General features: G+C 60.4%; 42 protein-coding genes and 2 tRNA genes. 25 read left to right on the forward strand and 19 right to left on the reverse strand.

Annotated features, from left to right (window positions below; translation table 11 throughout):
- Positions 1-43 precede the first annotated feature (43 nt).
- The 7 genes from AB5Z02_RS14705 to AB5Z02_RS14735 all read right to left on the reverse strand — a co-directional run bounded on the left by AB5Z02_RS14705 (position 44) and on the right by AB5Z02_RS14735 (position 6,474).
- Entirely contained in the window at positions 44-1,252 is a 1,209-nt protein-coding gene (locus tag AB5Z02_RS14705) for a NupC/NupG family nucleoside CNT transporter (RefSeq protein WP_368216298.1), read from the reverse strand.
- Positions 1,253-1,610: 358 nt separating this feature from the next.
- Positions 1,611-2,036 carry a glutaredoxin-dependent arsenate reductase gene (gene arsC / locus AB5Z02_RS14710; RefSeq protein WP_213386835.1) on the reverse strand — a complete coding sequence of 142 codons (426 nt, stop codon included), beginning with the start codon at positions 2,034-2,036 and terminating at the stop codon, positions 1,611-1,613.
- Between the two features lie 75 nt (positions 2,037-2,111).
- The gene (arsB, locus tag AB5Z02_RS14715; RefSeq protein WP_042080992.1) at positions 2,112-3,176 is read right to left on the reverse strand and encodes an ACR3 family arsenite efflux transporter; all 1,065 of its coding nucleotides are present in this window, start codon (positions 3,174-3,176) and stop codon (positions 2,112-2,114) included.
- A gap of 109 nt (positions 3,177-3,285) precedes the next feature.
- A complete protein-coding gene (arsA, locus tag AB5Z02_RS14720) occupies positions 3,286-5,049 on the reverse strand; it encodes an arsenical pump-driving ATPase (RefSeq protein ID WP_368216300.1) in 1,764 nt (587 codons plus the stop codon).
- Positions 5,050-5,076: 27 nt separating this feature from the next.
- Complete coding sequence (gene arsD / locus AB5Z02_RS14725) at positions 5,077-5,445, reverse strand: arsenite efflux transporter metallochaperone ArsD (RefSeq protein ID WP_005347398.1); 369 nt, start codon at positions 5,443-5,445, stop codon at positions 5,077-5,079.
- 4 nt (positions 5,446-5,449) lie between these two features.
- Entirely contained in the window at positions 5,450-5,818 is a 369-nt protein-coding gene (locus AB5Z02_RS14730; RefSeq protein ID WP_005338181.1) for a helix-turn-helix transcriptional regulator, read from the reverse strand.
- Positions 5,819-6,075: 257 nt separating this feature from the next.
- The gene (locus tag AB5Z02_RS14735; protein WP_005338183.1) at positions 6,076-6,474 is read right to left on the reverse strand and encodes an META domain-containing protein; all 399 of its coding nucleotides are present in this window, start codon (positions 6,472-6,474) and stop codon (positions 6,076-6,078) included.
- A 157-nt stretch (positions 6,475-6,631) separates the two neighbouring features.
- On the opposite strand from AB5Z02_RS14735, the gene AB5Z02_RS14740 reads away from it, so the two are divergent.
- Positions 6,632-7,111: a hypothetical protein gene (locus AB5Z02_RS14740; RefSeq protein WP_005359117.1), complete on the forward strand. Its 480-nt coding sequence runs from the start codon at positions 6,632-6,634 to the stop codon at positions 7,109-7,111.
- A 1-nt stretch (position 7,112) separates the two neighbouring features.
- Here AB5Z02_RS14740 and AB5Z02_RS14745 read toward each other — a convergent pair whose 3' ends face one another.
- Entirely contained in the window at positions 7,113-7,592 is a 480-nt protein-coding gene (locus AB5Z02_RS14745; protein WP_120415109.1) for a putative 4-hydroxy-4-methyl-2-oxoglutarate aldolase, read from the reverse strand.
- Between the two features lie 42 nt (positions 7,593-7,634).
- Complete coding sequence (locus tag AB5Z02_RS14750) at positions 7,635-8,042, reverse strand: DUF3293 domain-containing protein (RefSeq protein WP_279464551.1); 408 nt, start codon at positions 8,040-8,042, stop codon at positions 7,635-7,637.
- Between the two features lie 396 nt (positions 8,043-8,438).
- Between AB5Z02_RS14750 and arcA the strand changes: the two genes are divergently transcribed.
- Positions 8,439-9,158 (forward strand): two-component system response regulator ArcA, encoded by a 720-nt coding sequence (arcA, locus tag AB5Z02_RS14755; RefSeq protein WP_005338193.1) that lies wholly within the window; start codon positions 8,439-8,441, stop codon positions 9,156-9,158.
- A gap of 161 nt (positions 9,159-9,319) precedes the next feature.
- On the opposite strand, the gene AB5Z02_RS14760 is transcribed toward arcA, so the two are convergent.
- Both AB5Z02_RS14760 and AB5Z02_RS14765 read right to left on the reverse strand, forming a co-directional pair.
- Positions 9,320-9,394, reverse strand: a tRNA-Gly gene (locus tag AB5Z02_RS14760).
- Positions 9,395-9,409: 15 nt separating this feature from the next.
- Positions 9,410-9,483 (reverse strand) — tRNA-Gly (locus AB5Z02_RS14765).
- A 201-nt stretch (positions 9,484-9,684) separates the two neighbouring features.
- On the opposite strand from AB5Z02_RS14765, the gene cydD reads away from it, so the two are divergent.
- The 4 genes from cydD (at position 9,685) to AB5Z02_RS14785 (ending at position 14,108) form a co-directional block, all read left to right on the forward strand.
- On the forward strand, positions 9,685-11,454 hold the full coding sequence (cydD, locus tag AB5Z02_RS14770; RefSeq protein WP_101529792.1) for a cysteine/glutathione ABC transporter permease/ATP-binding protein CydD: 1,770 nt from the start codon (positions 9,685-9,687) through the stop codon (positions 11,452-11,454).
- Positions 11,447-13,177: a cysteine/glutathione ABC transporter ATP-binding protein/permease CydC gene (gene cydC, locus AB5Z02_RS14775; RefSeq protein WP_368216302.1), complete on the forward strand. Its 1,731-nt coding sequence runs from the start codon at positions 11,447-11,449 to the stop codon at positions 13,175-13,177. The genes cydD and cydC overlap by 8 nt, the downstream gene beginning before the upstream one ends.
- Before the next feature lie 163 nt (positions 13,178-13,340).
- The gene (gene rcsF / locus AB5Z02_RS14780) at positions 13,341-13,712 is read left to right on the forward strand and encodes an Rcs stress response system protein RcsF (RefSeq protein ID WP_013723982.1); all 372 of its coding nucleotides are present in this window, start codon (positions 13,341-13,343) and stop codon (positions 13,710-13,712) included.
- Positions 13,713-13,721: 9 nt separating this feature from the next.
- Positions 13,722-14,108, forward strand: coding sequence for a DUF488 domain-containing protein (locus AB5Z02_RS14785; protein ID WP_005338205.1), 387 nt, complete (start codon positions 13,722-13,724; stop codon positions 14,106-14,108).
- 159 nt (positions 14,109-14,267) lie between these two features.
- Here the strand turns inward: AB5Z02_RS14785 and AB5Z02_RS14790 are convergent, their stop codons facing one another.
- A complete protein-coding gene (locus AB5Z02_RS14790; RefSeq protein ID WP_368216304.1) occupies positions 14,268-15,266 on the reverse strand; it encodes an NAD-dependent epimerase/dehydratase family protein in 999 nt (332 codons plus the stop codon).
- A gap of 212 nt (positions 15,267-15,478) precedes the next feature.
- Between AB5Z02_RS14790 and tsaA the strand changes: the two genes are divergently transcribed.
- Together tsaA and AB5Z02_RS14800 are read left to right on the forward strand one after the other, a co-directional pair.
- Positions 15,479-16,183, forward strand: coding sequence for a tRNA (N6-threonylcarbamoyladenosine(37)-N6)-methyltransferase TrmO (gene tsaA, locus AB5Z02_RS14795; RefSeq protein WP_042081000.1), 705 nt, complete (start codon positions 15,479-15,481; stop codon positions 16,181-16,183).
- A 288-nt stretch (positions 16,184-16,471) separates the two neighbouring features.
- On the forward strand, positions 16,472-17,020 hold the full coding sequence (locus AB5Z02_RS14800; protein WP_100654220.1) for a cytochrome b: 549 nt from the start codon (positions 16,472-16,474) through the stop codon (positions 17,018-17,020).
- 87 nt (positions 17,021-17,107) lie between these two features.
- On the opposite strand, the gene AB5Z02_RS14805 is transcribed toward AB5Z02_RS14800, so the two are convergent.
- Positions 17,108-17,788, reverse strand: coding sequence for a polymer-forming cytoskeletal protein (locus AB5Z02_RS14805; protein ID WP_181269024.1), 681 nt, complete (start codon positions 17,786-17,788; stop codon positions 17,108-17,110).
- Between the two features lie 199 nt (positions 17,789-17,987).
- On the opposite strand from AB5Z02_RS14805, the gene AB5Z02_RS14810 reads away from it, so the two are divergent.
- The 6 genes from AB5Z02_RS14810 to AB5Z02_RS14835 all read left to right on the forward strand — a co-directional run bounded on the left by AB5Z02_RS14810 (position 17,988) and on the right by AB5Z02_RS14835 (position 22,762).
- Positions 17,988-18,662, forward strand: a complete 675-nt coding sequence (locus AB5Z02_RS14810) for a response regulator transcription factor (protein WP_041201856.1) — start codon at positions 17,988-17,990, stop codon at positions 18,660-18,662.
- Positions 18,662-20,047 carry an ATP-binding protein gene (locus AB5Z02_RS14815; protein ID WP_005359084.1) on the forward strand — a complete coding sequence of 462 codons (1,386 nt, stop codon included), beginning with the start codon at positions 18,662-18,664 and terminating at the stop codon, positions 20,045-20,047. The genes AB5Z02_RS14810 and AB5Z02_RS14815 overlap by 1 nt, the downstream gene beginning before the upstream one ends.
- 397 nt (positions 20,048-20,444) lie before the next feature.
- Positions 20,445-20,852: a hypothetical protein gene (locus AB5Z02_RS14820; protein ID WP_139472625.1), complete on the forward strand. Its 408-nt coding sequence runs from the start codon at positions 20,445-20,447 to the stop codon at positions 20,850-20,852.
- A gap of 693 nt (positions 20,853-21,545) precedes the next feature.
- Positions 21,546-21,827, forward strand: coding sequence for a putative quinol monooxygenase (locus tag AB5Z02_RS14825; protein WP_323923957.1), 282 nt, complete (start codon positions 21,546-21,548; stop codon positions 21,825-21,827).
- Between the two features lie 146 nt (positions 21,828-21,973).
- Positions 21,974-22,402: an N-acetyltransferase gene (locus AB5Z02_RS14830; RefSeq protein WP_368216306.1), complete on the forward strand. Its 429-nt coding sequence runs from the start codon at positions 21,974-21,976 to the stop codon at positions 22,400-22,402.
- Positions 22,403-22,513: 111 nt separating this feature from the next.
- On the forward strand, positions 22,514-22,762 hold the full coding sequence (locus AB5Z02_RS14835; RefSeq protein WP_005338226.1) for a DUF3297 family protein: 249 nt from the start codon (positions 22,514-22,516) through the stop codon (positions 22,760-22,762).
- A 124-nt stretch (positions 22,763-22,886) separates the two neighbouring features.
- Here AB5Z02_RS14835 and AB5Z02_RS14840 read toward each other — a convergent pair whose 3' ends face one another.
- Together AB5Z02_RS14840 and puuR are read right to left on the reverse strand one after the other, a co-directional pair.
- A complete protein-coding gene (locus AB5Z02_RS14840) occupies positions 22,887-24,164 on the reverse strand; it encodes an NAD(P)/FAD-dependent oxidoreductase (RefSeq protein ID WP_368216307.1) in 1,278 nt (425 codons plus the stop codon).
- A 45-nt stretch (positions 24,165-24,209) separates the two neighbouring features.
- Positions 24,210-24,812: an HTH-type transcriptional regulator PuuR gene (gene puuR / locus AB5Z02_RS14845; RefSeq protein ID WP_064341211.1), complete on the reverse strand. Its 603-nt coding sequence runs from the start codon at positions 24,810-24,812 to the stop codon at positions 24,210-24,212.
- 413 nt (positions 24,813-25,225) lie between these two features.
- On the opposite strand from puuR, the gene AB5Z02_RS14850 reads away from it, so the two are divergent.
- The 7 genes from AB5Z02_RS14850 (at position 25,226) to AB5Z02_RS14880 (ending at position 34,308) form a co-directional block, all read left to right on the forward strand.
- Positions 25,226-26,689 carry an NAD-dependent succinate-semialdehyde dehydrogenase gene (locus tag AB5Z02_RS14850; RefSeq protein WP_368216309.1) on the forward strand — a complete coding sequence of 488 codons (1,464 nt, stop codon included), beginning with the start codon at positions 25,226-25,228 and terminating at the stop codon, positions 26,687-26,689.
- 254 nt (positions 26,690-26,943) lie between these two features.
- The gene (gene gabT, locus AB5Z02_RS14855; protein WP_368216310.1) at positions 26,944-28,233 is read left to right on the forward strand and encodes a 4-aminobutyrate--2-oxoglutarate transaminase; all 1,290 of its coding nucleotides are present in this window, start codon (positions 26,944-26,946) and stop codon (positions 28,231-28,233) included.
- 366 nt (positions 28,234-28,599) lie between these two features.
- Positions 28,600-29,943 carry an APC family permease gene (locus AB5Z02_RS14860; RefSeq protein ID WP_368216311.1) on the forward strand — a complete coding sequence of 448 codons (1,344 nt, stop codon included), beginning with the start codon at positions 28,600-28,602 and terminating at the stop codon, positions 29,941-29,943.
- A gap of 681 nt (positions 29,944-30,624) precedes the next feature.
- A complete protein-coding gene (locus AB5Z02_RS14865; RefSeq protein ID WP_133164096.1) occupies positions 30,625-30,861 on the forward strand; it encodes a hypothetical protein in 237 nt (78 codons plus the stop codon).
- Positions 30,861-32,207, forward strand: a complete 1,347-nt coding sequence (locus AB5Z02_RS14870; RefSeq protein ID WP_368216313.1) for an APC family permease — start codon at positions 30,861-30,863, stop codon at positions 32,205-32,207. The genes AB5Z02_RS14865 and AB5Z02_RS14870 overlap by 1 nt, the downstream gene beginning before the upstream one ends.
- A 307-nt stretch (positions 32,208-32,514) precedes the next feature.
- Positions 32,515-33,663, forward strand: coding sequence for a sodium:phosphate symporter (locus AB5Z02_RS14875; RefSeq protein WP_005338243.1), 1,149 nt, complete (start codon positions 32,515-32,517; stop codon positions 33,661-33,663).
- Positions 33,664-33,837: 174 nt separating this feature from the next.
- Entirely contained in the window at positions 33,838-34,308 is a 471-nt protein-coding gene (locus AB5Z02_RS14880) for an FKBP-type peptidyl-prolyl cis-trans isomerase (RefSeq protein WP_005338245.1), read from the forward strand.
- 144 nt (positions 34,309-34,452) lie between these two features.
- Here AB5Z02_RS14880 and ggt read toward each other — a convergent pair whose 3' ends face one another.
- Positions 34,453-36,234 carry a gamma-glutamyltransferase gene (gene ggt / locus AB5Z02_RS14885; protein WP_368216314.1) on the reverse strand — a complete coding sequence of 594 codons (1,782 nt, stop codon included), beginning with the start codon at positions 36,232-36,234 and terminating at the stop codon, positions 34,453-34,455.
- A gap of 191 nt (positions 36,235-36,425) precedes the next feature.
- The gene (rdgC, locus tag AB5Z02_RS14890; protein WP_338774253.1) at positions 36,426-37,337 is read right to left on the reverse strand and encodes a recombination-associated protein RdgC; all 912 of its coding nucleotides are present in this window, start codon (positions 37,335-37,337) and stop codon (positions 36,426-36,428) included.
- A 177-nt stretch (positions 37,338-37,514) separates the two neighbouring features.
- Between rdgC and AB5Z02_RS14895 the strand changes: the two genes are divergently transcribed.
- The 3 genes from AB5Z02_RS14895 (at position 37,515) to AB5Z02_RS14905 (ending at position 43,022) form a co-directional block, all read left to right on the forward strand.
- Positions 37,515-37,943 (forward strand): GNAT family N-acetyltransferase, encoded by a 429-nt coding sequence (locus tag AB5Z02_RS14895; RefSeq protein ID WP_040065867.1) that lies wholly within the window; start codon positions 37,515-37,517, stop codon positions 37,941-37,943.
- A gap of 103 nt (positions 37,944-38,046) precedes the next feature.
- Positions 38,047-39,273: an exonuclease SbcCD subunit D C-terminal domain-containing protein gene (locus AB5Z02_RS14900; protein WP_368216316.1), complete on the forward strand. Its 1,227-nt coding sequence runs from the start codon at positions 38,047-38,049 to the stop codon at positions 39,271-39,273.
- A complete protein-coding gene (locus AB5Z02_RS14905) occupies positions 39,270-43,022 on the forward strand; it encodes an AAA family ATPase (RefSeq protein ID WP_368216317.1) in 3,753 nt (1,250 codons plus the stop codon). Before AB5Z02_RS14900 ends, AB5Z02_RS14905 begins: the two co-directional genes overlap by 4 nt.
- Before the next feature lie 72 nt (positions 43,023-43,094).
- Here the strand turns inward: AB5Z02_RS14905 and AB5Z02_RS14910 are convergent, their stop codons facing one another.
- Both AB5Z02_RS14910 and AB5Z02_RS14915 read right to left on the reverse strand, forming a co-directional pair.
- Positions 43,095-43,859 carry a class III extradiol ring-cleavage dioxygenase gene (locus AB5Z02_RS14910; protein WP_368216319.1) on the reverse strand — a complete coding sequence of 255 codons (765 nt, stop codon included), beginning with the start codon at positions 43,857-43,859 and terminating at the stop codon, positions 43,095-43,097.
- Between the two features lie 167 nt (positions 43,860-44,026).
- Positions 44,027-44,269: a hypothetical protein gene (locus AB5Z02_RS14915; RefSeq protein ID WP_368216320.1), complete on the reverse strand. Its 243-nt coding sequence runs from the start codon at positions 44,267-44,269 to the stop codon at positions 44,027-44,029.
- 308 nt (positions 44,270-44,577) lie between these two features.
- Between AB5Z02_RS14915 and pykF the strand changes: the two genes are divergently transcribed.
- Positions 44,578-45,959 (forward strand): pyruvate kinase PykF (gene pykF / locus AB5Z02_RS14920; protein ID WP_201944913.1); only part of this gene is annotated, 1,382 nt, incomplete at its 3' end.

A 45,959-nucleotide genomic window follows, 5' to 3' on the forward strand; every position in this document is an offset into this window, starting at 1 on the left:
TGGGGCGGGCGCTTTTTTACTGGCGCAGCCTCGTTTTATCTCATCAGAGGGAGACAAAGATCCCGGCCAGGGTGGCGCTCATCAGGTTGGCCAGGGTCGCAGCCAGCACCGCCTTGAAGCCCATATTGGCCACATCGTGACGGCGCTCCGGCGCCATGGTGCCGATGGAGCCGAGCTGCACCGCAATGGAGCCCAGATTGGCAAAACCACAGAGGGCGAAGGTGATGATGATCTGGGTGTGGGCGCTCAGACCTGCCTTGATATTGGCAAAATCCAGATAGGCAACGAACTCGTTCATGATCACCTTCTGACCGATCAGGGAACCTGCCGCCATCATCTCGCTGGCAGGCACGCCAATCAGCCAGGCCACCGGAGCAAACAGATAGCCCAGCAGCTGCTGCAGGGAGAGATCGGCCCAGCCGAACCACTCGCCGACGGTGGTGAGACCGGCGTTGATCATGGTGATCACGCTGACAAAGGCGAGCAAGATGGTGCCGATGGCCACGGCGATCTTCATGCCGCCCATGGCACCGCCCGCCAGCGCGTCAATGGCGTTGCTGTAGTCGCTCTTGTCGAGGGTGATCTCGGTCTGATCGCTCACCTGCTGCTGCTCCGGCACCAGCAGTTTAGCCATCAGCAAGCCACCCGGCGCCGCCATAAAGGAGGCGGCGATGAGGTATTTCAGATCCACCCCCAGACCGGCGTAACCGCCTAGCACCGAGCCCGCCACCGAGGCCATGCCGCAGGTCATCACCGCAAAGAGTTCGGAACGGGTCATACCAGCGAGGAAGGGACGAATAAGCAGCGGCGACTCCCCTTGCGACAGGAAGATATTGCCGGTGGCCACCAGTGACTCGGCGCGGCTGGTGCCGAGCAGGCGGTGCACGGCGCCGCCCAATACCCGGATCACCCACTGCATGATGCCGAAGTGGTAGAGCACGGCGATCAGCGCGCTGATAAAAATCACCAGCGGCAGCACCCGCACGGCGAAGATAAAGCCATTGCTGGCCAGATCGCCAAACACGAAACGGATGCCGCTGTCGGCGAAGCCGAGCAGGGCGGAGACGCCATTGCTCATGGCACCGAGCATGATTTGTCCGGGGGGGAAATAGAGCACCAGGGCAGCAAAACCGGTTTGCAGGGCGAGTGCACCCAGCACGGTTCGCCAGCGGATGCCTCGGCGGTTTTCACTCGCCAGCCAGGCGATAAACATCAGGGCCAGCATACCGACCAGACTCAATAACAGTGTCATCTTGCACCTATGAAGAGAGGAGTTTCATATGGCAAGTCTGCAGACAGGCGTCGCGGGAAATCCGGCGGGAGAGGTGCCGACCCACGCGACACGCAGACCACAAACCTACAGGTTAGTGGCGGGTCCCATCCTGGGGTCATTCACGTTCCGGGTGACAGCATGTATCGGGTGACGCCAGCGCCGTCGCAGGGGGAGATGCGGCCGGGTGGCAGGTCGGGCGGCGATGGTACAGTGATCATCGTCACAGAAAAAGCGGTAAAACGATTGGCCGGAATAACTTTTTCAACTTGTTCACACAACGAAACAGGGCCAGCGTGACGCTGGCCCTGTTTCAATCCGTACTTGAGTACTCAGATGATTACTTGAGGCGCTTGCCGCTCGCATCCACCACCTGCTCGCCATCCTCCTTGGCGAAGGCCCCTTTTTGCTGATCGGGCAGAATATCGAGCACAACTTCCGACGGACGGCACAGTTTGGTGCCAAGAGGCGTGACGACGATGGGGCGGTTGATGAGGATGGGGTGGGCCAGCATGGCATCGATCAGCGCATCATCGCTGAAACGATCCTCCGCCAGCCCGAGCGCCTCGTAGGGGGGCACGTTCTTGCGTAGCAGATCGCGCACCGGCATGGCCATGGCGGCGATCAGCGCCACCAGCTGGTCACGGGAGGGGGGCGTCTCCAGATAGTGGATGACAGTGGGCTCCACGCCGCTGTTGCGGATCAGCTCCAGGGTGTTGCGGGAGGTACCACATTCCGGGTTGTGATAGATGGTGATTGCACTCATTTGCGTGTCTCTCATTAATCAAGTGAATAGAAAATGGATAGCATCAGTTCGCGGCCAGCTGTTAGCGGCCATCAGTTAACGGCTTAGCCCCGCTTCGTACCAGGGTTTGCTGGCGTTAACCACCCGCACCACCAGCAGCATGACAGGCACCTCGATCAGTACCCCGACCACTGTGGCGAGCGCCGCGCCGGAGTGAAAGCCGAACAGGCTGATGGCGGCGGCCACCGCCAGCTCGAAGAAGTTGGAGGCACCGATCAGGGCGGAAGGACAGGCGACCGAGTGCTTCTCCCCCACCTTGCGGTTAAGCCAGTAAGCCAATCCCGAGTTGAACAGCACCTGGATCAGGATCGGCACCGCCAACAGGGCGATAACCAGCGGCTGCTCGATGATGGCGTTGCCCTGAAAGGCGAACAGCAGCACCAGAGTGAGCAGCAGGGCCGCCACCGACCAGGGCTGGATGCGGGTCATGACGCCGTCAAAATGGGCCTCTCCCTTTTTCAGCAAGGCCTTGCGCAGCAGTTGGGCGATGATCACCGGGATGACGATATAGAGCACCACAGAGGTAAGCAGAGTATCCCACGGCACTATGATGCTGGAGACCCCGAGCAGCAGCGCCACCAGAGGGGCGAAGGCAAACACCATGATGAGGTCGTTCACCGCCACCTGCGACAGGGTGAAGTAGGGGTCGCCGTTGGTGAGGCGACTCCAGACAAACACCATGGCGGTGCAGGGTGCCGCCGCCAGCAGGATCAGGCCCGCTACGTAACTGTCGAGTTGATCCGCCGGCAGCCAGTCGGCAAACAGCACGCGGATAAAGAGCCAGCCGAGGAAGGCCATGGAGAAGGGCTTGACCAGCCAGTTGATAAAGAGGGTGACCCCAATCCCCTTGAGATGCCCCTTCACCTGATGCAGGGCGCCAAAGTCGATCTTGAGCAGCATGGGGATGATCATCACCCAGATCAGCAGCCCCACCGGCAGGTTGACCTTGGCCACCTCCATGGCGCCGATCGCCTTGAAGAGATCCGGCAACCCCTGCCCGAGGCCAATCCCCACCAGAATGCAGAGGGCGACCCAGGCGGTCAGATAACGTTCAAAAAAGCCGATGGCAGGCACAGCCTTGGCATCACATGTTGCAGACATCACAGCTCCCGATGCGGCGCAATTTCGCATCTTCTATTGGTTCAAAACACGGGTTTATAACAAGTAACGGCATATTCAAGCCGCCCCGGCAGCAGGCCGGGGCGGCGACTCAATGGTGCTGGCAGAGACGGCGCAGGGCATCGGGCCCCACCGGCTCCTCGGCGAGCAGCGGCACCACGGCGTAGCGGCTGGCATGTTGCTGCTCGACCGCCTCGATATGGGGCAACTGGCGCTCGGCCCGCAGTTGCAGCAGCGGTGAGCTGACCGCGGCTTGCTGCAAGCTGTGGTTGATGAGCCAGCCCCAGGGCTCGATACCAGCCCGGCGCAGATCGGCCTGCAGATTGGCCGCCTCCTGTACCGGCGTCGGCTCGGGCAACGTCACAATCAGTACCTTGGTCTGCTTGGGATCCTGCAACTGCATCATGGGGGTGGTGAAGTGCAGCCCCTTGTTTCCCATCTGGCGAGCGATCTCCCTGTGGTAGGCGCCGGTGGCGTCGAGCAGCAGCAGGGTGTGGCCGGTTGGGGCGGTATCCATCACCACGAATCGCTTGCCCGCCTCGCGAATGATGCGCGAGAAGGCCTGAAACACGGCAATCTCCTCGGTACAAGGGGAGCGCAAGTCCTCCTCCAGCAGTGCTCGCCCCTGCTCGTCCAGGGCCGCCCCCTTGGTGGCCAGCACCTGGGCGCGGTAACGCTCGGTCTCGGCGTGGGGGTCGATGCGGCTCACCTCCAGATGATGCAGGCTACCTGCCAGCGTCTCGCTCAGGTGCGCGGCGGGATCCGAGGTGGTGAGGTGCACCGGCAGGCCGCGGCTCGCCAGCTCCACCGCCACGGCGGCCGCCAGCGTGGTTTTGCCCACCCCGCCCTTGCCCATCAGCATAATGAGGCCGTGACCGTCGCCGGCCAGCTCGTCCACCAGCGAACTCAACTCAGGCTGGGCTTGCTTGACAGTGGACGGTACTGTCGGGGATTTAGCGGCTGTTCCCTCTGATTGCAGCAGCAGACGCAAACTGTCGAGCCCCACCAGATTGGTGGCCAGCAGCGGGATATGATCCTGCGCCAGCCCCTTTATCCCCTGCGGCATCTGGGCGAGAGCCTGTTGCTCGCGCTGCCAGAGCGCCATTGCCAGCGGATCTCCGGCAATAGCCCCCTCGGGGAAGAGGCCATTGATCACCAGTTGCTGGTTCAACAAGCCGATGGCGGCCAGCTCCTCGTGGGTGCGAGCCACTTCCCGCAGAGTGGATTGCTGGGCCCGCGCCACCAGCACCAGACGGGTGCGGGCAGCATCTGCCAGCGCGGCGACCGCGTCGGCATACTGGCTGCGCTGCTTCTCCAGCCCCGCCAGCGGACCAAGGCAGGAGGCATCCCCCTTGCCCTGCTCCAGAAATTCGCTCCAGGCGCCCGGCAGTTGCAGCAGCCGGATGGTGTGACCGGTTGGGGCCGTATCAAAGACGATATGGTCATACTCGGCCAGCAGTGTTTGGTCGGTCAGCAGGGCGGTGAACTCGTCAAAGGCGGCGATCTCGGTGGTGCAGGCGCCGGAGAGCTGCTCCTCGATGCTGCGCACCACGCTCTCGGGCAACTTGCCGCGCACCGGCCCGACAATCCGCTCCCGATAAGCTTTGGCCGCCGCGGGGGGATCTATCTCCAGCGCCGACAAACCGGACACAGCGGCGATGGTGGTGACGCGATTGCCGATCTCGGTGGCAAACACCTGCCCCACGTTGGAGGCAGGGTCGGTGCTCACCAGCAGCACCCGCTTGCCAATATCACAGAGAGCCACCGCACTGGCGCAGGCTAGCGAGGTCTTGCCCACCCCGCCCTTGCCGGTGAAAAAGAGAAACGGCGGTGGATTGGTCAGAAAATGGTACATAGCCTCTCCCGAATGGTGCGTCGCGACTCAGCAGCAACCGCTGCCGGAGCAGCAGCCGCCCTTGACGATCCCCTTGATGGCCGCTTGCGGCGCAGGCAGCCCGGCATAACGGGCCAGCTCGCTGCGGCTCGGATAACGGCCGGTCAACACCACCTGTCCCTCCACCAGCACCAGTGGCAACCCCTCCTCCCCGGCGTGGGTCAGAAAAGCACTGACGGCAGGTGTCTCGGCAAATTGCATCGGCTGCTGGGCCAGATTGAAACGCTCGATGGCAACTCCCTGCTCCTTGGCCCAGGCAAGGTCGGCTGCGAAGGTGACCAGTGCCTGATCAACCTCGGTACCGCAGACCCCGCTGGAGCAGCAGAGGGCGGGATCAAAAATCTGAATGGAGGACATGGCATTACTCCTTGTTGCAGCAGGGCTGCGCAGGCAGAACATGGGGGGAGCAGGCTGACTCGGCACGCATCACGCCGCACGCCTCGGGATGACCGGCACAGCACTCCTCGGTGAGGTAGGCGATCACATCCAGCATCAGGGGAATATTGGCGCGGTAGCGCAGAAAGCGCCCCTCCTGCTCCACCGACAGCAGACCGGTGTTGAGCATCGCCTTGAGGTGAAACGAGAGGGTATTGGGGGCAATATCGAGCTCGCTGGCCAGTTCACCGGCGACCCGCCCCTCCAGCCCGGCCTTCACCAGCAGCCGCCATACATCGAGCCGAATGCCGGATGCCAGCGATTCAAAGACCTTGGTGGCCATCTCTTTGTTCATCTTCACTCCCCTTGGTGCGACCTTTCATTTCAACTATACAAGAATTATTGAAATGATCAAGATACGTACCGAAGCAAAGATACGAGGTTCTGGCATCAAACTAGGCAGAAAGGGGAGTCCACGAGTGAACAACAGTAGCGGACGACCACGCAGGGTTCATCGCAGATAAACAGACGCCCTCCAGAGGGAGGGCGTATCAGAGCGTTTGACCCGCCAGCACAGTCAGCGCTGTCGGGGCAATCAGACGAACGCGTGCCTTATTTGGTAGCAGGCACTGCGTTAAAGGTGAGCAGGGCCGCCTTGTTGGCATCGCTCAGAGTCAGCTGGTTGCCGTTGATGGAGTAGGTTGCCACCTTCTCCAGCTTTTGCAGGAACTCGGTCTCTTTGTTCATGGCGTCGCCGATGCACATCATGCGAGTGGAGCCCATGGCGCCCAGCGTCAAGACACCGTCACCCTGCTTGGTGATACCGCCAAAATAGCGGTTGCAGCCGCCCTTGCCCGCCACCTTGCCATCGACCACTTGCAGGGTGAAGGTATCGCCGGTGGCGCCTTGCAGCTGCCAGCTGGATGCTTGCAGTTGAGCCATGCTGGAACCTGTTGCCATTGCGCAACCTCCCAGTGCCAGCGCGGCCAGCAGAGTCAGTTTCTTGTTCATGGATTCACCTCTTAATGATTAGAGCCATCAATACGGCAGCCTGTTTAACATGGCTGACGCCCATGCCAAAGGATTTTATTGTGATCTCCCTTCACTTTACTACCAGCTGGCATGTGCCATGCTTAGGCTCAGTTCCGGACCCAGGGAGGGGAAACGAATGGTCAAATCGCTCATCATCACACTGCTTGCAACCTGCGCCAGCATGGCCGCACAGGCCGCCGACTGGGCAGTGGTTCAGCCGCAATCCAACCCGTCTCTCTATGTCAAAAGTTACTCGGGTGTGCTGCTCAATGGCCATAGCCATCACAGCGACAGTTTTGATCTCTGGCTGGTCAATAGCGGCTATCAATATCCGGTGGTGGATGATGTGACCCTCTTCATGGAAGCGGGCCCGGCGGTAGCGGATCAGAATCGCACATCCGGTTTCAATATGAGTTCGGGGATACGCTACCAACTCTCTCCGGCATTCAATATCGGCAGCCAGATCAAGCATCTTGATCTCAACAAGGCCAGCACCCTGCTGGAGCTCAACTCCAACCTGCTGCTGACACCGAGACTCTCCCTCACCGCCAACTACGGCGTCAGCGCCATCACAGCCGATCAGGCGCTGAGCCTGGGGGTCGGTTTCAACTTCTGAATCAGATCAGCGGCGTGGCACTCACCACCACGCCGTTGCGATCCGCATAGACGTAATCCCCTTCGTGGATGGTCACACCGGCAAAGCTGACCACGGCCCCCAGCTCTCCCAATCCTCGCTTCTCGGTCTTGACCGGACAGGCTGCCAGCGCCTTGACCCCGAGCGCCAATGTCGCCAGGGTGCCCACATCCCGCGCCGCGCCGTGGATCAGGATACCCTCCCACCCCTGCTCCACCGCCTTGACCGCCAGTTGATCGCCAAGCAGCGCACGGCGCAGCGAGCCGCCGCCGTCGATCACCATCACTTTGCCGTGACCGGGGCGGGTCACCAGCTCCCGCACCAGACTGTTGTCTTCATAACAGGAGAGCGTTACGGCGCGACCATAAAAGAGGGCCTTGCCGCCAAAATCCTGAAACACCGGGTCGGCCACTTGCAGCAAGTCGCCATGTTGATCGCAGAGGTCGGGCAGGAGATCCAGCATGATTTGATTCCTTTCAGATGCATGAAGGTGTTCATTCTTTCATCAGGCAAGGTTTCTGGCAATCCAGAAGGATTCAATATTGCCCAGACAAACTGATGATTTATCCGTCAATACTGGTGTCAGCCAAAGCTGGCCATCCTCCACCCAGTAGATGGCGTTCTGGCCAAAACGCGCAGCCAGCTGACGGGCTTGTGGCAGGGATAGCGCCACCGCCAGCGATGACTCCTGCCAGCATTCATCCGGGTCAGATCCCCAAAATGGCCCCACCACGGGCACCTGCAAATCCACGATCAGATGGCGCCACAGCGCCCGTTCCCGCCGCATATTGCGTCTTTGTGTGACACACTGGCTGGCCGGATTCCAGGCTGTGATGATGGCAAAGGCAGACCAGTCTGGTGGCTCAAATGGCGCGATAAAGCAGATTTTCTTGTAGTTTTCCCACAAATTCATGTCAATCACATGTTACATTCCATTACATTTTGTAGGGGCGAAAACCCGGTTCAGGCCAAGTATGATGCTGCTGTACCAGGGTTTGACCTATATCAAATCAGAGTTAAAAAGTTGCTATCTGACGGCAAAGAGTGTTGTTATGCTCCTGTTAACTGATAAAATGCGGCCACTTTCGTAATGGACGACCTTTCCAGGCTCTGCTCGACCAGACTTGTCGGGAACCTATAAGTGGCACAGGGATACTTGCCGGTACTGATGCCTAATTCGCGATATTCCGACCTGACTCTCATACCCAGGATGACGTAATAAATTTTCAGGATCAGTCAGGAAATCGGTTTGAAACGCCAAAGAGTGTTAAATTTAAGATAATTAACTGATAAGAATCTGGGAATACTCATGCAAACACCACACATTCTGATCGTCGAAGACGAGCTGGTCACACGCAATACCCTGAAAAGCATTTTTGAAGCCGAAGGCTACATCGTGCTCGAAGCCAACAACGGCGACGAGATGCACCAGGCCCTCACTTCCCACACCATCAATCTGGTGATCATGGACATCAACCTGCCGGGCAAGAACGGCCTGCTGCTGGCCCGTGAGCTGCGTGAGAACGACAACATCGCCCTGATGTTCCTGACCGGTCGTGACAACGAAGTGGACAAGATCCTGGGTCTGGAGATCGGCGCCGATGATTACATCACCAAGCCGTTCAACCCGCGCGAGCTGACTATCCGTGCCCGCAACCTGCTGAGCCGCACCATGAACGTGGCTGCCGGTGGCGAAGAGAAGAAGCTGGTTGAGCGCTACCTGTTCAACGGCTGGGCGCTGGATATCAACAGCCGCGCACTGGTCAGCCCCACTGGCGACATGTTCAAGCTGCCGCGCTCCGAGTTCCGCGCCATGCTGCACTTCTGCGAAAACCCGGGCCAGATCCAGACCCGCGCCGAGCTGCTGAAGAAGATGACCGGCCGTGAGCTCAAGCCACACGACCGTACCGTTGACGTGACCATCCGTCGCATTCGCAAGCACTTCGAAAGCGTTAACGATACTCCGGAGATCATCGCCACCATCCACGGCGAAGGCTACCGTTTCTGTGGTGAGCTGGAGCAGGAATAAGCTCCCGCGACGCTGTTGATCTGAAAAGGCGCCTCGGGCGCCTTTTCTGTCTCTGCGGTTTGCCTTAAAAGCTGAGAAACCGTGAGCGTGACGTCGAACGGCGCACAAGATAGATAAAAACAAAAAGCCCACTCGCTGGAGTGGGCTTTTTGTTTTGAAGCTGGAGCGGGCAGCGGGAATCGAACCCGCATCATCAGCTTGGAAGGCTGAGGTAATAGCCATTATACGATGCCCGCCTGGCATCTGAAATTTGGAGCGGGTGATGGGAATCGAACCCACGTATGCAGCTTGGGAAGCTACCGTTCTACCATTGAACTACACCCGCGTCAGGGCTCCTACTATATGCATTTTGCCGCTGAGCGCAATGGCGCCTTTGCCACTTTTTTCAATAAATCAATCTGTTCGGACAAGGATTGAACAGGCGGTTGCTTTTTCAATCAAACATTTTCAACACAGATAATTTACAAGGTTGCCAAGGCCAAACGGCAAGGATAGTCTTGCGCCACTCGACGCGAGGATGGTGGTAATGGATAAAAAAACGCAAAAACGTCTCTATGGCTGGTTGCGCAAGCAATCGAGTCACGGTCGCCGCTGGATCACGATATCCATCGCTTTTGGCCTTGGCCAGGGCATTCTGATGGTGGCGCAAGCCTGGCTGCTGGCGACCCTGTTGCACGGCTTTATCATCGAAGGCTCAACGCCTGAGCAATCCATCACGCTCTTTATTACCCTGCTGCTGGTGACGCTTGGCAAAGCGGCGCTGGCCTACGGCCGGGAAGTGGCCAGTTTCAAGGCGGGCAGCGCGGTACGCCAGACCATCCGCCAGCTGGTGCTAACTCGCTTAAGTCGCCTCGGCCCTGCCTATATCCAGCGCCGTCCGGCCGGTAGCTGGGCCAGCTTATTGCTGGAACAGATTGAAAACATGCAGGATTTCTTCTCCCGCTATCTGCCGCAGATGGCCATCGCCGTCTTTATTCCGGTGGTCATTCTGGTGGCCGTGTTCCCGGTCAACTGGGCGGCGGGCCTTATCCTGCTGGGCACTGCGCCCCTCATCCCCATCTTTATGATCCTGGTCGGTGTGGGCGCCGCCGATGCCAACCGCCGCAATTTTCAGGCGCTGGCTCGCCTCTCCGGCCACTTCCTCGATCGCCTGAAGGGGCTACGCACGCTGCAACTCTTTATGCGTACCCAGGCAGAAGGTGACGCCATTCGCGACGCCTCGGAAGATTTTCGCGAGCGCACCATGGAGGTGCTGCGCCTGGCATTTTTGAGCACCGCCGTGCTGGAGTTCTTCGCCGCCATTTCAGTGGCGCTGGTTGCCGTCTACTTCGGCTTCTCTTATATCGACCATCTGAACTTTGGTAGCTATGGGGTAAAGGTCACCCTCTTTACCGGCCTGTTCGTGCTGTTTCTCGCCCCCGAGTTCTACGCCCCGCTGCGGGAACTGGGTGCCCACTACCACGCCAAGGCGCAGGCCATCGGCGCTGCCGAGCAGCTGCTTGAATTCCTCGAAGCCGAGGTGAGCGAACCGGCCGCAGGCACGGCATCGTTCCATGCCGACAGCCCGGTCAAGGTAGAAGCCAAAGGCCTTGAAGTGCTGAGCGCCGAGGGCAAGGTGCTGGTCGGCCCCATCGACTTCACCCTGGAAGCCGGTTCACGTACCGCCCTCATCGGCGTCAGCGGCGCAGGCAAGAGCTCGCTGGTCAACGCCCTGCTCGGCTTTGCCCCCTATCGCGGCGAGCTCAAGGTCAACGGACAGGAGCTTGCCACCCTCGACATGAGCCAGTGGCGCCTGCAGTTAGGCTGGCTCTCGCAAAACCCGCAGCTGTTCCACGCATCCTTGCGCGACAACCTGCTGCTGGCCAAACCGACGGCCAGCGACGCCGAGCTGGAAGATGCCCTGAAACGGGCGCAGGCGTGGGAGTTTGCCATGGAGAAGGGGCTCGACTATCCGGTCGGCGATCAGGCGGGCGGCCTCTCGGTCGGTCAGGCCCAGCGCCTCGCACTGGCGCGAACCCTGCTCAAATCGACCCAGCTGATGGTGCTCGACGAACCGACCGCCAGTCTGGATCGCCACTCCGAACGCGCCATCATGACCACCCTCGAGCAGGTGATGGCTGGCCAGACCCTGCTGATGATCACCCACCGCCTCGACCAGCTCACCAAGATGGACAATATCCTGGTGCTGGCCCGCGGCCAGCTGGTGGAGCAAGGCAACTTCCAGCAACTTAGTTCTGGGCAGGGGCCTTTTGCCCGCCTGCTCTCCCAACGTTCCGGAGGTTCTCTCGATGAGTGATCTGTTGCCGTTTCTGCGCCTCTATCGCCAACACTGGCTCAGCCTCACCATTGGTTTGCTGCTGGCGCTGGTAACCCTGGCCGCCGGCATGGGGCTGCTCTCCCTCTCCGGCTGGTTCCTCTCCGCCGCCGCCGTGGCGGGGATGACAGTTGCGACGACCCATGCCTTTAACTACATGACCCCCGCGGGCGGCGTGCGCTTCTTCTCCATCGTCCGCACAGCCGGTCGCTGGGGTGAGCGGGTCGTGAGCCACGACGCCACCTTCAGGGTACTGACCCGACTGCGGGTCTGGTTCTGGCAAAAACTCTCGCCGCTCTCCACCGGTACCCTGGCCGGTTTTCGTCAGGCGGATCTGCTCAACCGGCTGGTGGCCGACATCGATGCGATGGACCACGTCTACCTGCGGCTGATCACCCCCATAGGCGCGGCCCTGCTCAGCACCGCCGGACTGGTCTTCTTCCTGTCGTTTTTCGACAGTCGCCTCGCCCTCACCCTAGGTGCCATTCTGCTGTTTGGCATGATTGCCCTGCCGCTGGTGTTCTACTTCCTCGGCCGTCGCCCCGGTCAGGCGCTGATTGCCGAAAAATCGACCCTGCGTACCCGGATGGTGGACTATCTGGATGGTCAGGCCGAGCTGCAGATGTTTGCCGCGGCTCCCAAGGCGCTGGTTGAGCTGCAACAGGCCGAACAGGCGCTGCTCGCCGCACAGGCCCGGATGGCCAAGGTGAGCGGGCTGGCCAACTTCTCGGTGCAACTGCTGAGCGGCTGGACCCTGACCCTGATGCTCTGGCTGGCCGGTCATGGGGTAGCGGGTGCGGCGCCCGACCCCATCACAGCACTGATGGTCTTTGCCACCCTGGCAAGCTTCGAGGCTCTGATGCCGCTGGCGGGGGCTTTCCAGCACCTCTCCACCAGCCTCACCTCGGCACGCCGCCTGAACGAGATCCTGCAAGAGGCAAAAGCCCCCGTGTGGGGCAACGAGCAGACCCACGCCACTGCTGGCGCGCTGCAGATCAATGACCTCTATTTTGGCTACCCCGGCAACCCTCAGCCGGTGCTGCGTGGCTGCACCCTGCAACTGCACGCCGGTGAGAAGCTGGCGCTGCTGGGCCAGACCGGCTGCGGCAAATCGACCCTGATGGGGCTGCTGACTCGTGAGTGGAGCCCGCAAGCAGGCAAGATCCTGCTGGGTGGCAAGCCGCTCACCGACTACAGCGAAGGGGCGCTGCGCGCCTCCATCTCGGTGGTGAGCCAGCGGGTGCATCTGTTTGCCGATACCTTGCGGGGCAACCTCAAACTGGCCGCCCCGACCGCCTCTGACGAGCAGTTGATTGCGGTGCTGACCCAGGTCGGACTGGCCAATCTGCTGGAAGATGAGGCGGGCCTCGACGCCTGGCTCGGTGACGGCGGCCGCCCCCTCTCCGGTGGTGAGCGTCGCCGTATCGGCATCGCCCGCGCCCTGCTGCACGATGCGCCGCTCTGGCTGCTGGACGAACCGACCGAAGGGCTAGACAGCCAGACCGAGCGGGAGATCATGGATCTGCTGTTCCGGCTTGGGGCAGATCGCACCTTGCTGCTCATCTCCCACCGTCTGCTGGGTATGGAGCAGATGGACCGGATTGCCCTGATGGAAGAGGGACAGATCCGCCTCTGCGCCCCGCACAACGAGCTGCTGGCGGATGATTACTACCGCAGCCTCTATCAGCGACTGGCTCCTGTTTGATATCAGGCTGATGGGGGTCACACCCTGACAACCGGGCGCAAAACGGGGCTGGTCGCCGCAGGCGGCTGGCCCCTATAATGTCCCCCTCATTATTCAACAAGATGCCGACATGGAGCGCCTGCGCATTTCTACTGTCCTCATCACCGACACAAGATACGAGACGATGAAACGCCTGATCCTGATGATGCCCCTGATTGCCTCTGGCTGTGCCAACTACGCCTTCAACAGCAATCTGGATAAAGAGAACTTCGACGAATACTTCAAACCCGGTAGCGTGCGCATCTATGAACAGGATGAGCTGGCTGATCTCAACTACCTCTACCTCGGCACCATCGAGGGTGAATCCTGCCAGGCCGATGCCAACCAGCCGGTGCCCAACGCCGGTGAAGCGCGCACCCTGGCTCGCCGCCGCGCGGCCGACATGGGTGGCAACGGCGTCACCATCGACAAGTGCGCCGAGTTCAGCGACACCCCGGGCTGCCTGAAACAGGTGATCTGCTACGGGCAGGCGCTGAAAGTGGCCGAAGAGAAGTAACCCGCTGTCATGGCCCTCGCTATCGTTCGCCTTGGCAGCCCGCGCCTGCCCGATGAAGGGCTGCGGATCGGCACGGTGCGCCGCCCACCCCGCGGCGTACCCAAGAGCGAATTTGCCAGCCAGCATTGGTACGATGTCTGGTTCCCCAATCTGGCCCCCAGCAGCGAGACCATGAAGCTGGGGCAGGCAGCCGAGACACCCGCCCAATGGGCGGCGTTTGGCAAACAGTACAAGGCCGAGATGGCGCAACCTGCCGCCAGGCATGATCTGGCGCTACTGGCCGCCCTCTCTCATACCACCAACCTGTCGGTGGGCTGTTACTGCGAGCAGGAGTCCCGCTGCCATCGCACCATTTTGAAAGAGCTGCTGGTAGCCGCTGGGGCCGCCATCCGCTAACTCGATGAGCGACAGCGATGGGACGGGGAATCGCGTCAGCCTGTATTCGGCAACCATCAGGCATGGATAGACAGAGAGGGCATCCCGCGGGATGCCCTCTCTCGTTGTGTTCGCGCTAGCGCAGCAATTTTCCGCAGCAGCGGCACGATGCTCCCTCTCCTATTGCAGACTGGGTTCCAGCAACTGCTGCCGTAGCGAAGTCTCCTCGGCCTGAGTCATGGCATGTTCCGCCACCCCGGCGGCAGGCTCGATGGCCAGCCAGTGGGCAAGATCGGCGACGGTCTCCTCCAGCGGCCGGAAATTCAACCCCTTAACGATGGCCGCCTCGGCGCTTATAGAGCCGTAACCGGCAAACTCCGCCTGCGCGCAGGGCAGCAGGGTGGGATAGCTCTGCCAGGGCTCGATACCGGCCGCCATCAGGGTCGACCAGGGCAACCATTCAGGCTGGATGGGGCGAGCAGGCTGCAAGCGGGCGCTCAGCCGCTCCAGCCAGTCACTCAGGGTAATACCGGATTTGAGCAAGTTGAATGTGCCCCCCAACTGCTGCTCGGCCGCGCGCAACACAAACTCGGCGCAGTCGCGCACATCGAGATACTGCAAGCGATCCTCGCCACTGCCCGGCAGCAACCAGGGCCCGCCCTGCTGCACCCGCTTAATCCACCAGGCCATGCGCCCGGTAGGATCATGGGGGCCACACAACACGCCCGGGCGCAGGATGCAAAGTCGCTCGCCCCAGCGGGCGCGATACGCCTGCTCGCACAACACCTTGAGGGGGCCATAGTCAGTGGGCATTTCCCCTTCGGGGATAGCATGCAGCGGCGCCGACTCGTCCATCCCGGGCAGTGAGAAATCGCGATAGACGCTGATGGTGGAGATAAAGATCAGCCGCGCGCAGCGCCCGAGCAAGGCGGCCGAGAGGCTCGCCGCCTGCTCGGGGCGATAGCAGCAGGTGTCGATGACGAGATCCCACTGCAACCCGGCCCCTTGCAGGGCGCTCAGGCTCTTGTCCCTGTCGCCGGTGAGCTGCACCAGATCGCGCCAGTCCGGATGCTGGTGCAGGCCACGGTTGAACAGAGTCACTTCATGGCCCCAATCCAGTGCCAGCGCGGTGAGGTGGCGCCCCAAAAAGCCGGAGCCACCGATAATCAGCAGTTTCATCCCTCTTCCTCCCCCTTCGGCGCGAGTGCGCACATTTCATCCTGACACGCCAATGCCTCCACCCTACGCAACTCGGCGCGCGGGCACAGCCCCCGACTGGCCGGGATGGGACCGGGATCACGGCAGCGCCGCAGAAAAGGGCGTAGCGAGGCCAAGCCTGCGTTTTGGGGCCGCCTGTGCTAAATTGCCGGGGTTTTCAGTCAGGATCCGCCATGAAGTTCGAAATCGACACCCTCGGGATCATCCGCTCTCCCTACAAGGAGAAGTTCGCCATCCCCCGCCAGCCCGGTCTGGTCAAATCGGCCCGCGCCCGCCTCGAGCTGCTCCCCCCTTACGATCAGCCAGATGTGCTGCGCGGCATCGAGCAGTTCTCCCATCTGTGGCTCAGCTTCGTCTTTCACCAGACCATGGCGCAGGGCTGGCACCCGACGGTGCGCCCGCCACGACTTGGCGGCAACGAACGGGTCGGCGTCTTTGCCACTCGCTCCACCTTCCGCCCCAATCCGCTAGGGCTCTCGGTGGTCGAGCTGCACGGGGTCGGTCGCGAGCGGGGCAAGCTGTGGCTGGAGCTGGGGGCGGTGGATCTGCTCGATGGCACCCCCATCGTCGATATCAAGCCTTATATTCCCTATGCCGACAGCCTGCCGGATGCCCGTGGTGGTTTTGCCCCCGACGCGCCCACCCCGCCGCTGGCGGTGAGCTTCAGTGCCGAGGCAGAGCAGCAGTTGCAACCCTGGCTTAAGGCCCACCCCGAGCTGCGCCAGCTGGTGAGCGAAGTGCTGGCACAAGATCCGCGCCCCGCCTACAAGAAGGGCAAGCCCGATGAGAAGGAGTACGGGGTGCGACTGTTTGACTGCAACGTCCGTTTTCGCATCAGCGAGCCGGATTGCGTGGTGCTGGCCATCGAGCCCGCCTGAACCTGGGCGGGCCGAAGTCACTGATGCTATTTCACGCCTTCTTCACGTCACAAGGGGCTTAATGAGCCTGTAAATTGTGTGGCATTGATCAGACTATCCACCCGGTTGCCAGTGATACCATGCAGACAGTAGAGGGTATCTCCTCTCAGACTGATGCCAGCGGCAGGCTATCGATGTATGGCAAGCATGGTAACTCGACTGTTGCCGCCAAAGGATCTGGCCTCGCCCCGACACGTTTGAGTGCGGGGATGCCACACGGATGTGACAGCACTTCGAAGGAACAAACCTATGCTGATGAACAGTGAACAACGTTATGGCACCCTGAATATCGGGCTGCACTGGCTGACCCTGTGGGCCATGATCGCCGTCTACGCCCTGATCGAATTTCGCGATATTTTCCCTAAAGGGGACCCTGGCCGTGATTTGATGAAGGAGTGGCACTTTATGCTGGGGCTGCTTATCTTCGCCCTGGTGTTTGTCAGACTGGCCCTGCGCTGGATGAGCCCGACGCCCCGTATCGTGCCCGAGCTCTCCCCAGTCATGCACAAGCTGGCAAAACTGGCCCACCTCGCCCTCTACGGTTTTCTCATTCTCACCCCGCTGTTTGGCTGGCTGCTGCTGAGCGCCGCGGGCAAGCCCATCCCCTTCTTCGGGCTTGAGCTGCCTGCCCTGCTCTCCCCCAGTCCGGATCTCAAGGGACTGATCAAGGAGGTGCACGAGACGCTGGGCAATATCGGTTACGCCCTGATAGGCCTGCACACGGTGGCGGCCCTCTATCACCACCATATTCTCAAAGACAACACCCTCACCAATATACTGCCGCCGCGCCGCAGCTAACGGGTGACAGAGAAACGCAGAGGGGGCCATCGTGGCCCCCTCTCTGTTTTCCTGAACAACCGTCATCTGCACCGCTGGCAAACGGCATCACGCCTGCTTGGCCAGCTCCTCGGTCGGCTTGCCTTTCGGCTCGTGCGGCAGCTTTTTCACATTGCTCTTGCTCTCCGGCTGCTTGCTCCCGGACGCACTGTTTTCAGACAAGGCTTGCAACACAGGATCGGCCTTGCCGGCCACGGTCGGCTGGGACTGGCCAACAAAGTTGCCGCCCTTGCAGATGGAGAGACTGCCCCCCTTGAAGATCCCCTGCATCTTGCCGCTCTCCAGGATCTCCACCTCGGCGGAGGTACAGGTGCCTTCCAGCAGACCATTGATGATCACGTGGGGCGCACTCACCTCCCCCTCAACACTGCCGCCCTGCATGATGCGCAGCACACCACCGATGAGCTGGATGGTGCCATTGACCTGACCGCGCACCTCCAGATCCCCCTCCACTTGCAACTCGCCCTTGAAGCGGGCACCGGCTGCAATCACGGTGGCCCCCGCCGACGCAGTAGCCGCACCACCTTTGTTTCTTCCAAACATCCGTACTCTCTCCACCAACCACACAAGCAGAACCAGCGGCATCGGCGCCACTGGCCACAGAAAACAGGGCGACCCCAGCACATAGAGCAGCAAGGCTGCCCCCCAGCAGAGCCAGACAATATAGAGGAGGTCGCTGCGCTCACGCTGTTGCAGTCGCGCCAGCAGCCTCCCGGCCATCTCTCTCATCACATCAAACCTTTCGCAGCATGGCTGCCGACCAGCATGCCATCGACAACCCGGACCATGGTTAAACGACCAGTTGGCACGAACTCTGAAGTCCCGCTGATTCAGTCCCGATACAGCCGGGATGCATTAGGATTCGAATTGACTCGAAGCGACATACACTTTCTAATTGACAGCCTGGATCCCTATGACCGCTCACATCATGAAAATTCTGTTGGTCGAAGACGACAAGCTGCTCAATCACCACCTCTCCTCTCTGCTGACCGAAGCCGACAATCAGGTCTACAGCACCGACCAGGCCGGGATTGCACTGCACTACGCCGCCGACTACCCCATTGATGTGGCCATCATCGACCTCGGTCTGCCCGATATGGACGGCCTGCAACTGATCCGGCAACTACGCGAACGGCAGATCCCCTTCCCCATCATTGTGCTGACCGCCCGTGGCAACTGGCAGGACAAGGTCGAAGGACTGGAAGCGGGTGCTGATGACTATCTGGTCAAACCGTTCCAGAAAGATGAGCTGCTGGCCCGACTCAATGCGCTGGTGCGCCGCAGTGCCGGCTTTATCTCGCCCAGGGTGAAAGCCGGTGATTACGAGCTGGATCTCTCCCGCAAGGAGCTGACTATCGCCGGAGAAGTGGCGGTGCTCACCAGCTTTGAATACCTCATTCTGGAGTACCTGATGCGCAACGCCCGTCAGGTGGTCTCCAAGCAGCAACTGCTCGACCAGCTCTACGGTGACGGCGAGGGGGACCCCAACACCATCGAGGTGATGGTGAGCCGCCTGCGCAAGAAGCTGGATCCGGAGGGGACGATTCAACCCATCTCCACCATCCGGCGTCAGGGTTATATCTTCAACCTCTCCTGTAACTGATGCAGTTTCATCTGCCGCGCCCCATCAAGATGATCCGCAGCTCACTGCACATCAAACTGCTGCTCAGCTCGCTGCTGGTCATCGCGCTGATCATGGGGTTTGCCGTCTACGCCCTCTACCTCGGCCACGTCGAGGAGCAGACCCAGAAGGCCAGCGCCCGGATGCAGGAGAACCTGGCCAAGCTGTTTTCCTCCACCGAGCCGGATGACAAGGGGTCGAACGTCGAGCTGGGACGAATATCCCGTGGTGCAGGGGATCGCAACCTCGATACCCTGATCTGCCGTGCCGATGGCGATCTGGTCTGGTCAAGCCTCCATATGCCGGAGGTGATCAAGGCCAAACAGACCATCTGCGGCGATCTGATGAAGTATCTGGGGGGGATGGATCTCGACTACTTCTTCAAGAAGCACACCATCAAGAACGGCGAGAGCTACTTCGTCTACAGCTTGCGGTTTATCCGCAATCCCGGCAGCGGCACCACCGCCTACTACGTGGTGATGATCGACTCGGCCAAACGCTACCACGAGGAGTCCCGCTCCTACCTCTACCAGACCGCCAAACAGGCGCTGCTCGCCTATATGCTGCTGGCCGGGCTGCTGCTGCTCACCACCTTCTGGAGCCTCAGCTCCCTGCGCACCATCGCCCGTCAGATCGACGATATTCGGGCCGGCAAGCGCGATGACCTCTCGAGCGATTTTGAGCGGGAGCTGGCCCCGCTGACCGACTCCATCAACCAGCTGCTGGAGAACGAACGCCAGCAGACCCAGCGCTACCAGCACGCCCTCAACGATCTCGCCCACAGCCTTAAAACCCGGCTGGCGCTGATCCAGATCACCACCCGCGAAGTGAAGCTGGGGCGGGAGATCCACGACAACATCAACGAGCAGATCCTCACCATGGATCAGATGATCCAGTATCAGCTCAGACGGGCCGTGACCGGCCGCCAGCGCCTTGCCAGCAAGGGCACCGAGCCGGTGCCGCTGATTGAAAAACTGCTGGCCAGCCTGACCAAGGTTTATCGCCACAAGAAACTGCAAACCCACTTCAAGTTCGACGATGACGCCCTCTTTCACGGCGAACAGGGCGACCTGATGGAGCTGATGGGCAACCTGCTCGACAATGCCTGCAAGTTTGCCATCAGCGAAGTGAAGGTGACGGTGCGCCGCCATCTCGAGCGGCTGCGTATCGAAGTGGAAGATGATGGCCCGGGAATCGATCCGGCCAAATCGGAACAGATCTTCCAGCGCGGCGTGCGGGCAGACAGTTCACCCGGTCAGGGCATAGGTCTGGCGGTGGTGACCGAAATCGTCCACAGCTATGGCGGCCAGATCCGGGTCGATGAATCCCCCCTCGGCGGCGCCCGCTTTACCCTGGATCTGCCCTGATCGGCATTGCCCTGCCCAGCCTCGCCAGTGATGGCCCTATCACAAGGCCCCCGACCTCGGGGGCCTTGTCGTTTCTGCCACCCAAGTTGTTTTAATTTATTGATCCGGCACAGATTATCGCCCTCCGGCCCTTCCACCACCGGCTTCAATCGGTATCATGGTTACGCGGCAACAAGCCGCTCCCGGAGCCACACCATGAGCATTCGTTTTCATAAGGGTGTTATCCGCAGAACATGGGTTAAAAGCAGCAAGTCAGGGGCTGTAACTTGAGGGCGGTAGCTTTGGAGTTACCGATAAGAGAAAAAATAAATCATGAGGGGGGGATGACTCATCAAACATTCCGGATTTACTAAATCAGTAAAAATATCAAATTGAAAGGTTTTTTAAAGGATAACGAATGCAAATTGAATGCCCGAAATGCCATAAAGAAAACAATATCAAATTAAATGCAATTGTAAGGTGTGGACATTGCCAAGAGGAATTAAGCTCTCATAAATTCAAAAAACATATTATTTCTAGTGGGGCTATGTTGGCTATTGGAATTGTTGGTGGACAAATAGCTGACTATGTAATAAATGATAATAGGTACCCCATAAAAACTGAGTATTCAATAATTGACGCATGCAATAATTCATACAGTGAACTAGTTAGTCTCTCTGTTTATAGCCGAAGAAAGGAAATTTGTTTATGTTCAATGGAGAAAACCATGAATGAAATCTCATATATACGTTATAAAGTAGACCATGAAAGCTTTGCCTCTGCTTTTTCAAAAAATTCAGAAATATGCTCAGAGCCAAACGGTTAATTGATAGCTCTGAGCATCACCTTATTTAGTTCCCTTCACCGGAGCATTACCTCTGCCATCACCCGAAACTCTACCTGTTGTAGAAGGCCAGTTGCCCCCAGGGCCAGGATGTGAAGAGGGGCCACGACTATTACCTTTACCTGAGCTAGAACCAGAGTTGTTACCTTTAGCCATAAATCAATCCTTCCAGTAAGTTTGCATATCCAGACCATCTCTGGACGCATTAAGATTAACAGGAGCAATAGGGACAATTGGGGACAAAAATGGACTATGATGACAAAGCACAAAAAATAAAGGATGAAATATCAAAAATTGGTTGGAGTATGAATGAATTCGTTTTCGAATATGATAAATTTTACAATTATAAATCCAAACTTACATGTGATTCGTTCAAAAAACAGCTAGCCAGAAAAACCACTCGCACTTCCTTATTAAACAATTACCTTGAGTTTATATACAAACACCCTACATGGATAGCGCACAATGACATAAGGCCGACGTTTATTAATGATGAATTGGATGACTCCTTTGTTCTTGAAATGAGACAAATTTCAGCTATTATCACAAAAAAAATCACACAATCGAAATGATTGCCAAGAGCATTTATCTTGCAAGCAGGCTCTAATAAAAATCAAACCTAATTAATCAATGTTAACTATGGAATCTTCCAATCTCCGACATGAAGAGGCATTCATGGGCGTTGTAATATTAAATGGATTTATTATCGTGTCCTCCAACGATTTGACTGCGGTCAAGAATGAACTTGATAACCATATCCAGTTAACCCGCGCTGAAACCGGCTGCCTGACCTTTAAGGTGACTCAAGATCCTCTCAATCCCTGCCGATTCGATGTCTATGAAGAGTTTGTTGATGAGGCGGCTTTTCAAGCGCACCAAGCCAGAGTCAAATCCTCCCGCTGGGGGAAAATAACTGTCAATGTCGAGCGACACTATACGGTAACAGGGATTGCATAAATCACAGCCTTGCCATTTTGGCCAAGGTGGCGAACCGGGTGTGGCGCAGAACTCTCCCCCCTCTCGCTACCGCGAATGCCCGATTACGCTGCGCTTATCGAGCCTACGTAATTGCGTTATTTCCACACTTTGTAATTGAGGCCACGATGATCCGTCCATTATCCGCCACCGGTCTGGATGCCGCCGTCGAACTCTGGTATCAGGCATCGGTGCAAGCCCACGACTTTATTCCCACCGCCTTTTGGCATGAGCAAAGGGCAGCGATGCGCGATATCTATCTGCCCGCCAGCCAGAGCTGGGTCTATGAGGAGGATGGACAGCTACTGGGCTTTATCTCCTGGTATCAGGGGTCTGTTGCCGCCCTGTTTATCTCCCCAGATCACCAATCACACGGGCTGGGTCGCCAACTGCTCGAATACCTCAAAGCCCAATATGACCGGCTCGAGTTGACGGTCTACGCCGAAAATGAGCAGGCGCGGCGCTTCTATTCCCGCAACGGTTTCAAAGAGGGTGAGCAGCAGTTGTGCGAGCATAGCGGCCACCCCGAGTTGGTGATGCATTGGCAACGGGGATAAGCGGAGCGCCAACATAGATGGCCGCCCACCTTGGCCGGTATTGGGCCTCCTTGAATGCCATGGCGGCATTCTCTACAATGACCCACTTTTTATTCATTTCGGGTTATATCGATGAGCGATACCAGCACCAAACCGGCTCTGCCGGATCACCTCTCCTGCAATCCCCGCAGCCCTCACTATGTGGCCGCCTGCTTCGAGCACCCGATCGGTATTCGCCTGAACGGCAAAGAGCGCACCGATGTCGAGGAGTACTGCATCAGCGAAGGTTGGGTAAAGATCCCCTCCCCCAAGGCGCTGGATCGCCGTGGTCAGCCCATCCTGATCAAGCTCAAAGGCACCGTTGAAGCCTTCTACAGCTAATCAGCGCGCTGCTGCATGATAAACAAGGCCACCCTCGCGGTGGCCTTGTTGTTTCCGGTATTGGTACTGGCGTCAGCGTTATCTAAGCGGCAACCACCAGCCCACATTTCTCGCTGGGCAGCTCTTATACCCCCAAGCGGTCGCGCAGGGTGTACCAGGCGGCGCCCGCAGCGGTGAAGGGGATGCGGAACAGGCGGCCACCCGGGAAGGGATAGTGCGGCAGTTTGGCAAAGGCATCGAAGCGCTCGGCCTGACCGCTCAGCACCTCGGAGAGCAGCTTGCCCGCCAGATGGGTACAGGTGACACCGTGGCCGCTGTAGCCCTGCATGTAGTAGATGTTGGGGCCGATGCGACCAAACTGCGGCAACCGCGACAGGGTGAGCAGGAAGTTGCCAGTCCAGGTGTACTCCACCTTGACGTCGGCCAGTTGCGGGAAGGTCTTGAGCATCTTGGGGATGATCAGCCGCTCGATGTCCGCAGGATCCCGCGCCCCATAGACCACACCGCCGCCATAGAGCAGCCGATGATCGCCGGAGGTACGGTAGTAGTCGAGCAGGTAGTTGCAATCCTCCAGACAGTAGTTCTGCGGCAAGAGTGAGCGGGCCCGCTCCTCTCCCAGCACTTCGGTGGCGATCACCTGGGTGCCACAGGGCATGCTCTTGCTGGCCAGTTCCGGCACCAGATTGCCGAGGTAGGCGTTGCCCGCCACCACCACAAAGCGCGCCTTCACCGCCCCCTTGGCGGTCTTGACCAGTACGGGCTGACCCGGGGTAATGCTGGTGACGGCGGATTGTTCGAAGATCAGCCCCCCCTGGATGCGGATGGCTTCAGCCTCCCCCAACGCCAGATTGAGCGGGTGAATATGGCCGCCGCTCTTGTCGAGCAGGGCGCCGACGTAGCGATCGCTCGCGACCACCTCGCGCACCCCCTTGGCATCGAGCAGCTCCAGCTGGTCGTTGCCCCACTTCTGCCAGCGGGCGTATTGGGATTTGAGCTCGTGCAGCTGCTTCTCGGTCTCGGCGGCAAAGACGCCCCCCTCCTGCAGATCGCACTGGATGTTGTAGCGCTTGATCCGCTCGCGGATGATCTGTCCCCCCTCAAACAACATGGAACCGAGCAGCCTGGCCTGATCCGGCGGGCAGTTCGCTTCTATGGTGTCGATGTCGCGGCTGTAGGAGTTGACGATCTGGCCACCGTTGCGGCCGCTGGCGCCAAAGCCGACTCGTGCGGCCTCCAGCACCACCACCTTGTAGCCCTTCTCTACCAGATGCAGGGCGCTGGAGAGGCCGGTATAGCCCGCCCCGATGACGCAGACATCGCACTCCAGCTGCTCGGTCAATGTCGGATAGGGCGCGTGTTTATTGGCGCTGGCTGCGTAGTAACTGTTTACATGTTCGGTCATGATCCCTGTTTCCTTACCGGTTCGGTTGCCAAACTACTGTCAGGATTAAAAGCTCGCCGGGGTGTGGGCGCTGACGATGCGACAGGTCTCCCCCGACGGATTGCTGAAGCTGTGGGGCTCGCCGGTGTCGATCACATAGCTGTCGCCCGCCTCCAGCGGATAACTCTGGCCCGCCACCGTCAGGATCACCGACCCCTCCAGCACGGTGCCGACCTCCTCCCCCTGATGGGTCACCTGACCGCCGGTGTCGGTGCCGGGGGGATAGGTCTCCAGCATAAAGCCGAGCTGGCGGCGGTTGTTGCCGTTGTGCACCAGCTTGAGGGAGACCCCCTGACTGCCCAGCTCGATCAGCTGATCAGCCTTGATCACCACCTCCGGAGTGCGGCTCTCCTCCTCGGCGAAGAAGCGCGACAGCGGCAGGCCGTAGATGGTGAGCAGCTTTTGCAGGGAGGCGACCGAGGGGCTCACCTTGTCCTGCTCGATCATGCAGATGGCACCGTGGGTCAGACCGCTCAGCTCGGCCGCCCGCCGCTGGGAGAGCCCCAGCTGATGGCGTACCGCCGCCAGCCGTTCCCCCATGGTGCGCGCCCCGGCGTCAGCCGCACTCAACGGTCGAGCCACGCCTTCCCGGCTCTGTGGCCCGCTCATGAAAGGCCCCCTGCTGCGCCATGTCTGCATCCTTGCATCATCAGCCTCTCCTGCTTGCGCGTGATCGCATCGGATCAGGCGCTGCCTGTTTACCCTGCTGGTTAAAATAGCCAACCAGCTTTCCCTTGCCGTTCACTATGTTACACAGCACAGCCGTTCATTATTTTGCACACCTGATTTACCATCCCCCGGTCGTCTGCCCACTTGCAGCCTGCCAGCGAACCGGAGAAAGCGCGCTACACAGCCCATTTTCTAGCATGGCGCCCCCCAGCAATTCAAATATATTTAACACTTGAAAAACATTTCAGCTCAAATTATGGTCTTCCTGTGCTTATTATTTTATACGGCAGCGGCGCAGGAAGGGTCGGCTCACTCCGGCAACCAGCTGCTCTGACCCACACTCGAGGCTTCTCATGTCAGGAACAACATCCCACTCCAGCTTGATCACATCCCGCGCCTATATAGATGGACAGTGGTGCGAGGCCGCCAGCGGCCGCACCTTCGAGGTCACCAATCCGGCTACCGGTGCCGTGATCACTCAGGTGCCCGACATGAATGAAGAGGATACCCGCCGCGCCATCGCGGCCGCCCATGAGGCGCAACCCGCCTGGGCAGCCCTCACCGCCAAGGAGCGCAGCAACAAGCTCTATGCCTGGTTTGCCGCCATCACCGCCCACAGCGATGAACTGGCCCGCATCATGACCTGCGAGCAGGGCAAGCCGCTGGCGGAAGCCAAGGGGGAAGTGACCTACGGCGCCAGCTTTATCCAGTGGTTCGCCGAAGAGGGCAAGCGCGCCTATGGCCGTACCATCCCGGGCTTTAGCGGCGATCGCCGGCTGGCCACCATCAAGCAGCCGGTCGGAGTCGTCGCCGCCATCACCCCGTGGAACTTCCCGATTGCCATGATCACTCGCAAGGCGGGCCCGGCGCTGGCCGCCGGTTGCACCATCGTCATCAAGCCGGCCGCCGAAACCCCGCTCTGCGCACTGGCGCTGGCAGTACTGGCCGAGCAGGCGGGGATCCCCGCCGGGGTCATCAATATCGTCACCAGCCACCAGCCGAGCGCGGTGGGCAACGAGTTGTGCAACAACCCGACTGTGCGCAAGCTCTCCTTCACCGGCTCGACCCGCATCGGCAAGCTGCTGATGCGCCAGTGCGCCGACACCATGAAGCGCCTCTCGCTGGAGCTGGGCGGCAACGCCCCCTTTATCGTCTTTGACGACGCCGATCTCGACGCCGCCGTGGCCGGGGCGCTCGCCTCCAAATACCGCAACGCCGGGCAGACCTGCGTCTGCGCCAACCGCATTCTGGTGCAGGCCAGCGTCTATGACGCCTTCGCCGAGAAGCTGACTGCCGCCGTCGCCGCCTTCAAGGTGGGAGATGGCATGAGTGAAGGCACCCAGATCGGCCCGCTCATCAACCCGGCTGCCGCCAGCAAGGTCGCCGAGCTGGTGCAACAATCTGTTGCCGCCGGTGCCGAAGTGCTGCTGGGTGGCGAGCCCCACCCCGCCGGCCCCCTCTTCTACCGCCCCACCATTCTCGGCAAGGTCGCCAGGGACAACCCCATCCTGCAGGAGGAGATCTTCGGCCCGGTCGCGCCGCTGGTGCGTTTCGAGAGCGAAGCCGAGGCCATCGCACTGGCCAACGATACCCCCTATGGTCTGGCCGCCTACTTCTATGGCCGCGACATCGCCCGGGTATGGCGCGTCGCCGAGCAGCTTGAATACGGCATGGTCGGCATCAACGAGGGGATCATCTCAACCGAGCTGGCCCCCTTTGGCGGCATCAAGGAGTCGGGTCTGGGTCGGGAGGGGGCAGCCGAGGGGCTGGAGGAGTATCTGGAGACCAAATACCTCTGCTTTGGCGCCATTCGCTAGGGCAGCAGAGGGCTAAAGCATCGTATTCATCGATGCTTTAGCCGCAAGATTCATCGCTTTTACAGATAGATGCAGACGTTTACCCGAGGCGGCAAGGGGCATAATTTGGCCTGCGCTGCCTCGCAAGAGGGCTTCTGCAACACACACCACACGCAGCCGATCTGGCCCGATGGGCTGTTCGGCGGTAATGGGCGCCAAAACGCCTGCCACATTTTCAGGGAATATCCGGGGCTGCGGCCCCTCAGGGAGGAAAGATGAGTCAGTCAGAATCAAACAAGGCGTGGCAAGCGCGCCGCGAAGCGGCCGTGGTCAACGGCGTTGGCACCCTGCTGCCGGTCTTTATCGATCGCGCGCAAAATGCCGAGCTGTGGGACGTGGAGGGCAACCGCTACATCGACTTTGCCTCCGGCATCGCCGTGCTCAACACCGGCCACAACCATCCGAAAGTGGTGGCAGCGGTGCGCGAGCAGCTGGAAAAATTCAGCCACACCTGCTTTCAGGTCACCCCTTACCCGGGCTATATCGAGCTTGCCGAAAAACTCAACGCTCTGGTGCCCGGCCCGACCCCGAAACGTACCCTGTTTCTCTCCACCGGCGCCGAGGCGGTCGAGAACGCCATCAAGATTGCCCGTGCCCACACCGGTCGCAGCGGCACCATCGCCTTCAAGGGGGGCTTTCACGGTCGCACCATGATGGGCATGGCGCTCACCGGCAAGGTGGTGCCCTACAAGACCGGCTTTGGCCCCTTCCCGGGCGAGGTCTACCACATCCCCTTCCCCGCCGACTATCTGGGGGTGAGTGAAGAGGATGCCCTGCACGCCCTCGACCTCTGCTTCAGCGCCGATATCGAGCCCTCCCGCGTTGCCGCCATCATCATCGAGCCGGTACAGGGTGAAGGGGGCTTCTATCCCGCCTCCGCGAGCTTTATGCAAAAGCTGCGCAGCATCTGCGATCAGCACGGCATTCTGCTGATTTGCGACGAGATCCAGAGCGGCTTCTGCCGCACCGGCAAGACCTTCGCCACCGAGTATGCCGGCATCGAGCCGGACATCATGACGTTGGCCAAGAGTCTGGCTGGCGGCTTCCCCCTCTCCGCCGTGGTGGGCAAGGCAGAGATCATGAACGCAGCCAAGCCGGGCGGCCTTGGCGGCACCTATGCCGGTTCCCCCATCGCCTGTGCCGCCGCGCTGGCGGTATTGCAGGTGATCGAAGAGGAAAAACTCAACCAGAAAGCACTGGATCAGGGTGAGCAGATCAAGGCGGGGCTGCAACGCATAGCCGAGCGTTTTGACTGCATAGGTCAAATTCGCGGACCCGGTGCCATGGTGGCCATGGAGCTGGTGAAACAGCGCAATGCCGACCAGCCCGATCCCGACCTCACCAAACGTCTGGTAGCCGAGGCGGGCAAACGCGGTCTGGTCCTGCTCTCATGCGGGGTGCGCGCAAATGTCATCCGTTTTCTCGCCCCCCTGACAGCCCCGGCGGCAGTGATTGAGGAGGGGTTGCAACTCCTTGAAAAATCACTGGAGGCCGTGCTGGCCTGACCAGCAGGAAAGTGACCACTTACCTGTGCAAATAAATGCAATTTTGCCCCCTTTTTTTCTTGTCAAGGGGGCCCTGCAAATGCACAATGCGCCGCCACTGAAAGAACCGATGTAAAACAATGGCATCGGTTCTTCTTTAAATAGTGAACAAACCCATAAACGAGGCCGGATCACCCCCGGAAAAGATAGCGAGATTGGCAGCAGTCTCCCGACACCAAGTCTAGTGAGGAACAACATGGGGCATCTCAATGCTTTCCAACCGGCCATGGCCGGTGTGCGCCGCCCTGGCGCCCTTGATTCCCGGGCCTCTCTCCCGGTTTCGTTGATGGACCGTGCCACTCTGGCACTGCATGAGGAACATGCATAATGGCGGCCCAGCTGGTTGGTCTGAAAAAGACCCTCAAACTGTGGCAGGTCGTAGTTATGGGACTGGCGTACCTCACCCCCATGGCAGTGTTCGACACCTTCGGCATCGTTACCGAGATCACCGAAGGCCATGTGCCGACCGCCTACCTGTTTGCTCTCATCGGCATGCTGTTCACCGCCCTGAGCTACGGCCATCTGGTGCGCAAGTTCCCGTCGGCAGGCTCCGCCTATACCTATGCCCAGAAGGTGTTCCACCCCTATGTCGGCTTTATGGTGGGCTGGACCTCCCTGCTCGACTATATGTTCATGCCGATGATCAACATGCTGCTGGCCAAGATCTATCTGCAGGCGCTCTTCCCGAACGTAGAGCCCTGGACCTATATCTTCGGTCTGGCGGCGGTGATGACCGCCCTCAACCTGCGCGGCATCAAACTGGTGGCCAACTTCAACAGCGTCATCGTCATCATGCAGTTCAGCATCATCGCCGTCTTTATCGGCCTGATCGCTTGGGGCGTGCACAATGGCGAAGGGCTGGGCACCGTGGCCAGCAGCCGTCCCTTCTTCTCCGAGCAGATCAACATCTCGCCGCTGCTGATGGGGGCCTCGATCCTCTGTCTGTCGTTCCTCGGCTTTGATGCCATCAGCACCCTGTCGGAAGAGACACCGGACGCGGATCGGGTGATCCCGCGCGCCATCGTGCTGACGGCGCTGATCGGCGGTGTGCTGTTTGTCACCACCTCCTACTTCCTGCAGCTCTTCTTCCCGGACATCTCCCGCTTCCAGCATCCGGATGCGGTGCTGCCGGAGATCGCCCTCTATGTGGGCGGCAAGCTGTTCCAGGCGGTAGTGCTGGTCTGCACCACAGTCGCGGTACTCGCCTCAGGGCTCGCCTCCCACGCCGGCGTATCGCGCCTGCTCTACGTGATGGGACGGGATCGCGCCCTGCCGAGCCGCTTCTTCTCCTATGTGCATCCGAAGTGGCAGACCCCAGCCTGCAATGTGCTGCTGGTCGGCCTGCTCGCCCTCTCCGCCGTCTCGTTCGATCTGGAGATGGCGCTGGCCCTGATCAACTTCGGCGCGCTGGTGGCCTTCACCTTCGTCAATCTGGCGGTGATTGCCCACTTCTATGTGAAGCTCGGTCGCAACAAGAGTCTCAAGGATCATCTGATCTATCTGCTGCTGCCGCTCTGTGGCGCCGCCTGCATCGGGGTGCTGTGGCTCAACCTTGAGCCCTCCTCCTTCGAGCTGGGGCTGATCTGGGCTGCGCTCGGTGCCATCTACCTCTTCCTGCGCCTGACGGTGTTCCGCATTCCGCTGCGCACCAGCGAGGAGATGGCGCAATAAGCCAGCCGTGCGGATAAAACGATAAAGGAGCCTGCGGGCTCCTTTGTTTTTACTCTGTCATGATGATTGTTTAGCGCGTTGCTCTCCGTTTTTTAACGCTTTGCGGTTGCTCTCCTTCACCGCGCTGGCGATCCCCTGATCTGCTGTATGTGATGCGGTTATGGCCGCCACCTTTTGATAGCCACGCATGTTTTGCCATTGCGCTTTTTGCTGAAAATGTGACTGATTTCAAATCGGCGCCCACCACTATCGCCCTCCGTGACGTGGCACTGACCAGACAAACCTTTTAACTTAGTCATTTTTGTGACTAAAAATGCAATCGCTATTTTCCCCCGCCAACCCCCTTATTCCCGCCAGCAACGCCTCCGGGAGGTTGGGCAACAGCCCGGGGGATGGCGGCAAATATGATCAGGATCAATCTTGAGGCGCAATGCGCCCTGCAGGGACAATCAGGACAAATTTCGCACAGCAGGCAAATAGTGCGTCGCCCCCCTCTATGCCCCCGTAAAGAGGGGGGCGGCACGGGGTCGGCCGCAGGGGGCGAGTGACCACTTACCTTCGCTGCGCTTATGCAAAAAAATGCGATATTGAGCCGATTATTGCTTGTCAAGGGGGAATCCCGAATGCACAATACGCCGCCAATAAAGGACCGATGTTCACTGCGACATCGGTTTTTGTATTTTGAAGAGCAGTGCAAACCCACCACAAGAGGCCGGAAACGTTCCGGAAGTGATACCCGAGATTGCCAACAATCTCCCGACGTTAATGAGGAAAAACATGGGGCGTTTCAATGCTTTCCTGCCGGCTAATACCGGTTTGCGCCTCCCCGGCGCCTTTGATCTGCAGGCCTGCGAATCCACCGCAATCCTGTACTCGTTGCAAGCACGTGCTGCGGCACTGATTGAGGAGAAAGCGTAATGGCATCTCAAGGCGCCAAGCTGCTCAAAACCCTGACCCTGACCCAAGTGATCGTCATGGGTTTGGCCTACCTGACCCCCATGGCTGTATTCGATACCTTCGCCATCGTCGGTGACATCACCGAAGGCCGGGTCGCCACTGCTTATCTGCTGGCCCTCGGCGGCATCCTGCTGACCGCCTTCAGCTACGGCCATCTGGTGCGCAAGTTCCCCTCTGCGGGCTCTGCCTATACCTACGCCCAGAAAGTGTTCAACCCCTACATCGGTTTCATGGTCGGCTGGTCCTCCCTGCTCGACTACATGTTCATGCCGATGATCAACATCCTGCTGGCCAAGATCTACCTGACCGCCATGTTCCCGGGTGTCGAACCCTGGGTCTTCATCTTCGGTCTGGTGACCGTGATGACCTTCCTCAACCTGCGCGGCATCAACCTGGTGGCCAACTTCAATGGCCTCATCGTGGTGATCCAGCTGGCCATCATCACCATCTTCATCGGTCTGATGGCATGGGGCATCTATCACGGCGAAGGCGCCGGCACCCTGATGAGCAGCCGTCCGTTCCACTTCGAGTCAGCACAGCTGGTACCGCTCTTCACCGGTGCAACCATCCTCTGCTTCTCGTTCCTGGGCTTTGACGGGCTGAGCTCTCTCTCCGAAGAGACCCCGAACGCCGGCAAGGTGATCCCCAAGGCGATCGTGCTGACGGCCCTTATCGGCGGCATCATCTTCGTGGTGGTCTCCTATTGCCTGCAGCTCTACTTCCCGAGCCTCGCCCGCTTCCAGCATCCGGATGCGGTACTGCCGGAGATCGCCCTCTACGTCGGCGGCACCTTCTTCCAGTCAGTGGTACTGGTCTGCACCACGGTCGCGGTACTGGCCTCCGGCATGGCGGCTCACGCCGGTGTGTCGCGCATCCTCTACGTGATGGGTCGTGACCACATGATCCCGGAGCGGGTATTTGGCTACATCCACCCGAAATACCGCACTCCGGCCATCAACGTGCTGATGGTGGGCGGTCTGGCCCTCTCCGCCGTGTCGTTTGATCTGGATACCGCGCTGGCGCTGGTCAACTTCGGCGCACTGGTGGCGTTCAGCTTCGTCAACCTGTCGGTGATCGGTCAGTTCTGGGTGCGCGAGAAGCGCAACAAGACCCTCAAGGATCACGTCATCTACCTGCTGATGCCGCTGCTCGGCGCCGCCACCATCGGTGCGCTGTGGATCAACCTGGAGCAGAGCTCGCTGGAGCTGGGCCTGATCTGGGCTGGCCTCGGCGCAACCTATCTGTTCCTGCGTCTGGCGGTGTTCCGTATCCCGTTCCGTCAATACGAGGAAGCGGCTGACGCCTGATCCTTTGCGGATAACGGATAGACAGAAGGGGAGCCATGGCTCCCCTTCTTGCTATTTGACGGGCTGAATATGGGGTTCCACTATTGCCACTCTCCCGCACTTGCTTGGTCGGCAAGGAACAGACCGGGCGGATGGCGTCACCAGTCATATTTCTCGCCATCCCCATCATCTATTGGCGAACAAACCACCAACGCAAGTCATAAAACCATCATAAAAGTGTCACCTTGTCATATTTCTGTCATTAACCACTGATTAAATGCGCGGGTCATCAACAACCCAAGACGGAACGACCGTCTCAAGAGGCTTTATGCAACACCATCACTCCTTGTCACAGCCGCCCGCGACCCGCGCCCTGTTCAACTGGATGAGTGTCATCGTACTGGTCTACCTGATCCTGGTTGCCGTGGGCGCCATCTCCCACGGCTTCAAAGATTTCTCCGGCGGCGCCGAGGGCGCAGCCCAGATCTTCGCCTTTGCCAACAACCCCTTTGTAGCCCTGCTGCTGGGTATTCTCGCTACCGCGCTGGTGCAATCCTCCAGCACCGTCACCTCGGTGATCGTTGGTCTGGTGGCTGGCGGCCTGCCCATCAGCATGGCCATCCCCATGGTCATGGGGGCCAACCTCGGCACCACCATCACCAACACCATCGTCTCCATGGGCCATGTGCGGGATCGCGCCGAGTTCCGCCGCGCCTTCGCCGCCGCCACCGTGCACGACTTCTTCAACCTGCTGGCGGTGTTCATCTTCCTGCCGCTGGAACTGATGTTCGGCCTGCTGCAACACAGCGCCGAGTGGCTGGCCAACCTGCTGGTAGGCTCCGCCAACATGTCGATGAAGGGCATGGACTTCATGAAGCCGCTGACCGCACCGGCCCAGCAGCTGATTGACAGCGCTGTCGCCTTCCTGCCGGGCAAGGGTGCCGCCATCGCGACCATCATCATCGGTATCCTGCTGATCCTTGCCTGCGTCACTTATCTCGGCAAAGTGCTGCAACAGGTACTGGTTGGCCGCGCCAAAGAGGTGCTGCACAAGGCGCTGGGCCGTGGCCCGCTGACCGGCATTACCTCCGGTGCGCTGGTGACCATCATGGTGCAGTCCTCCTCCACCACCACCAGCCTGATGATCCCGCTGGCTGGCGGCGGCGTGTTCAGCACCCGTCAGCTCTACCCCTTCACCCTGGGGGCCAATATCGGGACCACCATCACCGCCCTGCTGGCAGCCACCGCCATCAGCGGAGCCGGTGCCCAGCTGGCCCTGACCATCGCACTGGTCCACGTGCTGTTCAACCTCTTTGCCGTGGTCATCATCTATGGCATTCCCTTCCTGCGTGACCTGCCGGTGCGCGCAGCCGAGGGGCTGGCCCGGGTCGGCAGCGAGAACAAGCTGCTGGCTCTGGGTTATGTGACGGGTCTCTTCTTCGCCCTGCCCGCCCTGATGATGGTGGCCGCCAAGTAAGCGCCGCCGCCATGACAAGGGGCGAGTCACCGACTCGCCCCTTTTTGCGTCTGCGTCTCCGAGCTTTGCCTGCCCGCTCACATCCTCCCGCCCTGTGGCTCGCCATCAGGGGCGGTGCGCGATAAGATGGCGCCCTCATTGCACTTTTTACATTTCATGGAACAGGAAAAACCGATGAAATTCATACTGATCGCGCTGCTCATCGCCGGTGTGGCCTACTACTTCTACTCCAGCAGCAACAACAAGAAGCTGGCGGCTGACAACGTGCGGATTGGCGCCGAGTTCCTCGCCAGCAACAAGGACAAACCGCTGGTGACCACCACCGCCTCCGGCCTGCAGTACGAAGTGCTGACCCCGGGCACCGGCACCGTTCACCCCACCGCCACCAGCAAGGTGAAGGTGCACTACGAGGGCAAGCTGCTGGACGGCACCGTCTTTGACAGCTCGGTCGCCCGTGGCGAGCCCATCGAATTTGGCCTCAATCAGGTGATTGCAGGCTGGACCGAAGGGGTGCAGCTGATGGTGGAAGGTGAGAAGACCCGTTTCTACATCCCTGCCAACCTCGCCTACGGCGACCGCGCCGCTGGCAAAATCCCGCCGGGATCCGTCCTGATCTTCGACGTGGAACTGTTGGGTATCCAGTAACCGCGCAGGACGCTCCAGTGGCAATATCCCACTGAGCGCCAGTCCTGATCTTCGACGTGGAGCTGTTGGGTATCCAGTAAGCGCTCCGTCACGCTCCATCAACAACAAGGCCAGCATTATGCTGGCCTTGTTGTTATGGGAGCGTCACTCCCCCTTGGCGATCCCTTCCCGGCGCGGATCCGCAGCGCCAAACCAGCCGCCAGCGTTGCGCTCAACCCCCTGCAGGCCGGAGGTCTGCTCGTTCAGTACCACCTCATGTCCCCTCGCCTTCAATCCCTCGACCACCGACATGGGGGTGCGTCCCGCTTCCAGCTCGGTGGGGCCGTTGCGGCTGCCAAAATTGGGCAGGTTGATGGCCTGTTGCAGGTTCAGGCCCCAATCCTGAGTACCGAGCAGGGTCTTGCCCACGTAGTTGATGATGGCGGAGCCCCCCGGAGAGCCCAGCGTCATGGTCAGCTCGCCGCTTGGCTTGTCAAACACCAGCAGGGGTGACATGGAGGAGCGGGGCCGCTTGCCCGGCTCCACCCGGTTTGCCACTGGCAGACCGGCGGCATCCACCGAGGTGAAGGAAAAATCGGTGAGCTGGTTGTTGAGCAGGTAGCCGTTGACCATCTGACGCGATCCGAAACCATCCTCGATGGAGCTGGTCATGGAGATGGCCATCCCCGCCTTGTCGACGATCGAGACATGGCTGGTCGAGGGGAGTTCCGGAGTCGCATCCTTGCCGCGTGCCAGCGCCAGTGGCGGCGTGCCGGGCTTGGCAATCCCCATGGAGTGCTGACCGACAAGCTTGCCGCGCTCGGCCAGATAGCCCTTGTCCAGCAGCCCCTGCACCGGCACGCTGACAAAATCGCTGTCGGCGACGTACTGGTTGCGATCGGCGAAGGCGAGACGCGCCGCTTCACTGTAGAGATGGATAGCCTCGCTGGAGGCAGCCAGCCCCCCCTCCTTCGTGGTGATCGGCTTGAGGGCCGCCATATCGCGGCTCTCCAGCATGCCGAAGATCTGGCCGAGCGCCAGGGTGCCGGACGAGGGAGTGGGAAAACCGCAGATCTTGCTCTGGCGATAGTCAAAGCAGAGGCCATCCCGCACTTTGGCCTGATAGCTGGCCAGATCGGTGGCCGCCAGTACCCCGGGATTGGTGGGATGCTGGCGTACCTTGGCCACCATGGCATCCGCCAGCGGCCCCTGATAGAAGGCATCCGCCCCCTCTGTGGCCAGAGTGCGCAGCACCTTGGCCAGCGCCGGGTTGGTCAGCTGGGTGCCCGTCGTTTTGGGGCTGCCATCTGCCTGATAGAAGTAGGCACGCGCCTGCGGATCCCGTGCCAGATAGGGATCCTTGGCCAGCAATGTAGCCAGCCGTGGACTTATCACAAACCCTTGTTCTGCCAGCGTGATGGCGGGCTCGAACAGCGCAGCCCAGGGTAGCTTGCCATAACGTTGATGGGCCAGTGCCAGAGCGCGCAGGGTGCCGGGAACGCCGACCGAGCGGCCCCCGACCACCCCGTCATAAAACGCCAGCGGCTTGCCATCTTGCATAAACAGCTGGTCGGTGGCGGCAGCCGGCGCCGTCTCGCGGCCATCCACCGCACTCACCTTGCGGCCATCCCACACCAGCAGCAGCGTTCCGCCACCGATCCCGGAGGATTGCGGCTCCACCAGCGTCAATACCAGCTGCACCGCAATGGCGGCATCGACGGCACTGCCACCGGCCTTGATGATTTGGTAGCCCGCATCCACCGCCAGCGGGTTGGCGGCCGCCACCATGAAATCATGGCCCTGCCAGCCCTGCTTGTCGGTCCAGCCACTGGCCGCCTCCGGCGCAATCAGGGTGTGGGCTGGCGGGGTGTAGTGAAAGCCGTTGTCACTGGCACAACCGGCCAGCAAGGCAAGGGCGATAGCGAGCCCCAGAGGTTTGCGCAACATGACACTCTCCTTGTCTGTTTTATGACCATGAAGAGGGACTATGTCACGATTGGCGCTGACAGCTCAAGTTATTGAACAAGATCAATATCTTACTCATCTATCAATAATGGCTATCCGCAATAGATATAAAAAAACCGCCCGAAGGCGGCTTTTACGATGGGATGGCAGAGGCCAAACAGGCGCAAGTCCGGTTAGATGGACTGCTCTTCGCCACCCAGGGCGGCAAACAGCGCCGGGATAAACTGGGACAGCTCGGCGGTGACCAGCGCGAAGTCCGCATCCAGACGGGCGGCCGGATCTTCGCTGTTAACGTCGTCGTTCTGCTCGCGCAGCTCTTCGCTGAATTTCAGGCGCTTGATGGAGAGATCATCCCCCAGCACGAAGCTGACAGTCTCGCCCCAGTTGAGGGCCAGCTTGGTCACCAGCTTGTCGTTGGCCAGGTGGTTCTTGATTTCATCCGTCATCAGATCCTGCTGCTTGCAGCGGATGATGCCGCCGTGCTCCATGGCACTGCGCAGCTCGGCTTCATCTTCCAGCGTGAAGGAGGCGGGCAGGTTGCCCTCGTTCAACCACTCGGTCATGGTGATCTCGGGCGGGTTCTTGAGAGCCACCGGCACCACCGGCAGGGAGCCGATGGATTTGCGCAGCAGCGCCAGCAGATCGTCTGCCTTCTTGGCAGAACCTGCGTCCACCACCATCAAATTGTCGGCCGGATTGATCCAGGCGAAGGTCTGGCTGGTACGACTGAAGGCACGGGGCAGCAGGGTGTGGAGGATCTCCTCTTTCAGCGCTTCCTTCTCTTTCTTCTTGAGGGCGCGTCCCTGTTCGAACTCGATCGCCTCTACCTTCTCGGCCAGCATCTCCTTGACCACGGTACCTGGCAGCATCTTCTCCTCTTTGCGGGCGCAGATGAGGATATGGCCGGAGGCGCTGTGAGTCAGGGTTGAGCCGAATTTGCCAAGGGGCTTGACCCACCCGAAACGGGAGATGTCCTGACTGCCGCAAGGGGTGAAGGCACAGGCTTCCAGCTGGGTTTCCAGCTGATCCACGGTCAGGTCAAAAGGGCGGGTAAAGCGATAAATCTGCAGGTTTTTAAACCACATGGCGTCCTCGGTCTCTAGATTGTCCGGCGGGCATTGTACTAGAGAGGCGCTTTGTGATCAGCCAATCATTCTCGCTAAATAAAGGGCGATCGACCTCACAGGGTCTCATTTATGTCACCAGTTTGTTCATCAAGTTCTCCTAGACTGCGAAAGTAAATTGTTAATAAGGATGAAGGTATGTTGCGGCCCAGTCGCCCGGAAGACATGGAAGAGATCGTCGAAATCTGGTTGCTGGCCTCCCTGCAGGCCCACGATTTCGTCGATGCCTCCTGCTGGTGGCAGGCCCAGGAGGATCTACGTACCCGCTATCTCGATCGCGCCGCCATCTGGGTGTTCGAGGAGCGCGGCGATCTGCTCGGTTTCATGGCGATGGTGGACAACTATCTCGCCGCCCTGTTCGTGCGCCCCGACCGTCAGGGCCGCGGCGTCGGCCACGCCCTGCTGCAGGAGGCGAAGCGTCAGGGGGCGTCGCTCCACGCCCGGGTCTTTGTCGAGAACGATCAGGCGGTGCGTTTCTATCGCCGCCACGGTTTTGTCATCGAGGCCGAGGAGTCCGATCCCCTTACCGGCCACCCCCAATACCGGATGTGCTGCGAACCTGCCTGAATCGATGCCAGCCCCCTGTTTTACTTGAAAAAAGCACGGGGCATCCTCATCTTGTCTCCATCGGGTGCCACCGGCACCATCCCTGCAACCGGGCTGCTTTCCAATGAAAATCCTCCATACCGCCGACTGGCACCTTGGCCATCAACTTCATGGCCATGACCGCCGTTTTGAACACGATGCCTTTCTCGACTGGCTGAGTGACACCCTCAAAGCGCGCGAGATCGACGCCCTGCTGGTGGCGGGCGATCTGTTTGATACCGCCAATCCCCCCGCCAGCGCCTGGCAACAGCTCTACCGTTTTCTGGCGCGGCTGCGCGCCGAGATGCCCCGCCTCAACATGGTGCTGATCGGCGGCAACCACGACTCCCCCTCCAAGCTCGATGCTCCCCACGAGCTGCTGCGCGCCTTTGATCTGCATCTGGTGGGCAGCATCAGCCGCGACAGTGAGGGCAAGCTCGAGACCGACCGTCTGCTGGTACCGCTGCAAGACCGGGAGGGCAACATTGCCGCCTGGTGCGCCGCCGTGCCGTTCCTGCGCAGCAGCGATCTGCGGGTGGAGCAGTTGGCAGAAGGACAAGACAGGCTGATCGAAGGGGTTCGACAGGTCTACGCCGAAGTGCTGGCCGAAGGGCGCGCTCGCTGCGGGGAGGATCTGCCGCTCATCGCCATGGGCCATGCCTATCTGGCGGCGGGCCAGATCTCCGAGCTGTCGGAACGGCGGGTGCTCGGCGGCAACCAGCACGCCCTGCCTGCCGAACTCTTTGCCGGTGCCGACTACACGGCGCTCGGTCACCTCCATCTGGCCCAGAGCCCGGCCGAGGGGGTGCACTACAGCGGCTCGCCGCTGCCGCTCTCGCTTGCCGAAGCGAACTACAACCATCAGGTGCTGGAAGTGACCTTTGCGGAGGGCAAACTGGCCGGGCTGGAGCGGATCCCGGTGCCCCGCGCGGTGGAGATGATCCGCCTGCCCCAGAGCACCCTCGACGACGCGCTGAACGCCATCGCATCGCTCGAGCTGCCTGCTTGTCCACAAGAGGCACAACCCTTCCTCGAAGTGCGGCTGCTGCTGCCCAAGCCCGAGGCCCGCATCCGCGAACGAATTCTCGCCGCCATCGCAGACAAGCCGGTACGTCTGGCCCGCATCAGCACCCAGTATCAGGGCTCGGGAGAAGGACTGGCCGATGGTCGCGAGCGGCGCAGGCTCGATGAGCTCTCTCCCACCGAGGTGTTTCGCCTCTGCTATCAGCGCCAGTTCGAGGGGGAACCCGAGGCTGGGCTGGTCGCCTCGTTTGAAGAGATCCTGGAGCAGGTGAAGGAGTCAAACCAATGAAAATCTTGTCTCTGTCTGGTGAGAATCTGGCCAGTCTGACCGGCCCCTTCACCATCGACTTTACCAAGGGGGCGCTCGGCGCCGCCGGTCTGTTTGCCATCACCGGCAATACTGGCGCGGGCAAGAGCACATTGCTCGACGCCATTTGTCTGGCCCTCTACGACGAGATGCCGCGCTTTATCGCCAATCGCAAGAACGTGGCCGAAGTGGGCCGCATGGATGATGAGGAGAAACTCAAGGCCAACGACGTGCGCGGCATCCTCAGTCGCGGCCACGCTAGCGGTTTTACCGAGGTGCAGTTTCGTGGCTGCGATGGTCGCATCTGGCTGGCCCGCTGGGCGGTGCGCCGGGCGCGAAACCGCTCGGAGGGGCGTTTTCAGGCGCAAGAGCGCACCCTGACCGATGTGGAGTCCGGGCAAGTTTTCTCCGGCAGCAAGCGGGAGCTGCAGGATCGCATCGACGAGCTGGTGGGTCTCTCCTGGGAGCAGTTCCGCCGCGCGGTGATCCTGCCGCAGGGGGAGTTTGCCGCCTTCCTCAAATCGGACGCCAACGAGCGCTCCGCCCTGCTCGAACGGATGACCGGCACCGAACTCTACTCCGCCATCTCCATCCAGACCTATGAACGGACGCGGGAAGAGCAGCAGAAGCTGGCCACCATCGCCCAGCGCCTCGGCGACGTGGCACTGATGGATGAAGCGACCCGCGAGCATTGGGTAAGCCAGCAGATAAGCCTCTCCACCACCCTCAAGCACGAACAGCAGCAACAGCAGCTGATGCAGGACTTGCGCGACCTCAACAGCCGCATTGCCGCCCAGTTGCAGGGCTGCGCCGAGGGACAGGCGGCGCTCGATGCCGCCCTGCAGGCCCACGGCGCCGCGGCCCCCGAGCGCGAGGAGTTTGCGCGTGCCGAACAGGCCCAGGTGGCCCGCGCCGATCACGACGAGCTGGCCCGCCTCACCCTTGAGGTACAGCAGCAGGAGAAGCTGATCGCCGAGCTGGTACCAGAGCTGGCCAAACTCGAGGAGCAGACCCAGCAGAGCGCGCTGACCGAGCAGCAGCTGCTGGCGGAGAAGATCGCCGCCGAGCGGGAATGGGGCGCCCTGCAACCCGAACTCAAGCGGGCACAAGAGCTGGACACCCGCATTCGGGAAAAGCAGCAGCAGTTGCAGAAGATCCAGCAGGAGGGGACTCAGGAGCGGGAAGTGCAGCTCACCCTCGAGCAGGGGTGGCGCGAACAGAGTCAGCAGGTGGAACAGCTCAAGCGCCAGCACCAGCAGTGGGGGCTCTGGCTCGAAGAACACAAGGAGCTGGCACCGGTGGCCCGCCAGTGGCAGCCCCTGCTCACCGCCATGCAGGATTGGGCCGAGGATGCCGACAAGCTGCAGCAACTGCTCACCCTGCGGGATCACAAGCTGCGCGCCCTGCAGCAGCTGCAACGCCAGCTGGAAAAGGGCCAGCAGGAGCGCGACTACTGGCAACATGAACAAGCTCGGCTGCAACAGCAACAGAACGAGCTGCAGGAGCAGCAGTGGGAGAGCCGCCTCGCCAAAGCGCAGGAGCAGTGGCAGCAACAGACCGAACAGCTGGGCCAGCTGCGCCAGCTGCTGGAGCTGGCCGACTATGGCCGCAACCACGGCGAACAACATGGCCGCTTGCAGCAGGAGATTGCCCAGCTGGAGCAGGCGCTGGGCAAGCTCGTCACCCTTGGCGACGAGCTGGTGCCAGCCCGCGAGCGGCTCGCCCTGCAGCGGGACGAGGCGCGCCACGCGCTGGAACAGTCCCGGGCGGTGGCCACGTTCGAGCAGTATCGCCATATCCTGAGCGATGGCACCCCCTGCCCGCTCTGTGGCGCCGAGGAGCACCCCTACAGCCAGAGCCAACCCCAGGTGGCGGGGATCCTGGGTCAGCTGGCGGAGCGGGTCAGAAGCCTCGAACTCGAATGGGATCGGCTCAATCATCAATACATTCAGTGCGAGAGCGAGCGTCAGGAGCTGGCCCGCCAGCTGGCGGTGCGTCAGCAACATCTGCCGGAGCTGGAAACCCGCGCCGAGCAGCTGACCCAGCGCTGGCAACTGCTGGGTGGCGATACCCTGCTCGGCCATCCGCTGCCGCTGCGCCAAAGCCCCATTGAGTGGAACGAGCTGATGAGCACATTGCTTGGCCGTGGCCAGGCGCTGGAGCAGGGGTTGGCCCAGAGCCAGCAGCAGCTGCGTCAGGCCCAGCTTGGTCAACAACAGCTGCAAGGAGTGCGTCAGCAACTGAGCCAACTGGCTGCCCAGCACCAGCAGTTTGACCAACAGTGGCAGGAGGCCGATCGCCAGCGCATCGCACTGGAAGGGGAAGTGAAGGGGATGGGCGAGCAGGAGGCGACCCTGCGCCAGCGCCTCGAACAGGGTGCCCACCGCCTCGATGAGCAGATGGGTGGCCAACCGTGGCGCCAATGGCTCGGCAGCCAGCAGTGGCACGAGTGGCAACGGGCCTGCGAAGCTTGGTTGCACGGCCAGAGCGAGTGGGAGCGGCTGGCCAGCGAGATCGCCAGCCTCACCCCCGCCCTGAGCGCGCAGGAGGCGCGCCTGCAGACCCAGCGCGAGCTGCTGCACAAACTCGAGCGGGACTACAAGGAGCACGAGCAGCAGCGGCAGGGGCTGCTCACCAGCCGCGCCGCCTGTCTCGGTGGCGAGGAGATCCCGCTGGTCGAGAGCCGCTGGCAACAGCGGCTGCAACAACTCGCCAGCGAACTGGAGCTGATGCAAAGCGGCGCCCGCGCTCTGCGGGAGCGGCAGACCGAACTCAAGACCCGCCTCACTCATGTGGAGCAGGAAAAGCAGACCAGCAGTCGCCGCAAGCGGGAGGTGCTGGGGCGCTGGGCTGCCCACGCCAGTACCCTCGGCATCGCCGAATACGACCTGCGCCGTCTGCTCGCCATCAGCCCCGATGAACTCAAGGCTCGCCGCACTGCCCTGCAAGGGTTGGAAGATGCCCTTGGCGAGGCGCGCACCCGCCTTGCCGAGCGGCAACGGGCGCTGGCACTGGAGGAGAGCAAGCGGGATCGCTATCGGGAGCATCACCCCGAGCTGGCCGCCTTGCCGGATGCAGAGTTAAGCGAGCAGCTGGCGGCGCTCGATGCCCGTTGTCGCGCCCTTGAAGAGCAGCTGTTCGAGTGCAAGAGCAAGCTGGCACAGGCCGAAGCCGCCGCCCTCAAGGCGGGCAGCCTGCAACAGGAGCTGGTCGCCCAGCAGGCGGTAGCCGACCACTGGCAGCAGCTGTGCGATCTCATCGGACAGGCCAACGGCGCCAAGTTCCGCACCTTCGCCCAGAGCCTTACCCTCGAGCGCTTGCTGCTGGAGGCCAACGCCCAGCTCGCCGAGCTGTCGCCGCGCTACCGACTGGAGCGGGTACCCGGCACCGATCTGGCGCTGCAGGTGGTGGATCTCGATATGGGGGACGAGGTGCGTTCGGTGGACTCCCTCTCCGGCGGCGAGAGTTTTCTGGTGTCGCTGGCACTGGCGCTGGCCCTCTCCAGCCTCTCGTCACGGCAGACTCAGGTCGAGTCGCTGTTTATCGACGAGGGGTTTGGCACCCTGGATCCGGACAGTCTGGATCTGGCTCTCGCCAGCCTCGACTCTCTCCAAGCCGCCGGTCGCCAGATCGGGGTCATCTCCCACGTCCAGACGCTGGTGGAGCGGATTGGCGTGCAGATCAGGGTCGAAGCCCTCGGCGGCGGCGAGAGCCGGGTAGTGGTTCCCTGAGAGCCTTCGGCTCACCCCCCACACCGTAAACAACAAGACCCCGCCAATTGGCGGGGTCTTGTTGAGAGGCTATCAGCCGAAGCGGTAGGCGCCCATATAGAGGCTGCCGCCATCCCAGCTCTCGTGCAGCCGGGTCGGCGCCACACCATCGGCCGCCCCCAACGCCACAAAGAGTGGGCGCAGGTGGTCATCGTGGGGATGAGACTCCACCGCTCCGGGGGCCTGCTGGCGATAGTCGAGCAGCGCCAGCCGATCCTCGTCGGCCATCTTCTGCTCCAGCCAGTCGACAAACTGGCTGGCCCACTCAGGCACTGGCGAGCCTTCCGGTGCCAGCGCCCGCAGGTTGTGGGTAATGGCGCCAGAGGCGAGGATGCCAACCCCCTGACTGCGCAGCGCCCCCAATACCTCTCCCAGTTGCCACAACTGGGCCGGAGTGAAGCTCGCGGGAATGGAGATCTGCACCAGCGGGATCTCGCTGTTTGGGTCGATCAGGGAGAGGGGCGACCAGACCCCGTGATCCAGCTCACGCCGCACCGGGGTGGCGGTCAGTCCGGCCAGTGCCAGCTGGTCGCTCACCCCTTGTTGCAGCCACTCGGGGCTGCTGGCAGGCCAGCGCATCCGGTAGAGGGGCTCGGGAAAACCGTAAAAGTCGTACATCAAGGCCGGTTTGGGCTCGACGTTGATCTGCAACTCGCGGCTGAACCAGTGGGCGGAGATGACCACCAGCCCCTTGAGCTCACCCAGACGCAGGGTTCGCAGAAAGCGGGTGGCGGGTTGCTCACGCAGCACCAGATCCGGTGCGCCGTGAGAGATAAACCAGACGGGGGCGAGGGACATAAAGCAGACTCCAACAAAGTATCAGGGGGCGATACCGGAGGGGATATCGCTGTTGGAATCGATTATCCCCCTGCCATTAAAGGTGAACAATCCAGCAAAATAGATAAGAACTATCAACTAATGGTTGATAATTTCACGCCTTCACGACAGGTAATCGGCAATAGATATCAAGGCTGCGACGCTTCCGGCTGCAGTCGGGCTGCACGAAGCGCCATCCGGGTCGCGGCATTGTGATCCTGCCACTCTCGCCACGCCAATCCCTCGGCGGCCGCCCCCCCTTTCACTGGATGGGAGAAGATCGCCAGCAGACCGGCATTGTCAGGCCAGTAGCGAGCTGGCAGCGTCTGAACCAGCAGCAGGGCAGCGCCCAGCAAGAGCAGAGCCCATCCGGTTTCATTGCTGTTTTTCATCCCTGCCTCCTTCACCCGCGCGCCAATGAACTAACATTTTTGCGCAAGCCGGTGACAAGACGGTGACAGCGGACGGGTGGTCATTTTACAACATCTGAACCTCAACCCGGCCAAACAACCACAGATGGCAACATTTGTATCCCTTCAGCCCGAACCTGTGGCCGTATGCTCTAAAATGTGACTCACAGGAAAACGTTATCCCTGAAAAGAAAACGTTATCTGGTCAAAACGTTGTTTCTGGATCATAAAAAGATTCCAAAAACTGGTGTATATTGCTCGGCGGAAATTCCTTAACCATGAAGATTGACATGAAAAAGACCAAAATTGTCTGCACCATCGGTCCGAAGACCGAATCCAAAGAAATGCTGGCCAAAATGCTGGACGCCGGCATGAACGTCATGCGCCTGAACTTCTCCCACGGTGACTACGCCGAGCACGGCAGCCGCATCAGCAACCTGCGCGCTGTAATGGCCGAGACCGGCAAGCACGCAGCTATCCTGCTGGACACCAAGGGTCCGGAAATCCGTACCATGAAGCTGGAAGGCGGCAACGACGTCGCGCTGGTCGCTGGCCAGACTTTCACCTTCACCACCGACCAGACCGTGGTTGGCAACAAAGACAAAGTGGCCGTGACCTATGCAGGTTTCGCCAACGATCTGCGCGTCGGCAACCGCATCCTGGTTGATGACGGCCTGATCGGTCTGGACGTTATCGAAATCACCGAGCGCGAAGTTATCTGTAAAGTGCTGAACAACGGTGACCTGGGCGAGAACAAAGGCGTTAACCTGCCGGGCGTCTCCATCAAGCTGCCGGCCCTGGCCGAGAAAGACAAGCGCGACCTGATCTTCGGTTGCGAGCAAGGCGTTGATTTCGTTGCTGCTTCTTTCATCCGTAAGAAAGAAGACGTTCTGGAAATCCGTGAGCACCTGAAAGCCCACGGTGGCGAGAACATCCAGATCATCTCCAAGATCGAAAACCAGGAAGGTCTGGACAACTTCGACGAGATCCTGGCTGTTTCCGACGGCATCATGGTTGCTCGTGGCGACATGGGTGTAGAGATCCCGGTTGAAGAAGTTATCTTCGCCCAGAAGATGATCATCGCCAAGTGCAACAAAGCCCGCAAAGTGGTTATCACTGCCACCCAGATGCTGGACTCCATGATCAAGAACCCGCGTCCGACCCGCGCCGAAGCTGGTGACGTGGCCAACGCCATCCTAGACGGTACCGACGCAGTGATGCTGTCCGGTGAATCCGCCAAGGGTAAGTACCCACTGGAAGCCGTGACCATCATGGCCACCATCTGCGAGCGTACCGATGCCGTGATGCCGTCCAACCTGTCTGCTGCCAACGACAGCAAGAAGCTGCGCATCACCGAAGCCGTATGTAAAGGCGCCGTAGAGACCTCCGAGAAGCTGGACGCCCCGCTGATCGTGGTTGCTACCGAAGGCGGCAAATCTGCCAAGGCCATTCGCAAGTACTTCCCGAAAGCCTGGATCCTGGCTATCACCACCAACAAGAAAACTGCTGCCCAGCTGGTTCTGACCAAGGGTGTGGTTGCCCACGTGGTTGACAGCATCGCCTCTACCGACGATTTCTATCGCATCGGTAAAGAAGCCGCGCTGGAAATCGGCATGGGTCTGAAAGGTGACGTGGTTGTGATGGTCTCCGGTGCTCTGGTACCGAGCGGCAC

This window comes from Aeromonas sp. R2-3, assembly GCF_040908375.1.
Classification (GTDB): Bacteria; Pseudomonadota; Gammaproteobacteria; order Enterobacterales; family Aeromonadaceae; genus Aeromonas; species Aeromonas veronii.

Coding starts and splice junctions, on each gene's coding strand:
- AB5Z02_RS14850 (WP_368216309.1), top strand. CDS start 25,226: ATGTCAGGAACAACATCCCACTCCAGCTTGATCACATCCCGCGCCTAT.
- puuR (WP_064341211.1), bottom strand. CDS start 24,812: ATGAGCGGGCCACAGAGCCGGGAAGGCGTGGCTCGACCGTTGAGTGCG.
- AB5Z02_RS14740 (WP_005359117.1), top strand. CDS start 6,632: ATGGTCAAATCGCTCATCATCACACTGCTTGCAACCTGCGCCAGCATG.
- AB5Z02_RS14825 (WP_323923957.1), top strand. CDS start 21,546: ATGGGCGTTGTAATATTAAATGGATTTATTATCGTGTCCTCCAACGAT.
- AB5Z02_RS14870 (WP_368216313.1), top strand. CDS start 30,861: ATGGCATCTCAAGGCGCCAAGCTGCTCAAAACCCTGACCCTGACCCAA.
- AB5Z02_RS14835 (WP_005338226.1), top strand. CDS start 22,514: ATGAGCGATACCAGCACCAAACCGGCTCTGCCGGATCACCTCTCCTGC.
- AB5Z02_RS14805 (WP_181269024.1), bottom strand. CDS start 17,788: ATGAGAGAGATGGCCGGGAGGCTGCTGGCGCGACTGCAACAGCGTGAG.
- AB5Z02_RS14790 (WP_368216304.1), bottom strand. CDS start 15,266: ATGAAACTGCTGATTATCGGTGGCTCCGGCTTTTTGGGGCGCCACCTC.
- AB5Z02_RS14905 (WP_368216317.1), top strand. CDS start 39,270: ATGAAAATCTTGTCTCTGTCTGGTGAGAATCTGGCCAGTCTGACCGGC.
- AB5Z02_RS14875 (WP_005338243.1), top strand. CDS start 32,515: ATGCAACACCATCACTCCTTGTCACAGCCGCCCGCGACCCGCGCCCTG.
- AB5Z02_RS14750 (WP_279464551.1), bottom strand. CDS start 8,042: ATGAATTTGTGGGAAAACTACAAGAAAATCTGCTTTATCGCGCCATTT.
- AB5Z02_RS14900 (WP_368216316.1), top strand. CDS start 38,047: ATGAAAATCCTCCATACCGCCGACTGGCACCTTGGCCATCAACTTCAT.
- AB5Z02_RS14830 (WP_368216306.1), top strand. CDS start 21,974: ATGATCCGTCCATTATCCGCCACCGGTCTGGATGCCGCCGTCGAACTC.
- gabT (WP_368216310.1), top strand. CDS start 26,944: ATGAGTCAGTCAGAATCAAACAAGGCGTGGCAAGCGCGCCGCGAAGCG.
- AB5Z02_RS14785 (WP_005338205.1), top strand. CDS start 13,722: ATGGCCCTCGCTATCGTTCGCCTTGGCAGCCCGCGCCTGCCCGATGAA.
- tsaA (WP_042081000.1), top strand. CDS start 15,479: ATGAAGTTCGAAATCGACACCCTCGGGATCATCCGCTCTCCCTACAAG.
- arcA (WP_005338193.1), top strand. CDS start 8,439: ATGCAAACACCACACATTCTGATCGTCGAAGACGAGCTGGTCACACGC.
- AB5Z02_RS14820 (WP_139472625.1), top strand. CDS start 20,445: ATGCAAATTGAATGCCCGAAATGCCATAAAGAAAACAATATCAAATTA.
- arsB (WP_042080992.1), bottom strand. CDS start 3,176: ATGTCTGCAACATGTGATGCCAAGGCTGTGCCTGCCATCGGCTTTTTT.
- arsA (WP_368216300.1), bottom strand. CDS start 5,049: ATGTACCATTTTCTGACCAATCCACCGCCGTTTCTCTTTTTCACCGGC.
- AB5Z02_RS14705 (WP_368216298.1), bottom strand. CDS start 1,252: ATGACACTGTTATTGAGTCTGGTCGGTATGCTGGCCCTGATGTTTATC.
- AB5Z02_RS14840 (WP_368216307.1), bottom strand. CDS start 24,164: ATGACCGAACATGTAAACAGTTACTACGCAGCCAGCGCCAATAAACAC.
- cydD (WP_101529792.1), top strand. CDS start 9,685: ATGGATAAAAAAACGCAAAAACGTCTCTATGGCTGGTTGCGCAAGCAA.
- arsC (WP_213386835.1), bottom strand. CDS start 2,036: ATGAGTGCAATCACCATCTATCACAACCCGGAATGTGGTACCTCCCGC.
- AB5Z02_RS14730 (WP_005338181.1), bottom strand. CDS start 5,818: ATGAACAAAGAGATGGCCACCAAGGTCTTTGAATCGCTGGCATCCGGC.
- AB5Z02_RS14815 (WP_005359084.1), top strand. CDS start 18,662: ATGCAGTTTCATCTGCCGCGCCCCATCAAGATGATCCGCAGCTCACTG.
- AB5Z02_RS14735 (WP_005338183.1), bottom strand. CDS start 6,474: ATGAACAAGAAACTGACTCTGCTGGCCGCGCTGGCACTGGGAGGTTGC.
- cydC (WP_368216302.1), top strand. CDS start 11,447: ATGAGTGATCTGTTGCCGTTTCTGCGCCTCTATCGCCAACACTGGCTC.
- AB5Z02_RS14800 (WP_100654220.1), top strand. CDS start 16,472: ATGCTGATGAACAGTGAACAACGTTATGGCACCCTGAATATCGGGCTG.
- ggt (WP_368216314.1), bottom strand. CDS start 36,234: ATGTTGCGCAAACCTCTGGGGCTCGCTATCGCCCTTGCCTTGCTGGCC.
- rdgC (WP_338774253.1), bottom strand. CDS start 37,337: ATGTGGTTTAAAAACCTGCAGATTTATCGCTTTACCCGCCCTTTTGAC.
- AB5Z02_RS14860 (WP_368216311.1), top strand. CDS start 28,600: ATGGCGGCCCAGCTGGTTGGTCTGAAAAAGACCCTCAAACTGTGGCAG.
- rcsF (WP_013723982.1), top strand. CDS start 13,341: ATGAAACGCCTGATCCTGATGATGCCCCTGATTGCCTCTGGCTGTGCC.
- arsD (WP_005347398.1), bottom strand. CDS start 5,445: ATGTCCTCCATTCAGATTTTTGATCCCGCCCTCTGCTGCTCCAGCGGG.
- AB5Z02_RS14810 (WP_041201856.1), top strand. CDS start 17,988: ATGAAAATTCTGTTGGTCGAAGACGACAAGCTGCTCAATCACCACCTC.
- AB5Z02_RS14895 (WP_040065867.1), top strand. CDS start 37,515: ATGTTGCGGCCCAGTCGCCCGGAAGACATGGAAGAGATCGTCGAAATC.
- AB5Z02_RS14745 (WP_120415109.1), bottom strand. CDS start 7,592: ATGCTGGATCTCCTGCCCGACCTCTGCGATCAACATGGCGACTTGCTG.
- AB5Z02_RS14910 (WP_368216319.1), bottom strand. CDS start 43,859: ATGTCCCTCGCCCCCGTCTGGTTTATCTCTCACGGCGCACCGGATCTG.
- AB5Z02_RS14880 (WP_005338245.1), top strand. CDS start 33,838: ATGAAATTCATACTGATCGCGCTGCTCATCGCCGGTGTGGCCTACTAC.
- AB5Z02_RS14915 (WP_368216320.1), bottom strand. CDS start 44,269: ATGAAAAACAGCAATGAAACCGGATGGGCTCTGCTCTTGCTGGGCGCT.